The sequence below is a fragment of the Arthrobacter sp. 10T44 genome (assembly GCF_056393885.1).
Map to the genome: position 1 here is coordinate 842848 of NZ_JBFTGT010000001.1, position 55521 is coordinate 898368.

General features: G+C 68.8%; 53 protein-coding genes and 1 riboswitch (2 of these 54 cut by a window edge). Of the genes, 25 read left to right on the plus strand and 28 right to left on the minus strand.

The annotated features are described in order from the left end of the window. Positions 1–135: the end of a putative bifunctional diguanylate cyclase/phosphodiesterase gene (locus AC1DBL_RS03985; RefSeq protein WP_476925506.1), read on the plus strand. The gene continues 1479 nt to the left of window position 1, outside the view; only the last 135 of its 1614 coding nucleotides appear in the window; the start codon falls outside the window, past its left edge; the stop codon is at positions 133–135. Positions 136–144: 9 nt separating this feature from the next. Continuing rightward, on the plus strand, positions 145–957 hold the full coding sequence (locus tag AC1DBL_RS03990) for a class I SAM-dependent methyltransferase (RefSeq protein ID WP_476925507.1): 813 nt from the start codon (positions 145–147) through the stop codon (positions 955–957). A 73-nt stretch (positions 958–1030) separates the two neighbouring features. Here the strand turns inward: AC1DBL_RS03990 and clpB are convergent, their stop codons facing one another. Then, positions 1031–3688, minus strand: a complete 2658-nt coding sequence (gene clpB / locus AC1DBL_RS03995; RefSeq protein WP_441416646.1) for an ATP-dependent chaperone ClpB — start codon at positions 3686–3688, stop codon at positions 1031–1033. 528 nt (positions 3689–4216) lie between these two features. Here clpB and AC1DBL_RS04000 point away from each other — a divergent pair. The 6 genes from AC1DBL_RS04000 to AC1DBL_RS04025 all read left to right on the plus strand — a co-directional run bounded on the left by AC1DBL_RS04000 (position 4217) and on the right by AC1DBL_RS04025 (position 10361). Further along, complete coding sequence (locus AC1DBL_RS04000; RefSeq protein ID WP_476925508.1) at positions 4217–5275, plus strand: LacI family DNA-binding transcriptional regulator; 1059 nt, start codon at positions 4217–4219, stop codon at positions 5273–5275. 118 nt (positions 5276–5393) lie between these two features. After that, complete coding sequence (locus tag AC1DBL_RS04005) at positions 5394–6713, plus strand: MFS transporter (RefSeq protein WP_441416644.1); 1320 nt, start codon at positions 5394–5396, stop codon at positions 6711–6713. 104 nt (positions 6714–6817) lie between these two features. Beyond that, positions 6818–7582, plus strand: coding sequence for an SDR family oxidoreductase (locus AC1DBL_RS04010; protein ID WP_476925509.1), 765 nt, complete (start codon positions 6818–6820; stop codon positions 7580–7582). A gap of 20 nt (positions 7583–7602) precedes the next feature. Then, on the plus strand, positions 7603–8535 hold the full coding sequence (gene kce / locus AC1DBL_RS04015) for a 3,5-dioxohexanoate:acetyl-CoA acetone transferase (RefSeq protein WP_476925510.1): 933 nt from the start codon (positions 7603–7605) through the stop codon (positions 8533–8535). Between the two features lie 4 nt (positions 8536–8539). Beyond that, positions 8540–9529, plus strand: coding sequence for a glycerate kinase (locus AC1DBL_RS04020; protein ID WP_476925511.1), 990 nt, complete (start codon positions 8540–8542; stop codon positions 9527–9529). Between the two features lie 313 nt (positions 9530–9842). Further along, a complete protein-coding gene (locus tag AC1DBL_RS04025) occupies positions 9843–10361 on the plus strand; it encodes a carboxymuconolactone decarboxylase family protein (RefSeq protein WP_476925512.1) in 519 nt (172 codons plus the stop codon). Between the two features lie 7 nt (positions 10362–10368). On the opposite strand, the gene AC1DBL_RS04030 is transcribed toward AC1DBL_RS04025, so the two are convergent. From AC1DBL_RS04030 to AC1DBL_RS04050, 5 genes are all read right to left on the minus strand, one after another. Then, positions 10369–11451, minus strand: coding sequence for an SDR family oxidoreductase (locus tag AC1DBL_RS04030; protein WP_476925513.1), 1083 nt, complete (start codon positions 11449–11451; stop codon positions 10369–10371). A gap of 132 nt (positions 11452–11583) precedes the next feature. Continuing rightward, positions 11584–12633 carry a sulfate/molybdate ABC transporter ATP-binding protein gene (locus AC1DBL_RS04035; RefSeq protein WP_476925514.1) on the minus strand — a complete coding sequence of 350 codons (1050 nt, stop codon included), beginning with the start codon at positions 12631–12633 and terminating at the stop codon, positions 11584–11586. Then, the gene (locus AC1DBL_RS04040; RefSeq protein WP_441416637.1) at positions 12630–13463 is read right to left on the minus strand and encodes an ABC transporter permease; all 834 of its coding nucleotides are present in this window, start codon (positions 13461–13463) and stop codon (positions 12630–12632) included. Before AC1DBL_RS04040 ends, AC1DBL_RS04035 begins: the two co-directional genes overlap by 4 nt. Continuing rightward, a complete protein-coding gene (gene modA, locus AC1DBL_RS04045) occupies positions 13460–14230 on the minus strand; it encodes a molybdate ABC transporter substrate-binding protein (RefSeq protein ID WP_476916930.1) in 771 nt (256 codons plus the stop codon). Before modA ends, AC1DBL_RS04040 begins: the two co-directional genes overlap by 4 nt. Beyond that, positions 14227–14637, minus strand: coding sequence for a TOBE domain-containing protein (locus tag AC1DBL_RS04050; RefSeq protein WP_441416635.1), 411 nt, complete (start codon positions 14635–14637; stop codon positions 14227–14229). The genes modA and AC1DBL_RS04050 overlap by 4 nt, the downstream gene beginning before the upstream one ends. A 94-nt stretch (positions 14638–14731) precedes the next feature. Between AC1DBL_RS04050 and AC1DBL_RS04055 the strand changes: the two genes are divergently transcribed. Next, positions 14732–15601, plus strand: a complete 870-nt coding sequence (locus AC1DBL_RS04055) for a DUF4031 domain-containing protein (RefSeq protein WP_476925515.1) — start codon at positions 14732–14734, stop codon at positions 15599–15601. A gap of 88 nt (positions 15602–15689) precedes the next feature. On the opposite strand, the gene AC1DBL_RS04060 is transcribed toward AC1DBL_RS04055, so the two are convergent. The 4 genes from AC1DBL_RS04060 to AC1DBL_RS04075 form a co-directional block, all read right to left on the minus strand. Further along, the gene (locus AC1DBL_RS04060; protein WP_476891922.1) at positions 15690–16178 is read right to left on the minus strand and encodes an SRPBCC family protein; all 489 of its coding nucleotides are present in this window, start codon (positions 16176–16178) and stop codon (positions 15690–15692) included. A 44-nt stretch (positions 16179–16222) separates the two neighbouring features. Next, the gene (locus AC1DBL_RS04065; RefSeq protein WP_476891921.1) at positions 16223–16624 is read right to left on the minus strand and encodes a YccF domain-containing protein; all 402 of its coding nucleotides are present in this window, start codon (positions 16622–16624) and stop codon (positions 16223–16225) included. Positions 16625–16700: 76 nt separating this feature from the next. Continuing rightward, the gene (locus tag AC1DBL_RS04070; RefSeq protein ID WP_476891920.1) at positions 16701–17252 is read right to left on the minus strand and encodes a YceI family protein; all 552 of its coding nucleotides are present in this window, start codon (positions 17250–17252) and stop codon (positions 16701–16703) included. Between the two features lie 152 nt (positions 17253–17404). Beyond that, positions 17405–18004, minus strand: a complete 600-nt coding sequence (locus AC1DBL_RS04075; RefSeq protein ID WP_476925516.1) for a phosphoribosylanthranilate isomerase — start codon at positions 18002–18004, stop codon at positions 17405–17407. A 131-nt stretch (positions 18005–18135) separates the two neighbouring features. On the opposite strand from AC1DBL_RS04075, the gene AC1DBL_RS04080 reads away from it, so the two are divergent. The 5 genes from AC1DBL_RS04080 (at position 18136) to AC1DBL_RS04100 (ending at position 21493) form a co-directional block, all read left to right on the plus strand. Continuing rightward, complete coding sequence (locus AC1DBL_RS04080; RefSeq protein ID WP_476925517.1) at positions 18136–18753, plus strand: HutD/Ves family protein; 618 nt, start codon at positions 18136–18138, stop codon at positions 18751–18753. A 108-nt stretch (positions 18754–18861) separates the two neighbouring features. Next, a riboswitch (guanidine-III (ykkC-III) riboswitch) is annotated at positions 18862–18930 on the plus strand. Between the two features lie 9 nt (positions 18931–18939). Beyond that, positions 18940–19263, plus strand: a complete 324-nt coding sequence (locus AC1DBL_RS04085) for a DMT family transporter (protein WP_476925518.1) — start codon at positions 18940–18942, stop codon at positions 19261–19263. Next, positions 19263–19637, plus strand: coding sequence for a DMT family transporter (locus tag AC1DBL_RS04090; protein ID WP_476925519.1), 375 nt, complete (start codon positions 19263–19265; stop codon positions 19635–19637). The genes AC1DBL_RS04085 and AC1DBL_RS04090 overlap by 1 nt, the downstream gene beginning before the upstream one ends. 174 nt (positions 19638–19811) lie before the next feature. Continuing rightward, positions 19812–20822, plus strand: a complete 1011-nt coding sequence (locus tag AC1DBL_RS04095) for an aldo/keto reductase (protein ID WP_476891916.1) — start codon at positions 19812–19814, stop codon at positions 20820–20822. Between the two features lie 20 nt (positions 20823–20842). Next, the gene (locus tag AC1DBL_RS04100) at positions 20843–21493 is read left to right on the plus strand and encodes an MBL fold metallo-hydrolase (protein ID WP_476891915.1); all 651 of its coding nucleotides are present in this window, start codon (positions 20843–20845) and stop codon (positions 21491–21493) included. Positions 21494–21606: 113 nt separating this feature from the next. Here AC1DBL_RS04100 and AC1DBL_RS04105 read toward each other — a convergent pair whose 3' ends face one another. The 3 genes from AC1DBL_RS04105 to AC1DBL_RS04115 form a co-directional block, all read right to left on the minus strand. After that, a complete protein-coding gene (locus AC1DBL_RS04105) occupies positions 21607–23514 on the minus strand; it encodes a DEAD/DEAH box helicase (RefSeq protein WP_476916921.1) in 1908 nt (635 codons plus the stop codon). 409 nt (positions 23515–23923) lie between these two features. Beyond that, complete coding sequence (locus AC1DBL_RS04110) at positions 23924–25330, minus strand: MFS transporter (protein ID WP_476925520.1); 1407 nt, start codon at positions 25328–25330, stop codon at positions 23924–23926. 93 nt (positions 25331–25423) lie between these two features. After that, the gene (locus AC1DBL_RS04115; RefSeq protein WP_476909309.1) at positions 25424–26455 is read right to left on the minus strand and encodes an Lrp/AsnC family transcriptional regulator; all 1032 of its coding nucleotides are present in this window, start codon (positions 26453–26455) and stop codon (positions 25424–25426) included. 133 nt (positions 26456–26588) lie between these two features. Here AC1DBL_RS04115 and AC1DBL_RS04120 point away from each other — a divergent pair, with 133 nt between their 5' ends. Both AC1DBL_RS04120 and AC1DBL_RS04125 read left to right on the plus strand, forming a co-directional pair. Then, positions 26589–27851 carry a M20 metallopeptidase family protein gene (locus AC1DBL_RS04120; RefSeq protein ID WP_476925521.1) on the plus strand — a complete coding sequence of 421 codons (1263 nt, stop codon included), beginning with the start codon at positions 26589–26591 and terminating at the stop codon, positions 27849–27851. A 24-nt stretch (positions 27852–27875) separates the two neighbouring features. Further along, the gene (locus tag AC1DBL_RS04125) at positions 27876–29165 is read left to right on the plus strand and encodes an MFS transporter (protein WP_476925522.1); all 1290 of its coding nucleotides are present in this window, start codon (positions 27876–27878) and stop codon (positions 29163–29165) included. Positions 29166–29190: 25 nt separating this feature from the next. Here the strand turns inward: AC1DBL_RS04125 and AC1DBL_RS04130 are convergent, their stop codons facing one another. After that, the gene (locus AC1DBL_RS04130) at positions 29191–30471 is read right to left on the minus strand and encodes an MFS transporter (RefSeq protein WP_476925552.1); all 1281 of its coding nucleotides are present in this window, start codon (positions 30469–30471) and stop codon (positions 29191–29193) included. 163 nt (positions 30472–30634) lie between these two features. On the opposite strand from AC1DBL_RS04130, the gene trmB reads away from it, so the two are divergent. Together trmB and AC1DBL_RS04140 are read left to right on the plus strand one after the other, a co-directional pair. Beyond that, the gene (gene trmB / locus AC1DBL_RS04135) at positions 30635–31558 is read left to right on the plus strand and encodes a tRNA (guanosine(46)-N7)-methyltransferase TrmB (protein ID WP_441416614.1); all 924 of its coding nucleotides are present in this window, start codon (positions 30635–30637) and stop codon (positions 31556–31558) included. A gap of 152 nt (positions 31559–31710) precedes the next feature. Further along, positions 31711–32529, plus strand: coding sequence for a DUF1206 domain-containing protein (locus AC1DBL_RS04140; protein ID WP_476917051.1), 819 nt, complete (start codon positions 31711–31713; stop codon positions 32527–32529). A gap of 8 nt (positions 32530–32537) precedes the next feature. On the opposite strand, the gene AC1DBL_RS04145 is transcribed toward AC1DBL_RS04140, so the two are convergent. Both AC1DBL_RS04145 and AC1DBL_RS04150 read right to left on the minus strand, forming a co-directional pair. Beyond that, positions 32538–33212: an anti-sigma factor family protein gene (locus AC1DBL_RS04145; RefSeq protein ID WP_441416613.1), complete on the minus strand. Its 675-nt coding sequence runs from the start codon at positions 33210–33212 to the stop codon at positions 32538–32540. Next, a complete protein-coding gene (locus AC1DBL_RS04150; protein WP_476925523.1) occupies positions 33209–33709 on the minus strand; it encodes a sigma-70 family RNA polymerase sigma factor in 501 nt (166 codons plus the stop codon). The genes AC1DBL_RS04145 and AC1DBL_RS04150 overlap by 4 nt, the downstream gene beginning before the upstream one ends. A 153-nt stretch (positions 33710–33862) precedes the next feature. Here AC1DBL_RS04150 and AC1DBL_RS04155 point away from each other — a divergent pair, with 153 nt between their 5' ends. Then, positions 33863–34429 (plus strand): COG4315 family predicted lipoprotein, encoded by a 567-nt coding sequence (locus AC1DBL_RS04155; protein WP_476909227.1) that lies wholly within the window; start codon positions 33863–33865, stop codon positions 34427–34429. On the opposite strand, the gene AC1DBL_RS04160 is transcribed toward AC1DBL_RS04155, so the two are convergent. Beyond that, the gene (locus AC1DBL_RS04160) at positions 34426–35325 is read right to left on the minus strand and encodes a DMP19 family protein (protein WP_476909226.1); all 900 of its coding nucleotides are present in this window, start codon (positions 35323–35325) and stop codon (positions 34426–34428) included. The two genes, AC1DBL_RS04155 and AC1DBL_RS04160, sit on opposite strands and share 4 nt — an antisense overlap. Positions 35326–35488: 163 nt before the next feature. Between AC1DBL_RS04160 and AC1DBL_RS04165 the strand changes: the two genes are divergently transcribed. Beyond that, positions 35489–38947 carry a DEAD/DEAH box helicase gene (locus AC1DBL_RS04165; protein WP_476909225.1) on the plus strand — a complete coding sequence of 1153 codons (3459 nt, stop codon included), beginning with the start codon at positions 35489–35491 and terminating at the stop codon, positions 38945–38947. A 121-nt stretch (positions 38948–39068) separates the two neighbouring features. Next, complete coding sequence (locus tag AC1DBL_RS04170) at positions 39069–40682, plus strand: FG-GAP repeat domain-containing protein (protein ID WP_476925524.1); 1614 nt, start codon at positions 39069–39071, stop codon at positions 40680–40682. A gap of 16 nt (positions 40683–40698) precedes the next feature. Here AC1DBL_RS04170 and AC1DBL_RS04175 read toward each other — a convergent pair whose 3' ends face one another. The 7 genes from AC1DBL_RS04175 to AC1DBL_RS04205 all read right to left on the minus strand — a co-directional run bounded on the left by AC1DBL_RS04175 (position 40699) and on the right by AC1DBL_RS04205 (position 48588). Continuing rightward, positions 40699–41097 (minus strand): hypothetical protein, encoded by a 399-nt coding sequence (locus AC1DBL_RS04175; RefSeq protein WP_441416607.1) that lies wholly within the window; start codon positions 41095–41097, stop codon positions 40699–40701. A gap of 258 nt (positions 41098–41355) precedes the next feature. Beyond that, positions 41356–41778: a heat shock protein transcriptional repressor HspR gene (locus tag AC1DBL_RS04180; RefSeq protein ID WP_441416606.1), complete on the minus strand. Its 423-nt coding sequence runs from the start codon at positions 41776–41778 to the stop codon at positions 41356–41358. A gap of 10 nt (positions 41779–41788) precedes the next feature. After that, positions 41789–42772 (minus strand): DnaJ C-terminal domain-containing protein, encoded by a 984-nt coding sequence (locus AC1DBL_RS04185; protein WP_441416605.1) that lies wholly within the window; start codon positions 42770–42772, stop codon positions 41789–41791. A 94-nt stretch (positions 42773–42866) separates the two neighbouring features. After that, complete coding sequence (locus AC1DBL_RS04190; RefSeq protein ID WP_476925525.1) at positions 42867–43517, minus strand: nucleotide exchange factor GrpE; 651 nt, start codon at positions 43515–43517, stop codon at positions 42867–42869. A 2-nt stretch (positions 43518–43519) separates the two neighbouring features. Continuing rightward, positions 43520–45379, minus strand: a complete 1860-nt coding sequence (gene dnaK, locus AC1DBL_RS04195) for a molecular chaperone DnaK (protein ID WP_175322345.1) — start codon at positions 45377–45379, stop codon at positions 43520–43522. A 324-nt stretch (positions 45380–45703) separates the two neighbouring features. Next, complete coding sequence (locus AC1DBL_RS04200) at positions 45704–46156, minus strand: hypothetical protein (RefSeq protein ID WP_441416603.1); 453 nt, start codon at positions 46154–46156, stop codon at positions 45704–45706. 206 nt (positions 46157–46362) lie between these two features. Beyond that, a complete protein-coding gene (locus AC1DBL_RS04205) occupies positions 46363–48588 on the minus strand; it encodes an MMPL family transporter (protein ID WP_441416602.1) in 2226 nt (741 codons plus the stop codon). 176 nt (positions 48589–48764) lie between these two features. Here AC1DBL_RS04205 and AC1DBL_RS04210 point away from each other — a divergent pair, with 176 nt between their 5' ends. From AC1DBL_RS04210 to AC1DBL_RS04225, 4 genes are all read left to right on the plus strand, one after another. Further along, on the plus strand, positions 48765–49268 hold the full coding sequence (locus AC1DBL_RS04210; protein WP_441416601.1) for a MarR family winged helix-turn-helix transcriptional regulator: 504 nt from the start codon (positions 48765–48767) through the stop codon (positions 49266–49268). A 63-nt stretch (positions 49269–49331) separates the two neighbouring features. Then, positions 49332–50147 carry a methyltransferase domain-containing protein gene (locus tag AC1DBL_RS04215; RefSeq protein ID WP_441416600.1) on the plus strand — a complete coding sequence of 272 codons (816 nt, stop codon included), beginning with the start codon at positions 49332–49334 and terminating at the stop codon, positions 50145–50147. 86 nt (positions 50148–50233) lie between these two features. After that, positions 50234–50785, plus strand: coding sequence for a dihydrofolate reductase family protein (locus AC1DBL_RS04220; protein ID WP_441416599.1), 552 nt, complete (start codon positions 50234–50236; stop codon positions 50783–50785). A 60-nt stretch (positions 50786–50845) separates the two neighbouring features. Further along, positions 50846–51469 carry a LysE family transporter gene (locus AC1DBL_RS04225; RefSeq protein ID WP_441416598.1) on the plus strand — a complete coding sequence of 208 codons (624 nt, stop codon included), beginning with the start codon at positions 50846–50848 and terminating at the stop codon, positions 51467–51469. Between the two features lie 19 nt (positions 51470–51488). On the opposite strand, the gene AC1DBL_RS04230 is transcribed toward AC1DBL_RS04225, so the two are convergent. From AC1DBL_RS04230 to AC1DBL_RS04245, 4 genes are all read right to left on the minus strand, one after another. After that, positions 51489–53081, minus strand: a complete 1593-nt coding sequence (locus tag AC1DBL_RS04230) for an acyl-CoA synthetase (RefSeq protein WP_476891903.1) — start codon at positions 53079–53081, stop codon at positions 51489–51491. Positions 53082–53123: 42 nt separating this feature from the next. Beyond that, positions 53124–54467, minus strand: a complete 1344-nt coding sequence (locus AC1DBL_RS04235; protein ID WP_476925526.1) for an MFS transporter — start codon at positions 54465–54467, stop codon at positions 53124–53126. Between the two features lie 41 nt (positions 54468–54508). Next, positions 54509–54964 carry a MaoC family dehydratase gene (locus tag AC1DBL_RS04240; RefSeq protein WP_441416595.1) on the minus strand — a complete coding sequence of 152 codons (456 nt, stop codon included), beginning with the start codon at positions 54962–54964 and terminating at the stop codon, positions 54509–54511. Between the two features lie 79 nt (positions 54965–55043). Beyond that, positions 55044–55521, minus strand: partial view of an acyl-CoA dehydrogenase family protein gene (locus tag AC1DBL_RS04245; protein WP_476891901.1) — the end only. The gene runs 743 nt beyond the window's last position; the window shows 478 of its 1221 coding nt (coding positions 744–1221); the start codon falls outside the window, past its right edge; it ends in the stop codon at positions 55044–55046.

The following is a 55521-nucleotide window of genomic DNA, read 5'->3' on the forward strand; positions in this document are numbered from 1 at the left end:
GGCATCGAAACGGCCGGGCAGGCCGCAGAACTCCGGGCTATGGGTTGTCTCTACGGGCAGGGCTACTACTTCGGACGTCCGGAGCCCGCTGTAGACGCACTTAATCGGCTCCGCGCTGCCGGACAGCAAAGGTAAAGTGACGGCATGGCAAAGCTCTGGGACCGCATGCGGCTTATCCCGACAGTGGTTCGTCTCGCATCCCGGGCACCGAGGGATCCGCATGCCGCCTGGGACAAGTACTGGAAGGGCATCGACACGACGGGCAGGGCCGGAGACGTTCTCTGGGACGCCGATTCCGCTGCGGAGCGCGTGCAGTACGCCGATCTGATCCGCGCCCACTTTGATCCGGCTCTTCCGGTCGTTGACGTGGGTTGCGGCAATGGGACGTACACCCGGTGGCTGGCCGGGCTTTTTCCACGGGTGATCGGAATCGATGTGTCCGCCGGCGCAATCGACAGAGCGGCTGCGGAAGCAGAAGATGTCCCCAATGCTGAGTTTATGGTCCTGGATGCTGCGGATACAGGCACGGGAGGACTTAGCTTGGAGCGGCTGGGCCCCGTCAACGTCTTCGTCCGCGGAGTCTTTCACGTCCTGAAACCCGACAAGCAAGCCGCCATGGTGGAAAACCTGCGGACGGCAGTCGGGGACAAGGGCCGGATCTTTTTGGCGGAAACCAATTTCCCCGGCAACAGCCTCGACTATTTGGCGGAGCTCGGGGCCACTCGAGAGAACGTACCGCGCCAGCTGCGCCGGGCGCTGGAAAACCTGCCACGGCCGGGCCGCTTCGGTGCCCGCGAACGCCACGCCTTGTTCCCGGACGCGGACTGGCAGCTCATCGAGGACGGCCCGATCAGCATCGAGGTGGTCCCCATGAGGTCCGAGAATGCCCGCCAAAGCGTTCCGGGATATTTCGCCCTTATGGCGGGAACCGGCAAAGCCCCGGGCCAGCAGAGCTGACATTCAACGAAAAGGCCGCCCGCCGGTGGAATCCGGCGGGCGGCCCTTGCCGTTCGCGGCGTGACTCCTTGCGTTACTCCTTGCGGCGGACCGAGAGCCCGCTGCCGGTGGACGCTCCGCCGTCGGGCCGCGCGGACACGTCCGCGCCGCCCATGGTGAGCTCCATCAGATCCGGGGCGGTGTCCACCAGGACCGTGTCGCCGTCGGCGATCTCGCCGGCCAGGATGGACTTGGCCAGCCGGTCTCCGATCTCCCGCTGCACCAAGCGGCGCAGCGGCCGGGCGCCGTAGGCAGGGTCGAAGCCGGTGACGGCCAGCCAGGCCCGCGCGCCTTCCGATACTTCGAGAGTCAGGCGGCGGCCCTTGAGCCGTTCGCCCAGCTCCTTGACCTGCAGCTCGACGATCTCGGCGAGTTCCTCGACGCTCAGCGGGTCGAAAAGCACCACCTCGTCGAGCCGGTTCAGGAATTCGGGCTTGAAGGAGGCGTGCACCGTGGCCATGACCGCATCCCGCTTGGCAGCGGCGTCGAGGTTCGGGTCCACGAGGAACTGGCTGCCCAGGTTGGAGGTCAGGACCAGGATCACGTTGCGGAAGTCCACGGTGCGGCCCTGGCCGTCGGTGAGGCGGCCGTCGTCGAGCACCTGCAGGAGGATGTCGAAGACCTCCGGGTGGGCCTTCTCCACCTCGTCGAGCAACAGGACGGAGTACGGACGACGGCGGACAGCCTCGGTCAGCTGGCCGCCCTCCTCGTAGCCCACGTAGCCCGGAGGCGCCCCGACCAGCCGCGCCACGGAGTGCTTCTCCGAGTACTCGGACATGTCGATCCGCACCATGGCCCGCTCGTCGTCGAAGAGGAAGTCCGCGAGCGACTTGGCCAGCTCGGTCTTGCCGACGCCGGTCGGGCCCAGGAAGAGGAAGGATCCTGTGGGCCGGTTGGGGTCGCTGATACCGGCGCGGGCCCGGCGCACGGCGTCGGAGACGGCGGTGACCGCCTTGGTCTGGCCGATCAGCCGTTCGCCCAGGACGCGCTCCATCTCCAGCAGCTTCTGGCTCTCGCCCTGCAGCATGCGCCCGGCCGGGATGCCGGTCCACGCGGAGATCACCTCGGCGATGTCATCCGCGGTCACCTCGTCGGCCACCATCTGCCCGGACTTGTCGGTCACGGCCGCTTCGGCCTCGGCCGCGGCCTTGAGTTCGCGCTCCAGGGCCGGGATCTCGCCGTAGAGGATCCGGGACGCCGTCTCGAAGTCGCCCTCGCGCTCAGCTTTTTCCTCCGCGGACCGCAGCTCATCCAGCTTGGCGCGCAGGTCGCCGGCACGGTTCAGGCCCGCCTTCTCGGTCTCCCAGCGGGCGTTCAGGGCCGCGAGCTCCTCCTTCTTGTCCGCCATGTCGGCGCGCAGGGCAGCAAGGCGTTCCACTGAGGCCGGGTCGGTCTCGCCGGCCAGGGCCAGTTCCTCCATGGTCAGCCGGTCCACCTGGCGGCGCAGCTGGTCGATCTCCTCCGGGGCGGAGTCGATCTCCATCCGCAGCCGGGACGCGGCCTCATCGACGAGGTCGATCGCCTTGTCCGGCAGCTGCCGGCCGGAGATGTACCGGTTGGACAGGGTCGCCGCGGCCACGAGGGCGGAGTCGGAGATGGAAACCTTGTGGTGCGCCTCGTAGCGTTCCTTCAGTCCGCGCAGGATGCCGATCGTGTCATCCACGCTCGGTTCGCCGACGAAGACCTGCTGAAAGCGGCGTTCCAGCGCCGGGTCCTTTTCGATGTTCTCGCGGTATTCGTCGAGCGTGGTGGCGCCGATCAAACGGAGTTCACCGCGGGCGAGCATGGGCTTGAGCATGTTGCCGGCGTCCATCGAGCTGTCCCCGGAGGCGCCCGCGCCGACCACGGTGTGGAGCTCGTCGATGAAGGTGACGATCTGGCCCTCGGAGCTCTTGATCTCCTCCAGCACCGCCTTGAGCCGCTCCTCGAATTCGCCGCGGTACTTGGCGCCCGCCACCATCGAGGCCAGGTCCAGGGCAACCAGGGTCTTGCCGCGCAGGCTCTCGGGCACGTCGCCGGCCACGATCCGCTGGGCCAGGCCTTCGACGACGGCGGTCTTGCCGACGCCGGGTTCGCCGATGATCACCGGGTTGTTCTTGGTGCGGCGGCTGAGGACCTGGATGATGCGGCGGATCTCGGCGTCGCGCCCGATCACCGGGTCCAGCTTGCCGGAGCGCGCGATCGCGGTCAGGTCGGTGCCGAACTTCTCCAGCGCTTGGAAGGTGTTTTCGGGGTCGGCGTTGTCCACCTTGCGGTCGCCGCGGACCCCGGGCAGCGCTGCGAGCAGCGCCTCGTGGGAGGCGCCGGCATCGCGGAGCAGCCGCCCGACGTCGTCGCTGCCGGAGGCGAGGCCCAGCAGCAGGTGCTCGGTGGAGACGAAGGTGTCGCCGAGCCGTTCCGCCTCGTTCTGCGCGTTCTTGATGGCCTGCATCGCGGCGCGGGAAAGCTGGGCCTGCTGCACGGAGCCGCCCGAGGTGGAGGGGAGTGCCTTGATGGCGGAGCTGGCCTGGACGCTGACGGCATCCGGATCGGTTCCGGTGGCGCGGAGGAGCGCGACGGCGACCCCCTCGCGCTGGTCCATGAGCGCCTTAAGCAGGTGGGCCGGTTCCAGCTGCGGGTTTCCGGCCGTCGAGGCGTTCATGGCTGCTGCCGAAAGAGCCTCCTGGCTCTTGGTAGTGAATTTCGCGTCCAAAGAGAGCTCCTTCCGGGATAAAACTGTCGTCAAAGTTGAGTCTAGCCCGCTCAACTTTGGAATTGGCTCCTTTAGCTCCATGTTTGCCCACGGCGAAACTGCTGTCTAGGGCCGGAGTCTTCCGGCGCGGCCGGGCGTCCTTACGGACATGCCCATCCTTCGCGCGGGGCCCTGGGCATGCCCGGCCTCAGCCCCTCGAGCTTCCGGACATGCCCATCCCTGGCTCGGGGCGCTGAGCATGCTCAGCCGCCACCCTTCGAGCTTCCGGACATGCCCATCCTTGGCTCGGGGCGCTGGGCATGCCCGGCCTCAGCCCTTCGAGCGTCCGGACATGCCCATTCCTCGCGCCTACGAATGGACATAGTCCGGATATGTCTACTGGCCGAGTCCAAGGATGGGCATGTCCGTCGGACCGGATGCCACACCCGGACATCCCACCCCACATCGCTTAACGTTGCTTAACGTTGTGCGGGCTAATTACTGTAACTGAGGTCACAGCGACCGAAACCGATGCGAAGGAGGGTCAGAATGCAGGAACAAGCCACCACCGTTGCCGGCGACGGCCCCGTAGCGCCGGTTTCCGCGGCTGCCGTGGCCCGGGCGGCGGGAGTATCCCCCGCGTCGGTGTCCTACGTCCTCAACGGCAAGGGCGGTGTCTCGCCGGAGACCCGGCGCCACATCATCCACGTGGCGAACGAGCTGGGCTTCAGGCCCCGTAAGTCCTCCCAGTCCACCGATCTGCAGCGCACCCGCGTGATCGGCCTGATCCTGCCCAACATCATCAACCCGATGTTCCCGCGCTGGGCGCAGGGCGTCATTTCCGCAGCAGCCGATTCCGGCTACGAGGTCTTTGTCGCCACCACCCAGGACGATCCGGAGGTCCTCGCCCAGGTCACGTCCACGCTCGCGAACCGCAACGTGGACGGCGTCATCCTCGCCGCCTCGCTCCGGGACGATGCGCGCGCCCTCCGCACCCTGAGGTCCGCCCGGATCCCCTACGTCTGCCTGTCCCGCCGGGCGGATTTCCTCGATTCAGACTTTGTGGGGATCGACGACGACGCCGCCGCGACGCTGCTGATGCAGCACATGCTCGCCCACGGCTACACCGAGATCGCCACCGTGATCGGCCCCCGCTTTTCCACCGCTTCACTGGCCCGGGAACAGGCCTTCGTGCGGACGGCGGCCGCCGCCGGCGTCGTCATCAGCGGGGACCGTAAGATCAGCACCCGGGTGAACAACGAAGGCGGCCGGCTGGCCGCGGAACGTCTCTTCGCCTCCGGAAACCCGCCGCAGGCAGTGGTCTGCGGCAGCGACGAGCTCGCCATCGGCGTGATGGAGTACGCCCTGGCGCGGGGCCTGCGGATCCCGGAGGACGTGGCCGTGGCCGGCTGCGACGGGCTGCCGCACAGCCGCTCCGGACTGATCAACCTGACCAGCATTGTCCAGCCGCAGCAGGAGATGGCCCATGAGGCCTTCGCCATGCTGCTCAAGCGCATCGAAGCCCCGTCCCGGAACTACACCTCGCTGGTGTGCCGGCACCGCCTCCATATCGGCCGCACCTGCGGCTGTACCCCCGCCCTCACCTAGCCACCGCACCAACCGCAACTCCCCAAACGCACCACCTCGCAGCGTCGGCTGCCGATTGAACGCTGCCCGCTGTCCGCCCTGACCATCAATCCTGACCCCAATTCAAGGACGAAGACCCATGTCAGTTGTATCCGCACCAACGAAGATGCGCACACCGCAGGAAATTAACGGCGTGATCCTGCGCCGAGTCATGCCGCTGCTGATCGGCGCCTACATCATGGCGTTCCTGGACCGCACCAACATCGGTATGGCCAAGGACCGCCTGGAGATTGACCTCGGCATCTCCGCCACCGCCTACGGCATCGGCGCCGGCCTGTTCTTCCTGACCTACGCCCTCTCCGAAATCCCCTCCAACCTGATCATGCACAAGGTGGGCGCCCGCTTCTGGATCATGCGGATCATGATCACCTGGGGCATCATCTCGGCCGGCATGGCCTTCGTGCAGGGAGAGTGGTCCTTCTACATCATGCGGATGCTGCTCGGCGTCGCCGAGGCCGGGCTCTTCCCAGGCGTTATGTACTTCCTGACCCAGTGGTTCGTGGTCAAGGACCGCGCCAAGGCCAACGGCATGTTCCTGCTGGGCGTCTCGATCGCCAACATCGTCGGCGCCCCGCTCGGCGGGCTGCTGCTGACCCTGGACGGCCTCGGCGGCCTGCACGGCTGGCAGTGGATGTTCCTCGTCGAAGGCCTGCCGGCCTGCGTCCTGGCCTACGTCGTCTGGAAGAAGCTCCCGGACCGGCCCAGCAAAGCCACGTTCCTCAGCCCCGAGGAGGCCGCCGACCTTGAGGCCCGGATCGCCGCCGAAGAGAAGGCCGGCGCGGAAGCCTCCGGCAACCACCGCCTCCGCGACGTCCTGAAAGACAAGCAGATCCTCCTGGTCGTGGGCGTCTATTTCACCCACCAGATTGCCGTCTACGCCCTGTCCTACTTCCTGCCCTCCATCATCGGCACCTACGGCAAGCTCAACCCGCTGCAGATCGGCCTGCTGACCGCCATCCCGTGGATCTTCTCCGCGGCCGGCGCGCTGCTGGTTCCCCGCTTCGCCACCGACGGCAAACGCTCCCGCCTCCTGGTCACCGGCACCATGATCGGCATCATCGCCGGCTTCGCGCTCGGCGCCGTCGGCGGCCCGCTGCTCGGCATGATCGGCTTCTGCCTGGCCGCCTTCAACTTCTTCGCCCTGCAGCCGATCCTCTTCACCTACCCGGCCACCCGCCTCAGCGGCGCCGCCCTCGCCGGCGGCATCGCGTTCGTCAACACCATCGGCCTGCTCGGCGGCTTCCTCGGCCCCTACGTCATGGGCTTCATGCAGGATGCCACCGGCTCCAAGCTCTCCGGCCTGTGGTTCATCGTGGGCATGTGCATCATCGGTGCACTGCTGTCCCTGATGCTCAAGCGCGGCACCGAGAAGCCCGACGTCGTCCCCGCTGCCCACTAAGCGCCCGACGCCGGCCGCCACCGAACGCTCCACCGCCAACGCTCTGCCGGCGCCCCTGCGCGCCGGCGGAGCGGCTCACCGAACCACCACCGCAAGGAATACCCATGGATTTCACCGCAAAACGCGTTCTGGTCACCGCCGGCGCCAACGGCATCGGCCTGGCCATCGCGAGCAAGTTCCAGCAACTCGGCGCCGCCGTCTTCGTCACCGACATTGACCCCGACGCCGTCGAGAAGGCCCGCGTCAACGGCCTCGCCGCTGCGGTCAGCGACGTCTCCGACGAAGCCCAGGTGCGCGCCCTCATGACCACCGTGGCCGAGGAACTGGGAGGGCTGGACGTGCTGGTCAACAACGCCGGCATCGCCGGCCCCACCGGCCCGCTCGAAACCCTCGACGCCGCCGCCTGGAAGGCCACCTTCGACGTCAACATCCACGGCCAGTTCTACTGCATCAAGCACGCGCTGCCCCTGCTCCGGCAGGGCACCGGCGCCTCGATCGTGAACCTCTCCTCCGCGGCGGGACGGCTCGGCATGGCCGGGCGCAGCGCCTACTCCGCGTCCAAGTGGGCCGTCGTCGGGCTGACCAAGACGCTCGCAATCGAACTGGGCCCGGACCGGATTCGGGTCAACGCGATCTGCCCCGGCGCCGTCAACGGGCCCCGGATCGACGCCGTAATCGCGGCCAAGGCGCAGATGCTGGACCTCCCGGCGGACCAGGTTTCCGAGCTCTATCACAACCAGTCCTCCCTCGGCCGGCTGATCGAGGCGGAGGACATCGCGAACATGGCCGCCTTCGCCGCGAGCGACCTGGCCCGCAACGTCAACGGCCAGGCCCTCGCCGTCGACGGCAACACCGAAAAGCTTTACTGAGCCCCGAAGGAGCGACCCCCATGGCTGCTGCACGCAAAGTCATCATCACCAGCGCCGTCACCGGCGCCATCCACACCCCGTCCATGTCCCCGCACCTGCCGGTGTCGCCGGATGAAATCGCCGACGCCGCGATCGGTGCCGCCGAGGCCGGCGCCGCGATCGTGCACATGCACGCCCGCGACCCGAAGGACGGCCGGCCCTCGCAGGACCCGGAGCACTTCGCCCCGATCCTGGACAAGCTCAAGCGCAACACCGACGCCGTCATCAACATCACGACCGGCGGCTCCCCCCACATGACCGTGGAGGAGCGCATGCAGCCTGCCGCGCTGTTCAAGCCCGAACTGGCCTCGCTGAACATGGGGTCGATGAACTTCGGCCTCTACCCGATGCTGGACCGTTTCACGGACTTCGGCCACGAGTGGGAGCGCGAAGGACTCGAAAAGAGCCGCGACCTGGTCTTCAAGAACACCTTCCAGGACATTGAAACCATCCTCGGCATCGGCAACGAGAACGGCACCCGGTTCGAATTCGAGTGCTACGACATCTCCCACCTGAACAACCTGGCCCACTTCCACGCCCGCGGCCTGGCCCGCGGCCCCCTGTTCGTCCAGTCCGTTTTCGGCCTGCTCGGCGGGATCGGCGCCCACCCGGAAGACCTCATGCACATGCGCCGCACCGCTGACCGGCTGCTGGGCGATGATTACCAGTGGTCCATCCTGGGCGCCGGCAAGAACCAGATGCCGCTCGCAACGATCGGTGCGGCCATGGGTTCGCATGTCCGCGTCGGACTGGAGGACTCGCTCTGGATCGGCCCCGGCCAGCTCGCCACGTCCAACGCCCAGCAGGTCACCCGGATCCGCACCATCCTGGAGGCGCTCAACTTCGAGATCGCCACCCCGGACGAGGCCCGCGAAATGCTGCAGCTCAAGGGCCGCGACAAAGTGGGATTCTAGGCCGGTGAGCATCCTCGTTGCCCCGGACAGTTTCAAGGGGACCTTCCCGGCAGCGGACGTCTGCGCCCACATCGCTGCCGGGATCCGCGCGGCCGGGGCGGCCGCCGTCCAACTGCCGGTGGCCGACGGCGGCGAGGGGACCTTCGACGTGCTGGTCCGGGGCCTCGACGCCCGGCCGGTCCGGGTCCGCACGGTGGGACCTTGGGGCGACGACGTCGAGGCGGTCCTCGCGCTGGCGCCGGACGGCACCGCCGTCGTCGAGCTCGCGTTCGCCAGCGGCCTGAACCTGCCCAGCACCGGCGACCGGGACCCCGTCCGCGCCAGCACGTACGGCACCGGGGTGATGATGGCGGAGGCCGTCCGGCTCGGTGCCCGGCGGGTGCTGGTAGCGGCCGGCGGCTCCGCGACCACCGACGGCGGGGCCGGGGCCATCGCCGCCATCGAGGAGCGCGGCGGCCTGGACGGCGCCGAGGTGGTGGTGCTCAGCGACGTGACCACCCGCTTCGCCGACGCCGCCCGGGTCTTCGGCCCGCAGAAGGGCGCGGACCCGGCCACGGTGGAGGTACTCACGTGGCGGCTCGACGAGCTGGCGGACGGGTTTGCCCGCGAACTGGGCCGGGACCCCCGGCCGTTGGAGCGGACCGGGGCCGCCGGCGGCTTCTCCGGCGGCATGTGGGCGAAGTACGGGGCCAGCCTGGTCTCAGGCGCCGACCATGTGCTGGACCTGCTCGGCTTCGAGGCCCACGCCGCCGCCAGCACCGCGGTGGTGGTCGGGGAGGGCCGGCTGGACTCCCAGACCGGCCAAGGCAAGATCATCGCCGCCATCCTGGCCCGCAGCGGCACGACGCCCGTGTACGCCGTCGTCGGTTCCGTCCACGAGGACCTGGGCGACTATGCCGACAACTTTGCCGGCGTAATCGTGGCCAGCGATGCGGAAGCCCTGGTGGCCGCGGGGTCGCAAGTGGCACGCATCGCCGGACACGCCCTGCCCTGACCCGGGGCTGCTCCCCCGGAGGACGGACATGCCCATTCCCGGCCTCGAACGGTGGGCATAATCCCACTATGTCCATTCTTCGTGCCAAGGGTTGGGCATGTCCCCGGGGCGGCCGCGGGGAGAGGGGGCATGCGCGGCGGCAGGCGTCGAGGGTTGGACATGTCCCGCAAAAAGAAGCGATCCGGCGGTCGGCTCCCCCAAGGAACCGACCACCGGATCGAATTATGGCTACACGCAAAGCTTGTCACACGTTTGACAACTTTGTCACATGACGCGCGGGCGGTACTGGCCGGACCTCTGTAATCTGGGAGTCATGGATGAGACTCCGGCACCCGGGCACAGCACCCGCAGCGTTTTCCTGGACAAGGCGCACCCCGCCGCGTGGCGCGCGCTCAACGGCCTGGGCCTGAAGGCCAAGGAAGCCGCGGAGGAGGCAGGGCTGGACCAGACGCTGATCGAGTTGCTGAACGTCCGCATCTCGCAGATCAACGGCTGTGCCTTCTGCCTGGACCTTCACGTGGGGGACGCGGTCAAGAACGGTGAATCAGCCCAGCGCCTGGCGGTGCTCCCGGCCTGGCGCGACACCACCCTTTTCAGCGAAAAGGAACGCGCGGCCCTGACTCTGGCGGAGGCGATCACCAACATCTCCGACGCCGAGGCCCGCGAGCGCGAAGGAGGCCGGGCGCGCAGGCACCTCACCGACGTCGAGTTCTCCGCCATCAGCTGGCTGGCGATCACGATGAACGCCTTCAACCGCGTCTCGATCGTCAGCCAGCACCCGGTGCGGAACAAGGCCCAGGGCAGCAAGGACCAGGAAACCCAACCCAAGTAACCGGCGGCTACGGGATCAGCCGGTCCGCCCGGAGCCGGTCAAAGAGCACTGTGAACGAGTCCAGGGTCCGGCGGTATCCGGTGAAGCCCGCGAGGCGGCTCTTGCTCATGTCGGCCAGCACCTCGATGTTGCGTCCCAGGTCGCCGTCGGTGTGCCACCACGAGGAGACCCGCGCGAGGTCCGGTTCGGCGAGTCCATGCCGGGCGGCCAAATCTGCCCACACCGTTTCCATGCCCCGCATCTGCTCTTCCAGCGGCCTGGGTTCGTTCTCGAAGCCAACGGCTTCGACGCCGAAATATGCGGCAAGGCGCGGCCACATCCAGCGCCAGCGGAAGACGTCGCCGTCGACGATGTTGTACGCCTGATTGCCTGCCGACTCCGCGGTGGCTGCCCAGAGCATGTGCTCTGCCAGCAGTCCACTGTCGGTCATATCGGTGAGGCTGTTCCACTGCGTCTCCGAGCCGGGGAAGATGAACGGCCGGTTCAGCTCCTTGCAGAGTGACGCCTGTACCGCGAGGGTGGTCCCCATGTTCATGGCGTTGCCCACCGCGTGGCCGATGACCGTGTGCGCACGGTGAACCGACCAGCTGAACCCCTGTCGTTCGGCCGCGGACCACAGTTCGTCCTCCTGGGCGTAGTAGAAGTTGGGCACCGGCAGCCGCGGTTCCTCCTCATGGAAGGGCGTGTCCGGCATTTCCCCCGCGGCGTAGGCCTCAAAGGGGCCCAGATAGTGCTTCAGCCCGGTCATCAGGGCGACGTGTTCCACGGGGCTGTCGCGCAGGGCGTTAAGCAGGTTCCGCAGCAGCGCGGCGTTGACTTCGATGTTTTCCCGTTCGGTGTCCTGCCGCGACCAGGCGGTGAAGAACACGTGGGTCGGGCTTTCGCCGACCAGCGCGGCCGTAAGGCTCTCCGGTGAGCTGAGGTCCGCACTAACGGGCCGCACCCCGGGACGGGCAACGACGCCGCGGGACAGGGCCAAGACGTCCCAGCCTGTTTCCGCAAGGAGGGTGACGAGGGCGGACCCGGCGATGCCGCTGGCTCCGACCACCAGGGCGGTGCGTCCATGGGCTGGGGCTGGGTTGTTCTGCACGAGATTCCTCCTGGTTGCGGGGCGGGCCTCTCTCCACCCTAGGCCGTGGGGCCGGCCCGGCTGATACCGGGGCGTGGCCCAGAGCCGCCGGGACCGGGGCGTGGCCCAGACCCGGCCGGCACTCCAGTGGCCCTACGCCGGGTAAATCGACACCGCCGCCGCCTTGACCACGAAGTAGACGTCCACCCCGGGGGCCAGGCCGAGGTCCGCCGACGCGGCGGGCGTCACATCCGCGGACAGTTCCCCGGCCCGGACCCGGATCTGGTCGCCATGCGGTTCCAGGTCGGTGACCGTGACCGGGAACGAGTTGCGCGGGCTGCCGTGTGCTTCGCTGAGGAAGACGGAGACGGCCGACGGCGGGAAGGCCGCCACGCCGCTTTGGCCGGGAACCGGCGGATCCTCATGCCGGCCGGCGAATTCCTGGCCCGCGGCCGTCCGGAGCCCGGCCGCGGTGACGGTGCCGGCCACGAGGTTCAGCCCGGCCAGCCCGGCGGCGAAGCGGCTGCGGGGCCGCTGGAGCACGTCCCGGGTGGGGCCGTCCTCGGTGATCCGGCCCTGTTCCAGCACGATCACGCGGTCGGCGAGCATGTAGGCGTCCAGGACATCGTGCGTGACGATGATGGCCCGGCGCCGGGCCAGGACCCGCTTCAGCAGCCGCCGCAGCAGCGGGGCTGCGTGGACGTCCAGGGCGGCCATCGGCTCGTCCAGCAGGAGCAGCCCGGGATCGGCGGCCAGCGCCCGGGCCACCGCGACCCGCTGGGCCTGGCCGCCGGAGAGTTCCCCGGGCCTCCGTCCGGCGAGGTCCGCCGCGTCGACCTCCGCGAGCCAGCGCCGGGCCGTCTCCCTCGCCTGGGCCCTGGCGGCCCCGGCGCTCCGGGGGCCGAAGGCAACGTTTTCGAGGACCGTCAGATGCGGAAATAGCAGCGGCTCCTGGGCCAGCAGGGCGGTGCCGCGGCGGTGCGGCGCGGTCCAGGTGTTCTGCCCGGGCCCCAGCTCGAAGAGGATCCGGCCGTCCACCTGCGCCCGCCCGGCATCGGGGCGGAGCAGGCCCGCGACCACGGAGAGCAGGGTGGACTTCCCGGCCCCGTTCGGCCCGAGCACGGCCACCGACTCCGCGTCCGCCAGGCTCAGCGAGACGTCGAATCCGCGGGCGGCGACGGCGGCGTCGAGCGTGAACGTCATCCCCGCACCTGCCCGGCGGCCGCGGGGCTGCCCGCACGGCGGCCGGCCGCGGCCGGTCCCCGGTAGCTGAGCCCGACGACGATGACCGCCACCGCGACGAGCAGCAGCGAGAGGGCGACGGCGGCGTCGGCGTCGGTCTCGCGCTGCAGGTAGATTTCCAGCGGCAGGGTGCGGGTGACGCCCTGGAGGCTGCCGGCGAAGGTGAGGGTGGCGCCGAATTCGCCGAGGCTGCGGGCGAAGGAGAGCACGGCCCCTGAGGCGAGGCCCGGCAGGACCAGCGGGACGGTGACACGGCGCAGCACCGTGGTGGGACGGGCGCCGAGGGTTGCCGCCACCGCCTCGTAACGGCTGCCCGCGGAGCGCAGCGCACCTTCGAGGCTCACCACGAGGAAGGGCAGCGCGACGAAGGCCTGGGCGAGCACCACCGCCGTCGTCGAGAACGCGATCTGGATGCCGGCCACCTCGAGGCTCCGGCCCAGCAGGCCCTGCCGGCCGAAGGTGTAGAGCAGCGCGATGCCGCCCACCACCGGCGGCAGCACCAGCGGCAGCAGCACGAACGAGCGCAGCAGTCGCTGGCCCGGGAAGGCGCCCCGGGCCAGCACCAGGGCCAGCGGGACGCCGAGCAGCACGCAGAGCACCGTACTCGCCGCCGCCGTGCGCAGGCTGAGCCCCAGGGCCGTGAGCGAGGCTTCCGAGGTGAGCAGCGGGACGAACTGCGGCCAGTTGACCCTGGCGACCATGGCGGCGAGGGGCAGCAGGACGAACAGCGCCCCGGCCGCGGCGATGGCCAGCACCCAGCGCGGAATGCCGCTGTAGCCGTGGCGCGTCACGGGCTGCCGAAGCCCGCGTCGGCGAGGACCTTCCGGCCCCCGGCTCCGGTGACCAGCGAAACGAAGGCGTCCGAGAGCTCCTGGTTTCTGCTGGTCTTCAGCGCGGCGATCGGATAATGGTTGACGGCGGCGGCCGCCTCGGGGAACGGGATCCCCCTGACCTTGCTCCCGGCCGCCCGGACGTCGGTGACATAGACGAGTCCGGCGTCGGCTTCTCCCGAGGTGACCTTGCCCAGCACGTCGGTGACGGAGGATTCCTCACTGACGGGCTTCAGGGCCACGCCGCTCCTCCCCTCGACCGACTTCGCCGCCGCTCCGCACGGGACCTGGGCCGCGCACACCACCACTTTGACCCCGGGTTTCGCCAGATCCGCGAAGGAGCCGATGCCCGCGGGGTTGGCCGGAGGCACGGCGATGGCCAGGACGTTGCTGGCGAAGTTCCGGGGCGCGCCTGCCACCAAGCCTGCGTCGGCGACCTTGGCCATGTTCTTCAGGTCCGCGGAGGCGAACACGTCCGCGGGTGCGCCTTGGCTGAGCTGCGTGGCGAGGTCGGCGGACCCGGCGAAGCTGAGTACCACCTTGGTTCCGGGGTGGCCGGCCTCAAACTCCCGGGCCAGGGCAGTGAAGGGCGCCTTGAGCGAGGCCGCCGCGAACACTGTCAGGTTCTTCTCCGCCCCTCCCCCGCCGGCCGGTGCGGCGCAGGCGGCGGTCCCTGCTGCGAGGGCTCCCGCCAGCAGGAGGGCGGCGGCCTTCCGGAGCCGGCTCATACGAGGGCCCTTCCATGCGGGCTTTCGATGATCACCGTGGTGGCTTTCACGACGGCGGTGGCCACGGAGCCCAGTTCCAGGCCGAGTTCGCGGACCGCCTCGCTGCTCATCAGCGACACCACCCGGAACGGCCCGCACTGCAGCTCCACCTGGGCCATGACGGTGTCGGCCGTGATGGCCGTGACCAGTCCGACGAAGCGGTTCCGGGCCGAACTCCCGGCACGGGCAGGGTCCTCGGGCAGTTTCGCCTGCTCCCGGGCCAGGGTGGCGAGCTCGAGCCCGTCCACGGCGAGCCGGCCCGATTCATCCCTGAGCGGCGTGAGGCTCCCGTTTTCGGTCCAGCGGCGGACGGTGTCGTCGCTGACGCCGAGGAACCGGGCGGCTTCCGAGACGCGAAAAGTAGGCATAGAGACACTGTAACCCGCATTTGCGGAGAATCCGGCCGTTTTCCTTTTCATCTCCGGGTCACCGCCCAATTCGGCCGCCTCGTAGACTTCCTGCATGGCCGTATACCTCGATCCCCCGCTCTGGCCCGCCCACGGAACGCACTTTTCGCACCTCATCTCGGACAGCTCGCTGGATGAGCTCCACACCTTCGCGCGGGCCGCGGGCATCCCGGAGCGGGCGTTCGACGGCGACCACTACGACGTGGCCGAGGCCCGCTACGACGCCCTGGTGGCGGCCGGCGCCCTCCCCGTCGAGGGCCGGATCCTGGTCCGCAAACTGATCGAAAGCGGCCTGCGGATTCCTGCGCGGCGACGCAACGGATCGCTGAAACTGCCGCTGCTGACCCGCTGGAACGAGGCCCTCCCCGGTCACGACGCGCTCTTCCTCGACCTGCTGGACCGCTGGGGCGAGGAGCACCGGAAGTACCACGGCCGCACCCACCTGCTCGCCGTGCTGGAGGCCCTGGACCGGCTGACCGCGCCGGCACGGCCACCGCGGACCGTGCTGCTCGCGGCCTGGTTCCACGACGCCGTCTACCTCGGCATCGCCGGCGAAGACGAGGAGGAGTCTGCCCGGCTCGCCGAGGAGCGGCTGGAGCGCGCGGGGCTTCCCGCCGACGAGGTCGACGAGGTCGCGCGGCTGGTCAGGATGACGGCGGACCATCGGCCGGATCCCGACGACGAACCCGCCGCCCTGCTCAGCGATGCCGACCTCTCCGTCCTGGCCGGCGATCCCGGCGCCTACGCCCGCTATCTTGCGGCCGTCCGCGAAGACTTCGCCCACATTGGCGACGCAGATTTCGCCGCCGGACGCGCCGCCGTCGTCCGCCAGCTCCTTGAACTGGACCCCCTCTTCCACACCGCGCGCGGCCGCGAACTGTGGCAGGACACGGCCCGCCGGAACCTGCAGGGCGAACTTGCCTGACTCGGTCCCGCCACCACATCGCGGGGTCACTTAGCGCCTATTAATCCCTTCGGGATGGCGCTAAGTGACCCCGCGATGCTTGGTTGTTTCAGGCCGCCTTGCGGAGGTGGTCGGCGAGACGGTCGAAGGACTCCCGCCAGCCGGTGCCGTTGCTGTCCCGGTTCTCCGCCGTGTCAAAGGGTCCCTGCGTGAACGTCATCCGGGTACCGCCGTCGATCTCCTCCAGCCGGAAAGTCACCTCGGTCTCAAAGCCGCGGGTGCCGTCGGCCTTGTCCCAGGCATGGGTGAACACGAACAGGTTCGGCGGTTCGATGTCCGTGTGTACGCCGCTCCACCAGTACTGCTGGCCAGTGGCGTCCTGGACCATGCAGGCGCGGTAGAGGCCGCCAATTTCCAGGTCGGCATCGATGCTCTCCCGCGGGGTATGGAAACCGCGCGGCCCCCACCACGCGGGCGCCTGTTCCGGGTCGGTCAGGGCGGACCATACCGCCGAAATCGGGACCTGGAACTCGCGGGTGATGACCAGCATCAGTTCATCGTTACTGTTCTCTGCCTCCGGGATTGTTGGCTCTGGCATTGCTCTTCCCTCGGCTTCCTGTGGTTGTCCGGACCGGGCGCGCCCTAGCGGTAGCTGACGGCAAACGGCCGGTCTGTGGGCACGATCTGCTTGCCCAGCGGCATCAGGGATACCGGAATGAGCTTGAGGTTGGCGATGGCCAGCGGGATGCCGACAATCGTGATGGCCATGGCGAAGGCCGTGACAACGTGCCCGATCGCGATCCAGATGCCCGCCACGAGCAGCCAGATGACGTTGCCCAGCAGGGTGAACACGCCGTTTCCGCCGGGCTTGTCCACCACCATGCGGCCGAACGGCCACAGGGTGTAGGACGCGATACGGAACGAGGCCAGCCCCCACGGAATGGTGATGACCAGCAGGCAGCAGACGATGCCGGCAAGGAAATACCCGAGCGCCAGCCAGAGGCCGCCGAAAAGCAGCCAGATGATGTTGAGCAGTGTCTTCATGGCTTCATTGTCTCCCGCGAGCCGCAGATTCGGATCAGGGGTTGGCCCTGATCAATCCCTGATCTTCGGACCGTTCTTAGGTATCAGCCTGCTTGACCATGGCCGCTTCGACGTTGATCTTGACCTTGTCGCTGACGAGCAGTCCGCCCGCCTCGAGGGCGGCATTCCAGGTCAGGCCGAATTCCTTGCGGCTGATGTCCGCCTCGGCGCTGAAGCCGGCCCGGGTCGCGCCGAAGGGATCCACCGCGACGCCGGTGAACTCGACTTCCAGGTCCACCGGCTTGGTGACGCCGCGGATGGTGAGGTCGCCGGTGAGCACGTAGTCCTCGCCGTCGCCCCGGACGGACGTTGCGCGGAAGGTCATCTCGGGGAAGTTCTCGACGTCGAAAAAGTCGGGACCGCGCACGTGGCCGTCCCGGTTGGCGTCGCCGGAATCGAAGCTCGCGGTCTTGATCGTGGCGTGCAGGCTGGCATCGGCCAGGGAATCCCGGACCCGGGCCTCCGCAGTGGCCTCGTTGAAGCGCCCCCGGACCTTGCTGATCCCGGCATGACGAACGCTGAAGCCGATCTCACTGTGGGACATGTCCAGCGTCCAGACGCCGGGGGTCAATCCATTGGGCAGGGTCATCGCCGTTTCTCCTTCACGTGGGTGACGGGGGCTCGCCTGGATTCGGAGGGCCTAAGAAGCATGCTAACGAGGAAGCCCGCACGGCGATAGGTCCGTCCGCCGGATGGTGCCGCCTCACGCCGTCGGGCCGCCGTCGGGACGTCAACTGGCCGTCAGAACCCTTTGGCCGCCGCCACGAAAGCCCGGATTTTCGCGAGGTCCTTGACCCCCCGGGATTGCTCGACGCCGGAGGAGACGTCCACGCCCCAGGCGCCGGCCGCCGCGGCCGCCCCGGCCACGTTTTCCGGGTCCAGCCCGCCGGCCAGCAGCCATTCCCGGCCCTCCAGCCCCAAGGCGCGGACCGACGCGTAGTCCCAGGCCTCACCGGAACCGGGAACCGCCGCGTCGATGAGCAGCAGCTCCTCGCCCCAGTCCGCAAACGCGTCCGGAGCCGCGGACATGGTGACGGCGCGGATAATTTTGAGGCCGGCGTCGTGCACCGTGCGGACATCATCGGCGGTGCGGTCGCCGTGCAGCTGCACCCATTCCAGCCCGGCTTCGCGGGCCACGGCGACGGCGTCGGCCGCCGCCTCGTGCCGGAAGACACCTACCGCGGGAAGTCCGCGCGGCACCGCGGCGATGAGTTCACGGACGAGGTCCGGGGACACCTCGCGCGGGCTGCGGGTCAGCACGAAGCCGAGCGCATCGGCCCCGGCGGCGACCGCGGCCAGCACCGATTCTGGGGTGCTGAGGCCGCACACTTTGACGAACATTCCGGCTCCCTCCGCAGTTTTTCGCTGCTTTGACGTTAGCAAGCCCGCACCGGCCGTGCTGACGTTACGTTCATTGGGCCCCGCGCCGTGAGGGTCCCCGGGGGCCTGCGGCCGGCGGCTAGGCTGGGTTGATGGAGATCATCCGGTATGCCGAGCTCAAGCCCCGCCCCTGGAGCAACGGCGGCGGGGTGACCCGCGAACTGGCCAGGTTCCCGGAATCTGCCGCCGGGCGGGCTGCCGCTGCGGACGACGCCTGGGACTGGCGGGTGAGCATCGCCGAGGTGGCGCGGGCCGGCGCTTTCTCCCGCTTTGCCGGGATGGAGCGGGTCCTCACGGTGGTCGAGGGCGAGTTGCTGCTCCTGACCGTGGACGGCTCCGAGCATCCGCTGGAGAAATACCGGCCGTTCCGGTTCTCCGGCGACGCGGATGCCGCCGGCGCCCTGCCTACCGGCGACATCCGGGATCTGAACGTGATCACCCGCACGGGCGCCTTCAAGGGCTACACCTCCATCATCGAACTCTCCAAGAAGCGCGCCCACCCGGTCTTTGCCGGCCAGTTCGGCATCCTGATGCAGGGACAGGCCACCGTCAGCGTCGGTGTCACAGCCGACCCGGCGCCGCAACCGCTCGGCCGGTACGACGCCGTCGTCGGCTCCGACAGCGACACCCCGGAAATCCTGGGCCGCGGCTTCCTCGCCGTCGTTTCAATCGACCCGGCTGAGCCGGCCGGCGAGGGCACCGCAGGCTAGTTCCCGCCAGCCTGCACCCCCGGGGCATCCTCCGAAATCCCATCGACGGCCGGGAACGCACGTCGGGTTCGCCCGGGACGGTCGGCGGCCAACGTTGCTACGCTGGAATCAAGGCCTTCCCCCTCGGCGGCCTCCGGACGACGGTTCAGTACCCGGCACGCGACAAGACTGGCCACAGGAGCAGTCATGTCGTGGTTGATTCTCATCCTTTCCGGGGCGCTGGAAGCCGTGTGGGCCGCAGCCCTGCACCGGACCTCGCGGGCCACCGGCCGCGGCCGGATCGCGCCGGCCGCCGTCTTCCTCGTGTCCGTGCTGGCCAGCACCGGCGGGCTCGCCATCGCCATGCAGTCCATCCCGACCGGCACCGCCTACGCCGTCTGGGTGGGCGTCGGCGTCGTGCTGACCGCCGTCTACGCGATGGTCACGAAAGTGGAGTCGGCAACCCGCGGCCGGATCCTGCTGCTGGCCGGGATCGCGGCGTGCGTGGTCGGTCTAAAGGTCGTGGCGTGATGGCAGCGGACCGCACACCCGCGGCGGCAAAGGCATCGGCGGCGACGCTGGCCTGGCTGATCCTGCTCGCCTCCGCCGTGCTGGAGGCTGTCTGGGCCACGGCCCTGGGACTGTCCGACGGCTTCACTCAGCCGCTGCCCACGCTCGTGTTCGCCCTGGCCGCCACTCTGAGCCTGGCCGGGCTGGGCCTGGCCGTGAAGCGCATCCCGCTGGGCACCGCCTACGCCGTCTGGGTGGGGATCGGCGCGGCCCTGACGGTCGGCTGGGCGATGGCGACCGGCGTCGAGCCCGCCAGCCCGCTGAAGCTGGTGTTTATTGCCGGAATTGTGGGCTGCGCGGCCGGGCTGAAGCTGCTGCCGGCCGGGAAATCCTAGGCATCCTAGGCGCTCCCGCCCAGTTAATGCGTGCCCCGAGCGGTAATCCCGGGCGACACGCCGTGGCTCCGGACCGCCCGCCGGCATGAACTGGGCGGGAGCTTCGGAATAGCCGCGCGCTTGCCGGGGTTCTTGGCTGGGACGGCAAATTCCGGCAGCGATAGGAGATCAAAGATGACTTCAGCAACAGTCCAGCTCGGCGACGGACTCAGCGTCAGCCCGCTGGGGTTCGGCGGCATGGCCCTGACCCCGGTGTACGGGGAAGTGGATCCTGCGGAGGCCCTGGCCACCCTGCACCACGCGGTGGACGCGGGCGTGAGCTTCATCGACACGGCGGACATCTACGGCGGCGGCAGCAACGAGGAACTGATCGCCCAGCTGCTCAAGGATCGCCGCGGCGAGGTGCAACTGGCCACCAAGTTCGGCCTGGTGGGAACCCCGTCGACCGGCTACTCGGACATCCGCGGTGACGCCGCCTACGTGAAGCAGGCGGTCGACCGCAGCCTGCAGCGCCTGGGCACCGACACCATCGACCTGTACTACATGCACCGCCGCGACCTCCGCGTTCCGATTGTGGAAACCGTGGAGGCCATGGCGGAGCTGGTGCAGGCCGGGAAGGTGCGGCACCTTGGACTGTCCGAAGTGACGGCCGAGGAACTGCGGGACGCCAGCAGCGTCCACCCGATCGCCGCAGTCCAGAGCGAGTGGTCCATCTGGAGCCGCGACGTGGAACGCAACGTTGTTCCTGCCGCCGCCGAACTTGGCGTAGGTTTTGTGCCCTACTCGCCGCTGGGCCGGGGATTCCTCACCGGCACAGTCGACGCCTCGAAGCTGGGCAGCAACGACTTCCGCCGGAACATCCCGCGCTTCGCCGAGACCGCGTTGGACGCCAACCAGGCCGTAGTCGCCGCGGTCCAGTCGGTCGCAGCGGAGCTCAGCAGCCCCGGTCACGCCGCGACGCCGGCCCAGGTGGCGCTGGCCTGGCTGCTCGCGCAGGGCCGGAAACTGGGGCTGCCGGTGGTCCCGATCCCCGGGACGCGCAAGGCCTCCCGGATTGATGAAAACCTCGGCGCCCTGTCGCTCGACCTGACCCCGGCGCAACTGGAGAGGCTCGACGCCGCCGCGGACGCCGTCGTCGGCTCCCGCTCGGCAGACCCCAACTGGGTCTCCCAGGGCCGCGAATAGGCCGTCCTAGACTAATGCCCATGGACTCGCTCATTCATTCACTTCGTGACATCACCATCCGCCGGATTTCGGTCAGCGAGATGGACAACAACGTGTACCTGCTCACCGCCAAGGCGTCCGGCGCGCAGCTCCTGATCGATGCGGCCGATGATTTGGCCGCCATCCAGGGTCTGCTGGCCGACGCCGCCGCGGATACCGCCGCGACGCCGAAACTTGCTCTGATTGCCACCACCCACCAGCACTGGGACCACGTCCGTGCGCTGCCGGGCCTGGTGGAAGCGACCGGGGTGAAGACGGCTGCCGGGACGGATGACGCCCCGGAACTGCCGGTGAAAGTCGATGTGCTGCTCGATCACGGCGACGTCGGCAACTTCGACGGGTTCGACGTAACGGCGGTGCACCTGCGCGGCCACACCCCGGGTTCGGTGGCCTTCGTGTACCAGGACCCGGAGGGACCGGCGCACATCTTCTCCGGCGACTCGCTGTTCCCCGGTGGAGTGGGCAATACGCAGCAGGATCCGGAGCGGTTTGCCCAGCTGCTCACGGATGTCAGCGAGCGGCTGTTCGACGTGTATCCGGACGACACCGTGGTGCACCCGGGCCACGGGAAGCCGACCACTCTGGGCGCGGAACGCCCGCACCTGGAAGAGTGGCGCGCCCGCGGCTGGTAACTGGCGCTAGAGGTTGTGACTTGCGCTGCGCATAATGCCGGTCGCTGCGGGAATTCCCGTAGCGACCGGCATTTTGCGCGTCATCAGCTACTTTATCTAGCGCACAAGCGACCTTAGCGGCTGCGGCGTTCGTTCGACGCCGGGGCCGACGCGCGGCGGGGTCCGCCGCTGCGGGCCGGACGGCCTTCGCCGGAGCGGCCGTTGCCGCCGCCTGCGTAGGATCCGCCGGAGGTGCCGCCGGTATTGGAGGACCAAACCGCTGCGGAGCCGCCGGACTTGGCGCCTGCCGCGGCACGCTGGCCGGTTGCGGGACGTCCGCCGCGCTGGCCGCCGGCCGAGGCGCCGGTACGGCCTGCACCGGCGCGGGGTGCCCCGCCGGTGCGCGGTGCAGAACCGGTGCGGGGTGCGGAACCGCCGCGGGAGTCGCTACGACCCTCCGCAGCGCGACCGTCCGAGCCACGGCCAGCCGAGGCGCGGCCGCCGGCTGCGGGAACATCGTTGTGGTGCGCGTAGGCCGTGGTGCGGCCACGGCCCCGGGCGTTGCGACGCTCGGCGCGCTCGGCGTCGGCCCGGTCCTGGTTCTTTTCCGCGACGCGCTCTGCGGCGTTGCGGGCAGCGGCCTGGCCTTCGTAGGCCACGGCGCGGCGCTCGGCACGGGGAAGATCGGTACGGGGAGCCTCGGCTCCGACGCGTCCTCGTCCGCCTCGTCCGCCACGGCCACCCGCGGTGGGTGCAGCCTGGGTGGTGCGGCGGGCGCGCTTGCGCTCGGCGTTGGCACCGGTGGAGGTGCCGCCGCCCTGCTGCTTGGCCTTGGTGGCCAGCAGCGCGGCGCGGGTGCGCGGATCGATCTTATCGGCCATCTCGCCGACCAGCTCGGCAACCAGCGGGGAGTTGGCAGTGACGCGCTCGAAGTTGACCTCGACGCCGGCAGCCTTCATCAGCTTCTTGACGTCGGACTGCTGCTCCGGCAGGGTCAGCGTGACCACGGTGCCGTCGGAACCGGCGCGGGCGGTACGGCCCGAGCGGTGCAGGTACGCCTTGTGCTCCGTGGGCGGATCCACGTGGATGACCAGCTCGACGTCGTCGACGTGGACGCCGCGGGCGGCGACGTCGGTGGCCACCAGCACGCGGACGTCGCCGGAGGAGAACTCGGCGAGGTTGCGGTCACGGGCGTTCTGCGAGAGGTTGCCGTGCAGATCGACCGCGGGGATGCCGGCGTCGGTCAGGGTCTTGGCCAGCTTGCGGGCATGGTGCTTGGTGCGCATGAAGAGCACCCGGCGGCCGGCGCCCGAGGCGAGCTCAACGATCAGCTGCTTCTTGACGGTCTGGTCGTTGACGACCAGGACGTGGTGCTCCATGGTGGTGACCGCAGCCTGTGATTCGTCCACGGCGTGGGTCAGCGGGTTGGAGAGGTAGCGCTGCACGATCTTGTCCACGCCGTTGTCCAGGGTGGCGGAGAAGAGCAGCCGCTGGCCCTGGCTGGGGGTCATGTCCATGAGCTTCTTGACCACCGGGAGGAAGCCGAGGTCGGCCATGTGGTCTGCCTCGTCCAGGACGGTGATCTCGACGGCTTCGAGGGTCAGGATGCGCTGGCGGATCAGGTCCTCCAGGCGGCCCGGGCAGGCGATGACAATGTCGACGCCGGAGCGCAGCGCCTTTTCCTGGCGGGCCTGGGAGATGCCGCCGAAAATGACGGTGGTGGTCAGGCCCATGGCCTTGGCCATCGGCTCGATGGTCGCGTTGATCTGGGTGGCCAGCTCGCGGGTGGGCGCCAGGACCAGGCCCATCGGGCGGCCGGGCTTGCGGAAGTGCGCGGCTTCCCGCTCGGCGAGCCGTGCCACCAGCGGAATGGCGAAGGCGATGGTCTTGCCGGAGCCGGTACGGCCGCGGCCCAGGACGTCGCGTCCGGCCAGGGTGTCCGGGAGCGTCTTGACCTGGATGGGGAACGGTTCAACGATCCCCTGGGCGGTGAGGGTGTCGGCGAGGGCCTTGGGCGTGCCGAGGGCAGCAAAAGTAGTCATGTGTTTCAAAGGTCTTTCAGGCGGTATCCAAGCGGATATCGGCCCCCGGTGCCGGTTGGCCCAGGGGTTCGCCGAAGAAAAGTCAGGTGATCAACCGGGCCGCTTGCAAAGTTTTGCAGGCCGCCGGGACCAAATAGAACGCGTTCATCGACGCAGGATGTGCCTCTCACATGAATAAAGCCCACGGCCTGCATTTGGAGTCCGGAGGAATCCTGCAGGGGATCCGGCCGGTGAACCGAGGCTGACCAAACCGAATCCAAAGTGGGCATCACTGCACATCAAGTTCCTCCAGTCTAGCATCTGCGCGTGCCCTCCCGTTTTCAGGGCCTCCCAACCAGCTCGCAGTTGTTGTCGTTTTGCGCGCTCATAACGACAACTATTGCGAGTCAGTTGGGCGGGCCTGCGGCGCCTAGGCTCGCCCGGATCCGGACACCCGGGGAGCGACCGCCACGCCCGCCACGCCGATCGCCGCAGTAAGCGCGAAGACCCCCGCGAAGGGCGCGACGCCGGTGCCGGCCGCCGTCGAGAACGCCGCGAAGACGATCCCCGTCGCGGCCAGCGCCAGGGCGCCGCCGAGGGAGTCGGAGATGGACATTGCCGAGCTGTTGAAGCCCTCGGTGTCCTTCGTGGACAGCGCCAGGGTCATCACACTCAGCCGCGGATACATCAGCCCCATCCCGCCGCCGGCGAAGATCCAGCCGGTGATCGCGACGGCGGCCGGCCACGCCAGGAGCGTGGTCGCCAGCGCCAGCAGCACGGCGCCGAGGACCAGCGCCGAGCCGATCCTGATCGCGCGGCGGTGGTCCAGCCTGGCCCCGAGCCGGCCCTGGATCGCGGAGGCCGCGGCCCAGGCGAGCGCTCCACCGGTGAGGGTCAGGCCGGCGAAGGTGGGCGAGAAGACATAGCGCTCCACCAGCAGGTAGGGCAGGTACACCTCGGCGCCGAAGAACGCCGCGGACGCGAGCCCGCGGGCGAGGATGACGGCGGGCAGGCCGCGGCGGGCCGTCAGCGTCCCGCTGGGCACCAGGGGGCGGACGGCCACCAGCGCGACGACGACGGCGGCCGCCGCCAGCACCCAGCCGGCCGCCGGCAGCTCCACGGACAGGTTCAGCCCCAGCACGGCGAGCGCCGCGAGGCCGGCCCAGGCCAGCCGGCCGTAGTCCCACGGTCTGGGCGACGCCGCGCCGTCCTCGGCGCCGCCGGAGAGTCCGCGCAGGGCCGGGACGATCATCAGCAGGGCCGGCACCACCAGCCCCACCACACCGAGGAAGACCCAGTGCCAGCTGGCCAACTGGGCGACCAGCCCGGCGGCGAAGGGGCCCACCAGCGAAGGAATGACCCAGGCCGCGGCGAAGGCGGCGAAGATCTTGGGGTGCAGCACGGGCGGATAGACGCGGGCCACCACCACGTAGAGGGCCACCGTCACCGCGCCGCCGCCGAGCCCCTGGACCAGCCTTCCGGCCAGGAGCATGGCCATGGTCCCGGCCGATCCGGCGATCAGCAGGCCCAGGACGAACAGCGCCACGGAAGCATAGAGCGGGCCCACCGGGCCGCGCCGGTCCGACCAGTTCCCGGCGGCCACCATCCCGATGACGCCGGTCGCCAGCGGCCCGGCGAATGCGAGGGCGTAAAGGCTGGCGCCATCCAGTTCGCGGCTGACCAGCGGCATGATGGTGGTTACCGCCAGCGATTCAAAGGCCGCCAGGAAGACGAGGGCCAGGGCGCCCAGGGTCACCAGCAGGTAGCGGCGGTGGAAGATGCCGCCGGTATCCGGGGCGGTATCAGTGCCCGGTACGGGAGGGTCTATTTGAGGCACGTGCCACAGCCTACTAGAGGGGTGCCGGGCGGGTGCCCCAGCCGGGACGGAGCGCCCAGCCCGCCGGACGGTCCCCGGCCATCACCGAAATGCTCACCCGGGCGCGTCGAGCCCCTGGGCCGAAACCACCACGGCGCCGCTCGCCCTGGAATCCGGATTCAGCATCCAGCCCACCCGTTTGACCGTGCTGAGCATGACGACGCTTTCGACCAGTTCGATCCCGGGCACCTTCTCCTGAAGCGCCAACTCGATGCCCATGACATCCGCCAGGGACTGCAGCCACATGATGATCACGAAGTTGGTGGGACCTGTGGTGGAAGCGCTGAGCCGCACATTCCGCATCGTCTTCAGCTCGGCGGCCGCCGCCTCGTGCCGGCCGGCCGGGACGTTGACGAACCACTGGCAAGTGACGGGGAAAGCCGAAAACCTCTGGGCGACCTCGCAGCGGAAAGACAGGATCCCGCTCGCGAGCACCCGATTCAGCTGGCGCTGGACGGTGGCCGGGTGCCTGCCCAGTCCGCGCGCGATCTCCGCCGCCGTCGCCCGGCCGTCCTTGGCCAGGAACGGCAGGAGCGCCAGGTGGCTGGCCGGCAGGCTCTCCCTGGCGGCAGTCGGGGCGACGCCGGTGGCCTCGGGGCCGGCCATTGCCTTCACGGCGGCCTGCTGTGCACGGCTGAGCACGTTGAGCCGCCAGGACCCGCCGCTTGCGTGCAACCTGGTGCACAGCGCGGTCTGGTATTTGAGCAAGCCGTCAATCTCCTTCAGCCGTTGGATCACTTTCGTGCTGAACTCGTCCAGGGAGGGCGTGATAACGGTCAGCATCAGGTCCCGGTTGCTGGCCGCCTCCTCGACCGTGATGATTTCCGGCATCTTGGCGAGCCTGGCCGTGACTTCAGCGCGCCGGTGCATTTCGCAATCCACGGCAACGAACGCCAGGCACATCTGATGGGGGTCGCCGATCAGGTGGGCGGTAATCCAGGAGACGCCGGAAGCCCGCAGCCGTTCCCAGCGGGCGGCCAGGGTGGTGGCATGGACGCCCAGCACCTCCGCGGCATCCGCCCAGCTCAAGCGCGGCGCGATCTGCAGGACGTTGATCAGGGCGAGGTCGTCCTCGCTGAGCTCCATCATTCACTCCTTCACTCATGCACAAAAACTGTGATACAGGTCAGTGCCTGCATATTTCCAGCCCTTTGGCCGCCTGTGAACCACGTCACTTCAGAATAGACGAGAAAGCCGAACCCACCACATAGGAGAACACGTGCCGATCACCGCAGACGCCCGGCAAATGCAGGCTGACCTTGCCCGGTTCCGCCACGAGCTGCACCAGGAGCCCGAGATCGGACTGACCCTGCCCCGCACCCAAGAAAAGGTGCTCCAGGCACTCGACGGGCTCGGCTACGAGGTCACCCTCGGCACGGACACGACGTCCATCACCGCGGTTCTGCGCGGCCAGGCGGCCGGGAACGGCGTGGATACCCGACCGGCGGTACTCCTGCGCGCGGACATGGACGGCCTGCCGGTGCAGGAGAAAACCGGCGTGGACTTCACGTCCAAGGTCGACGGCGCCATGCACGCCTGCGGCCACGACCTTCACACCGCCATGCTCACCGGCGCCGCAACGCTCCTGGCCGAGCGGCGGCACCGGCTGGCTGGCGACGTCGTGCTGATGTTCCAGCCCGGCGAGGAGGGCTTCGACGGCGCCGGCCACATGATCCGCGAGGGCGTGCTCGATGCCGCTGGCCGGCGCGTGGACGCTGCCTACGGCATGCACGTGTTCTCCGCGCTGGAACCGCACGGCACCTTCTGCACCAAGCCGGGCGTCATGCTCAGCTCCTCCGACGGACTGATGGTCACCGTGCTCGGCGCCGGCGGCCACGGCTCGGCCCCGCATTCAGCCAAGGACCCGGTCACGGCCGCCGCCGAAATGGTCACCGCCCTCCAGGTCATGGTCACCCGCCAGTTCAACATGTTCGACCCCGTTGTCTTGTCCGTGGGGGTGCTCCAGGCCGGCACCAAGCGCAACATCATCCCGGAAACCGCGCGCATCGAGGCCACCATCAGGACCTTCTCCGAGCAGTCCCGGCAGAAAATGATGGACACCGTGCCGCGCCTGCTGAAGGGCATCGCCGCGGCGCACGGCCTCGACGTCGACGTCGACTACCAGCAGGAATACCCCCTCACCATCACCGACGAGGACGAGACGCGCACCGCGGAAACCGTCATCGAGGGCCTGTTCGGCGACTCCCGGCTCGCCCGCTGGGCCACCCCGCTGAGCGGCTCCGAGGACTTCTCGAGGGTCCTCGCCGAGGTCCCCGGCACCTTCATCGGGCTGAGCGCCGTCCCCCGCGACGCCGACCACGCCACCGCCGCGTTCAACCACTCCCCGTACGCGACGTTCGACGACGGTGTGCTGGCCGACGGTGCCGCGCTCTACGCGGAGCTCGCCATTTCCCGGCTTGCCGCACTTGCGGCAACCAACGCCCCCGCCGCGGCCACGGCCGCCGGCTCAACCCTTTCCTAGCCCCATCCCCTGAGGGAGAAGACCATGACAGCAACCGCGTCCATGCCGACGGCAACCCGGACCTCCACCCGCAAGACAATCATCGGCACCGGCATCGGCAACGCCGTCGAATGGTACGACTGGGCCATCTACGCCACTTTCACGCCATTCATCGCCAGCCAGCTCTTCAGCAAGGCCGATCCCGCTTCGGCGGTGCTGTCGACGCTGGCGATTTTCGCCGTCGGCTTCGTGGCCCGGCCCTTCGGCGGCTTCCTGTTCGGCTGGATCGGTGACCGGATCGGCCGCAAGGCTTCGATGACCCTGGCCGTGGGGCTCGCCTCGGTGGGCAGCCTGATGATCGGCATCGCGCCGACCTTCGCTGCGGTCGGCGCGTGGGCCTCGCTCATGCTCCTGGTGGCGCGCCTGGTCCAGGGGCTGGCCCACGGCGGCGAGCTGCCGTCGTCGCAGACGTACCTGTCCGAGATGGCGCCGAGGGAACACCGCGGCTTCTGGGCCACCCTGATCTACACCTCCGGCACGGTGGGAATCCTGTTCGGAACCCTGCTGGGCGCCGTCCTGAACATGGTCCTCAGCACCGAAGTGATGAACGCGTGGGGCTGGCGCATCCCGTTCCTGGTGGGCGCAGCCATGGGCCTCTACGCGCTGATCATGCGGTCCCGGCTGCACGAAACGGACGTCTTTGCCGGCGAAGCCTCGGCGGAGAAGCACGCTCCGATCTGGCCGCAGATCGTCCGCCACCGCAAGCAGGCCCTGCAGGTGATCGGATTGACGGTCGGCTTGACGGTGATCTACTACATCTGGGGTGTTGTCGCTCCCAGCTACGCCACCACGGCCCTGAAGATTGACCGCGGCGAAGCCCTGTGGGCCGGCGTGATCGGCAACATCGTCTTCATCGCGGCACTGCCCTTCTGGGGCAAGCTCTCAGACCGGATCGGCCGCAAGAAGGTCCTGTGGGCCGGGGCGATCGGCGCAGGCATCATGCACTTCCCGATGACCGCGCTGCTCAAGGACTCCGCCTGGCAGCTGGCCGTCAGCATGTCCGTGATGCTGGTCTTCATCGCCGCCAGCGCTGCGATCGTTCCGGCCGTCTACGCCGAACTGTTCCCCACGAGCATCCGCACTGTCGGCGTCGGCGTTCCCTACTCGATGTGTGTGGCACTGTTCGGCGGCACCGCGCCCTACCTGCAGCAGTGGCTCGGAACCAGCCTGCAGATGCCGCAGCTGTTCAACGTCTACGCCGTGCTGCTGCTCGCCATCTCCGCCGTCTTCGTCTTCACCATCCCGGAAACGAAGGGCAAGGACCTCACCCTCTGAGGTGGCGCACCAGGGCCGGCCTGCGTCAGTCGCCGACGAAACGATCCTTGCCGGCCCGGTACCCGAACACGGCGGCCAGCGAGCCGACCACCAGGAAGAGCACGCCCGCCGCGGCGAAGGATCCGGTGGCCTGGTGCAACTGACCGACCAGCAGGGTTCCGGCCGACCCTACGCCGTAGCCCACCCCCTGCATCATGCCGGACAGGTGCGCGGCGGTATGGCCGTCGCGGGTGCGGAGCATGATCATGGTCAGGGCCACCGCGGTGAGGCTGCCTTGTCCCAACCCCAGCAGCCCGGTCCACACCCAGACCAGGTCCAGGGGGCCGAAGATGCTCAGGGCGAAGCCGCCGCCGGTCATCAGCGCCACCACCGTGTTGATGGCGCGCTGGTCCCGGAGCCGGGCGGCGAGGGCGGGGGCAAACAGGGAGCCGAGCATCTGCAGCACGATCGAGGCGGACACGATCAGGCCGGCCGTACCGCCGTCGACCCCGCGTTCGCGCAGGATCGGCGCCAGCCAGGCGAAAACGCTGAAGGACATCATGGCCTGCAGCACCATGAACCCGGTCACCTGCCAGGCGACCGCCGAGCGCCACACGTTGATCCCGCTGGCCGCGATCTGGTGCCGCCCGTGGCGCTGGGCCGCCGCCAGCGGCAGGAACAGCAGGAGCACGACGCCGGCCGGCAGCGCCCAGAACCACAGCGCCGCCGTCCACTGGCCGCTCGCGCTGAACAGCGGGTAGGTGAAGCCGGCGCCGAGGGCCGCGGAAGCGCAGATCGCGGTGGTGTAGAGCCCGCCCATCAGGCCGAGCCGGTGCGGGAAGTCGCGCTTGACGAGGCCGGGAAGCAGCACGTTGCAGAGTGAGATGGCAGCGCCGCAGGCTGCCGTGCCGGCCAGGAGGGCGGGCAGGTGGCCCAGGCCGGGTACTTCTAGGGGGCGCAGCAGCAGGCCTGCGGTCAGCACGGCCATGGCTCCAAGCAGCACCCGTTCGGCCCCGAACCGGCGGGCCAGCCGCGGCGCGAGCGGGGCGAACACACCAAGCAGGGTCACCGGCGCCGTGGTCAGCGCGACGACGGCCCAGCCGGGCAGCCCGACGTCGGCCGTCACTTCCGGAAGGACCGCGGCGAAACTGGAGAAGACGGTGCGCAGGTTCAGTCCGATCAGCACCAGGCACACGCCCAAATAGGCCAGTGCGCGGCGGCTGCCGAGCAGGGTGGGCTCCGCGGCGGGAACGTCGTCGACCTCCGCGTCCACCAGGGGATCCAGCCGCTGGTGCGGGTGGCCGCCGGCAGCGGTGCGGGCGGGCACGGGTGCGTTTCCAGGTGTCGTCACCGACCCATTCTGGCAGGCGCGGGGCGCCGCTTCGAAAGAATGGCGGAGCGACGCATGGACGCCCGGACCGCCCTCCGCGTGGCCGTATGGTGGTTCCCCGGTCCGTCGGGCCTGCGCTAACTCCACTATTCTGGGAGTGATGAGCGAATCCCCAGAATCCCCCCAGACGCCGCAGCCTCCCCGCCCGGTTACTCCCGGCAGCCAGGCATCGTTCGGCACCTACGGCGGCCGGCCGGTCAGCTTCGTACGCCGCGGCACCCGCCTGCAGGGACGCCGCCAGGCCGCGTGGGAAGAGCACTCGGACCGGTGGGCAGTGGAGGTCCCCCGGCACATCGCCAACACGTCCGTGCACCCCGCTTACGTGTTCGACGCCGAGGCCGAGTTCGGCCGGACGGCTCCCTTGATTGTCGAGATCGGCTCGGGGCTGGGCGACGCCGTCTGCCACGCGGCCGAGGAGAACCCGGACAAGGACTTCCTGGCCGTGGAGGTCTACACCCCGGGCCTGGCCAACACCCTCATCAAGATCAACAGCCGCGGGCTGAGCAACGTCCGGGTGGTGGAGGCCAACGCCCCCGAGGTGCTTGCCACCATGCTCCCGGCGGGCTCGGTCACCGAGCTCTGGGTCTTCTTTCCCGACCCCTGGCACAAGTCGCGGCACCACAAGCGGCGCCTTATCCAGCCGGCCTTCGCCGAGCTCGCGGCCCGGGCGCTCAAGCCCGGCGGTATCTGGCGGATCGCGACCGACTGGTCCAACTACGCCGTGCACGTACGCGAGGTCCTGGCCGGCTCCGCCGACTTCGAGAACCTGCACGAGGGCGAGCGCAGCGGCGCTGACAGCCCGCTCACGCAGGTCTGGGAGTCCGGGGTGGAGTCCGTTGTGGGCGGTGCCCCGGTCAAGGAGGGCCGCGCGCCGGTCAGCACCGAACACACCGGGCCCAACGAAGGCGTCGATGAGACCGGCGGCTGGGCGCCTCGGTTCGAGGGCCGGATCCTGACGAGCTTCGAGAACAAAGCCCACGAAGCGGGCCGGCTGATCTTCGACCTCTGCTACCGGCGCCGCTGACACACGCACCCGCCCGGTCCCGGTGCCGGGACAGCGGCCGCCGTGGCACAAGTGCTGTTGCGCAGCAGGTTCCCGTGGCACGATTACCGAAGATGCATGGCTAGCGGCGGCACGAAGGCGCCAGCCGAGCCAGAAGACGCGAAGGACCGATCATCAAAAAAGAACTTAAGGACGCCGCGGAAGTCGCCGAGGACGTCACCAACTCCAAGCCGCTCGAGTACGCGGCACGGGCAGGGTTCGCCGTTTCCGGCGTCCTGCACTTCCTGATCGGGCTCGTCGCGATCCGGCTCGCGATGGGCGGGCAGGGGCAGGCTGATGTCAGCGGCGCCGTTGAGGAACTCGCCAAGCAGCCGGCTGGACCGGCGCTGCTGTGGAGCGCCTTCGCGGCCTGCGTCGCCCTGGCCATCTGGCAGACCAGCGACGCGGTGTTCGACTTCAACCGCCTGCCCACCAAGGACAAGGTCGGCAAGAAGCTCAAGGCCGCCCTCCAGGCCGTGGTCTATGCCGGGTTCGGGCTCACGCTGGCGTCCGTGGCCCTCGGGGCCCACGCAGACCACCGCCGCTCCACCAGCGACCTCACGGTCCAGCTCATGAAGGCCCCGGGCGGCGTGCTGCTGCTGATCGTCATCGGCGCTGCCATCGCGGTCACCGGCGTCGTCTACGCCATCCGTGGCTTCCGGAAATCGTTCCTCAAGTACCTGCGCCTGCCCGCCAACGAGCACACCCGCACCGCGGTCACCGTCGCCGGTGTCGCCGGCTATGCCGCCAAGGGTGTGGCCCTGCTGTTGACCGGGCTGCTGATAGTCATCGCCACCGTGAAGGCGAACCCGGCGGAATCAACCGGGCTCGACGGCGGCCTGAAGGCCCTGCGCGAGCAGCCGCTCGGGATGTACATGCTCGCCGCCGTCGGCGCGGGCCTGATCTGCTACGGCATCTTCCTGGCCGTCCGGGCCCGGCTTGCCCGGATGTAGGGGCTTCCCTACCGCGGCGGCACGGTGATGACCGCGACGGTCTGCTGCTGGCCGTTACGCATCTCGATGCTGGCGATGCTGGCCAACTGCAGCGGCGTGGCCCCGGTGATGCGCACCTTGCCGCTGGGGGTGGCCGTCCAGGCGCACGCCCGGTCCTCGCCGCCGTCGCGGCCCTTCACCCAGAGCGAGAGGGTGCCGTCCACTGGCATGCTCCTGCCATCGACTGCCAACTCGGTGCCCCACGTTTTCTTCACGAGGCCGACGGTGAACTGCGGCCCGTTGCCGGCCGCCACGGAATAACTGGCGTCCGGCTGGGGCTGCTGTGCCAGCAGCGGCCCGGCCAGGAAACCTACCGCCAGACAGGCCGCGGCAACCGCCGCCAGCGCCGCCGACCACAGCCGTCGCGCCTTCCGCCGGCGGGCCGCGAGCGCGGCCAGCAGCCCCCGAGGGACGGACACCGGAGCAGCCTCGGCGGCCGGGGCGGGCCGCGTGAGTGTGGTGAGCGCGACGGCGTCGGGCACGGGGACGGCGTCGAGCAGCGCCGGGAGGCTGGCGAGTTCGTCGAGGGCCGTGCGGCAGTCCCGGCAATCGGCCAGATGCCGTTCGAAAGCCGCAGCCTCACCGGGTTCCAGGCCGCCGAGCAGATACGCGCCAAGCAGCTGGTGGAGTTCGGTTCCGTTCACTGCTGCACCCCCATTTCGTCGAGGATCGTCCGCAGGGCCCGCACCGCGTAAAAGGCCCGGGACTTCCCCGTACCGGCTGGAATGTTCAGGTGCGCGGCGGCTTCCTGGACGGTGAAGCGGCGGTAGTGGAGGGCGACCAGGACGTCCCGGTGCTCGGCACTGAGGCGCAGCAACGCCTCCTCCATCAGGACCCGGTTGAGCAGCTCATCGACGCGTTCCGCGGCGCCCGCAGGGTCGGCGACCTCACGCTCGGCGGCCTCCCGCGGCCGGCGCTGGGCCTTGCGGTAGTTGTCGATCATGATGTTGCGGGCGGTCCGGAATAGATAGCTGCGCAGGCTGCCGGTGATCTGCGGCGCCTGCTGCCAGACGCGCAGCACCGTTTCCTGCACGACGTCGTCCGCCAGCTGCGGGTCGTGGCACGCGCCCAGGACGAACCGCCGCAGCGCCGTTCCGTGCTCGCGATAGATCGCGGCCACCACGTCTTCATCCAGCGGCATGCGGCACCTCCCGGGCTTGGTCCCTCTGCCCCACTAGGACGTACACGCCGGCCCGAAAGTTCAACGGAACACCCTTGAACCATTCTTCACCCGCCGCCGTCGTAACAGCTAGCCGGACAGCGAGATGGCCGGCACCTAGCCTAGGAGCCAACAATGACAAAGCACTTCGGCGCCACCCTGTCTGCCCTCGCTCTTGCCGTCGTCGTTTCCGGCTGCGCTGGGGGCAGCGGGACCACGACGCCGGCGCCGGCTGCCGGCACAACGGCGGCCTCCGCCACCACAGCGGCTGCCTCCCCGGCGCCGGCAACTTCGGCGACCGGCACCTCCGGGTCCAGCGCCCCGGCGTCGGCCGCTGAGCTTAAGACTGCCGCGACCAGCGCCGGGCAGGTGGTCGTGGACGCCAAGGGCATGAGCGTCTACCTCTTCACCAAGGACACCAAGGACTCCGGCACGAGTGCCTGCACCGGTTCCTGCATCGCCGCCTGGCCGCCGGTGCTTGCCGGCTCCGACGCACCGGCGGCGGAAGGCGTCACCGGCAAGGTGGGCACCATCCCCACGCCGGACGGCAAGAAGCAACTGACCATTAACGGGATGCCCTTGTACTACTATGCCAAGGACCGGGCGCCCGGTGACACCACCGGCCAGGGCGTCGGGAACGTTTGGTACCTCGTCAACCCAGCCGGTGAAATGATCACTTCCGCCGCTGGCGGCGGCTACTAGGCCCCGGACGCGAGGCCGTCGTCGGACTCGTCCTCGAACTCGACGGCGGCCACGATCTCCCGGGTCTCCGGGTGGATCATGTACGCCTCCTCGTCGTCCTCCAGCATGAGGAACTCGCCCTGGTCCGTGGTGAAATGCCAGGCCAGGACGCGTTCGCCGTTGTGGTCATGGTTCGGGTCGCCCATGGTGATCTTGAGCAAGGTGTGTCCGGCCACCTCGCAGAGCTCCCGGATGATCAGCTCAAACTCCGGCGCGCTGCTGAGTTCCTCCTCGGCCGCTGCTGCCTGACGCTCCGACAGGTTCGGGATCCGGGACACCCGCTCGTGGATGTGCCGGTCGAGTTCGTCCTCGTCCAGGACCAGCAGGTCCGGCTGGCCGCGGAGCCAGGCGGCATTGAGCGCGACAATGTCCTCGGTTTCCAGCAGCGGCTCGAATTCGTCGTCGAGCTGCTCCAGGAGCTGGACCGCCTCGGGTACCGCCGCCGCACCGCCGTCTTCACCACCCAGCTCGGCGTCGCCGTCGAGATAGGCCTCCGCTTCCTCCTCCGAGAGCGAGTCATAGGCAGCCACGCTGCGGTTGAACAGGTCCAGGTGCGCGGCGGCGCCCATGCCGGCCAGCCCTTCGCGGACGTACTCGTCGATCTCCTCGCGCTCCGGCACGGTGAAGACGTACTGGGCGAAGCCGCCGCCGAGCGACTGCGTCAGATAGAAGTCCACGTAATAGCTGCGCAAGGCGTTGGCCGCGATTTCCTCGGCATCCAGCAGTTCCGCGTACATGGCGTTGACGACGTCGACGTTGTTGTCCACGATGTCCACGTTGCCGCCGTTGAGGCTCTCCCTGGTCAGCACCGGGGCATGGCTGGTGGCGGTCGGGCTCTGGGTCAGGCTGGTGCTCATGGGGATCCTCACGGTGGTGGCGGGCGCTGCTCCGGTCCCTTCCACGGTAGGCCCGCCCGGTTCCGGGGCGTCCGAGCGCGAGGTGAACGTCAGGCGAAGTTTCCGGGCACCGCCAGGCTGGCTAAGATGGATCAGATGACCAACTGCTGGAAGTAGTGCGCACATGCCATCCCATCCGGACGAGAGTGCGGCACTGGCAATACAGACCCCCGCAATCAACGACCGCTCCCTCGCGGCCGGACTTGCTTACGCCATGGGGAGCCGGGTTTCCGGGATTTCCTTCGACGCCGCCACCGGGCTGATGCTGGGCAAGGTCCGCGGCGGCGCGGACGTGCCGTATTCGACGACGGCGAAGCTGGTCCGCAAGGGCGGCGGCTGGAGCTGCACCGTCGGTGTCTGCAGCTGCCCGGTGCGCAAGGACTGCAAGCACGTGGCGGCCCTGCTGTTTGCCGCCGAGGACAACCCGGCGACCCGCGTCCAGCTGCTCGCGCCCGCGGAATCCTCCCGGCTGTCGCGCCAGCCCTCGGCGCTGGACCTGCCGGACTGGGAGCAGGCCCTGAGCCCGCTAATCGCCCGGCCTGGGATCACCCAGTCGACCAACGGCGTGCCGCTGGCACTGCAGTTCGAGATCGAGGAACCGGCCCCACACTTCTCCTACACGGGCCGCCGGGACCCGCTGCGCAGCGTCCGCCAGCTCAAGGCCCGGCCCGTCATCATGGGGGCCAAGGGCAAGTGGATCCGGGGCGACGTCTCCTGGAACACCCTGAGCTACCTGAACTACCGGCGCGAATGCAACGAAGCCCACGTGGAGTGGATGCAGGAATTCCTCGCCTCGCACACGGCCCTGGCCAACCGACAGCACGCCGGCACCGCGCCCTGGCTGGGACTGAACACTTACGCCGGCAAGAACCTCTGGAGCCTGCTGGCCGAGGCCCGGAAGATCGGCCTCGCCCTGGTCCACGGCCGGGGCGACGAACCCGTACGGCTGGCCGACGAGCCAGCCGCCGTCGGACTCAACCTGACCCGGCTCGGCGCCGAGGAGGCCGACGGCGGCGGGCTGGCGCTCGCACCGACGATCACCGTCGAGGGCGCGGTGGTGGATCCGGCATCGGTCGGGACCATCGGCCGCCCGGCCCACGGCATCTTCCTGACCTCCGGCGCCGACGCGCTGCCCGGCGTCGCCCCGGGCGACTCCGCGATCACCCTCGCACCCCTGGAGGCCGGACTCAGCGAGGAACTCCTGACCTTCGTCACCGCCGGCACCACGCTGCATATTCCGTCCCGGGACGAGGGGCGCTTCCTCACCGGGTTCTATCCCAAGCTCAAGCAGACCGCCCGGGTGACCGCCTCCGACGAATCCGTCGAGCTGCCCGCCCTGGCCGTCCCCACCCTGTCCCTGCTGGCCAACTACGGCGCAGACCACCGGGTCCGGCTGCACTGGGAGTGGCACTACAAGGCCGGAACCCTGGTCACGGCCCAGCCGCTGTGGCGGCACCCCGGCGACCACGGCTACCGCGACGACACCGCCGAGGCCCGCATCCTGGAAACCGTGGGCCAGCCGTGGGACATGGTGCCGAAGCTCGGCGAATCGGCTACCGGAGGCTGGGGCACTCCGCGGCTGGCGGCGTCCGCGGAGCTCAGCGGCCTGGACACCCTCGCCTTCACGGAGGAGGTCCTCCCTAAGCTGCGCGAGCTTTCGGAAGTTTCCGTGGACACGGCCGGCGAGATTGCCGACTACCGCGAGGCCGAGGAAGCCCCGGTGGTGTCGATCTCCACCAAGGCCACCGACCAGCGGGACTGGTTCGACCTGGGCATCCAGATTTCGCTCGAGGGCCAGCCGGTGTCCTTCGCCGCCGTTTTCTCCGCCCTGGCGTCGGGCCAAACCAAGATGCTGCTGCCCAGCGGCGCGTACTTCTCCCTGGACCTGCCCGAGCTGCACCAGCTGCGCGCCCTGATCGAAGAGGCGCGGGAACTGCAGGACAACAAGGACGCGCCGCTGCAGATCAGCCGGTTCCAGGCCGGGCTCTGGGACGAGCTGGCACAGCTGGGCATCGTCGACGAACAGGCCGCCGCGTGGCGCGAGGCCGTCGGCGGGCTGCTCGAGGGCGGCGTCAAGGGCCTGCCGCTGCCCGACACCCTGGACGCCGAGCTGCGCCCGTACCAGCTCGAGGGCTTCAACTGGCTCAGCTTCCTCTACCGCCACGGGCTCGGCGGCGTCCTGGCCGATGACATGGGCCTGGGCAAGACCGTCCAGGCGCTGGCGCTGATCTGCGCCGCCAAGGTCGCCGCCGCCGAGACCGCCGCGTCCGCCGTCGCCGCCACTGTCGCCCCCGGGGCCGCGGCCGACGTCGTCGTCAGCCCGCCCGGCGGCGCACCCGGCGGGGCGCCCTTCCTGGTGGTCGCGCCCACCAGTGTGGTCGGCAACTGGCAGGCTGAAACCGCGCGGTTCGCGCCGGGCCTGACGGTGCGGGCCATCAGCGAGACCTTCGCGAAAAGCGGCTCGGTGCCGGCCGAGGCAATGGCCGGGGCCGACATTGTGATCACCTCCTACGCGCTGTTCCGGATCGACTACGAGGCCTACGCCTCCCGGCAGTGGGCGGGGCTGGTGCTCGACGAGGCGCAGTTCGTAAAGAACCACCAATCCAAGGCCTACCAGTGCGCCCGGAAGCTCCCGGCCGCCTTCAAGCTGGCGATCACCGGCACACCGCTGGAGAACAACCTGATGGAGTTCTGGGCGCTGACCTCGATCGTGGCGCCGGGACTCTTCTCCAGCCCCAAGCGCTTCGCCGAGTACTACCAGAAGCCCGTGGAGAAGAACGGGGACCGGGCACAGCTGGAGAAGCTCAGGCGCCGGGTCCGGCCGCTGATGATGCGCCGCACCAAGGAACAGGTCATCCACGACCTGCCGCCCAAGCAGGAGCAGGTCCTCGAGGTCGTGCTGAACCCGCGGCACCAGAAGGTCTACCAGACGCATCTGCAGCGCGAGCGGCAGAAGATCCTGGGCCTGATCGAGGACGTCAACAAGAACCGTTTCACGATCTTCCAGTCGCTGACCCTGCTGCGGCAGCTCAGCCTGGACCCGTCCCTGATCGACCCCTCGCTCTCGGGGGTGCGCTCCAGCAAGCTGGACGTGTTGTTCGAGCAGTTGGAGGACCTCGTGGCCGAGGGCCACCGCGCGCTGATCTTCAGCCAGTTCACCGGCTTCCTCGGCAAGGTCCGCGAACGGCTCATCGAGGAAAATATCGAGTTCTGCTACCTCGACGGCAGCACCCGCAACCGCACCGACGTCGTCAACGAGTTCAAGAACGGCGCCGCACCGGTGTTCCTGATCAGCCTCAAGGCAGGCGGCTTCGGCCTGAACCTGACCGAGGCGGATTATGTGTTCCTGCTGGATCCGTGGTGGAACCCGGCCTCCGAAGCGCAGGCCGTGGACCGGACGCACCGGATCGGCCAGGCCCGCAACGTGATGGTCTACCGGCTGGTGGCGAAGGACACCATCGAGGAAAAAGTCATGGCGCTCAAGGCCAAGAAGTCCCAGCTGTTCGCCGACGTGATGGAAGGCGACGCCCTCTCCGGCGGCGCACTGACGGCGGAGGATCTGGCCGGGCTGTTCACCGACTGACGGCTGGTCCGGCCCGTCCGCGCAGGGGCGTCCAGCCCTAGCGGAGGGCGTCGATCCGGGTGTCCAATGGTGCGTATCGGGAAGAGCTTGGGCGAAGGAGCGGGTGGCCATGGCCGCGCGTATGAGGTTCATTGACACCGCGGCGCACCCGCGGCGGCCCGCATCGGCGCTGGCGTCGGTGGTGGCAGCCTTGGCCCTGGTGTTGGGCCTGCTGCCGGCCACCGCTCCGCCGGCGCAGGCGGCCACCCTGTACGGACATGACATCTCCTGGCCGCAATGCCCGACGGCGGTCGGCGGCCTGGGCCTGCCGTTTCCTCCGGCGACTACCCAGTTCGTGGTGCTGGGCCTGACCCGGGGACTGCCCTTCACCGAGAACCCGTGCCTGGCCAGCCAGGTGGCCTGGGTCGGCACCAATAACAAGCGCGCCCACGCCTACACCATGGCGGCTTTCCCCACCGCCGCCCAGCTTGCCACCTACCGCGCGCAGGGGCCGTGGTCCGCCAGTACCCGGGCCGGAGAGCTCTCCAACGTCGGTTACGCCGAAGCCCGCTACGCCCTCGCCAGCCTCCAGCGGGTGAGCTTCCGGCCACCCGTCGTCTGGATCGATGTGGAGCCGCGGCCGGCCCAGCCCTGGCCCGCCGCCACCGCGGTGCAACGGCGCGAGAACCGGTACGTGGTGGAAGGCCTGATGCGGGGCCTCCGGGACGGAGGATACTCCTACGGCCTCTACTCCTTCGCCTCCGGCTGGCAGGACATCACCGGCTCGTGGAGGTTGCCGGGGGTGCCGGTCTGGGCCACCGCCGGGCGCCTCGACTACCCGTCCGAAGCCCTGGACCGGTGCCGGCAGGCCAGCTTCTCCGGCGGCCGGGTCTTCCTGTCACAGTGGTACGACGACGTCCGCGACTACGACCTCACCTGCGCCCCCTACGCGTTTACCGCGCTGCCCGTGCCGGCCTCCGCGCTCTCGGGGGCGACCGCGGATTTCAACGGCAACTGGAACAACGATGTCCTGGCCCGGGTCGCCGCCACCGGCGAGCTGCGGCTGTACCCGGGGACGGGGCGCGGCGGGCTGTTTCCGGGCATCCGGATTGGGGCCGGCTGGGCCGCGTACAACGCCCTCGAGACTCCCGGGGACTTCAACGGCGACGGCCCCCTGGACGTCCTGGCACGGGAGGCCGCGACCGGCAAGTTGTGGCTGTACCGCGGCAACGGCACCGGCGGATGGCTCAGCCGTATCCTGGCCGGCAATGGCTGGCAGATCATGAATGGCATCCTCGGCCCGGGCGATTTCAACGGCGACCAGCGCGTCGACGTGCTGGCCCGCGAGGCAGCGACCGGCTTCCTCTGGCTCTACCCGGGCAACGGCGCCGGCGGCTGGCTCCCGCGGGTGCGGGTCGGGGGCGGCTGGAACATCTTTAATGCGCTGGTGGCCCCGGGCGATTTCGACGGCGACGGCGCCGCGGATGTCGTGGCGCGGGAGACTGCCACCGGCCGGCTGTGGCTGTACCGCGGCAGCGGCACGGGCGGCTGGCTCCCCCGGGTGCTGCTCGGCGGCGGCTGGAACGGCATGACCGCCCTGATGAGTCCCGGGGATCTCAACGGTGACCGCACACCGGACATCCTGGCCCGCGATAGCGCCGGAAGCCTCTGGCTTTACCCGCGAAGCAGTGGCGGCACGTGGCTGGTGCGGGTGCGGGTCGGAGGCGGCTGGAACACCCTCAACGCGATTTTTTGAGCCGGCGCCCCGGGGATCACACGGCGGCGGATGCCACAGCCCGCGGCGCCGGCAGGCTCTTGCGGAGCCAGCGTCCCAGGGCCTTGCCCTTGCCCGTCCACCAGCTGTCCTCGTCCGTGTCGTGGTGCCAGCGGAAGATCACCGCAACCAGGACGAAGACCCCGGCGGCCACCTGTTCCCAGGCGCCGGACGCGGCATGGACCAGCACAACGAGGGACATGCAGAGGATGGACGGAAGCGCCAGCGTCCGGAACACGGTGTTGGCTACGTAGCGCCGCCTGGAGCGCGGCACCGAGACTGCCCGGACCATATCGAAACAGACGCAGACCACCACAACGGATTGGCCAAGGGTGAGCAGGAGCAGGCCCGGCAGGGAATGTCCGAAGAGTGCGACGGCGTACAGTCCGCTGTTCATGGCCGGCCCGCGATCGTTGCGGACGCCGGCGCTGCTGCGTCCGGAATAGTTGACTGAAGCATGTGCTGTGCCCCCCGACATTTTGCACTGGAGCCGAGTCATATCGGCTGTCCACTCGGCGGCCACCCGGCTGCCAAGACCATTCAACCGGCCGCGCAGGCGGGAAGTCACTGCCTGACGGTACCCGACTATGCGGATTAGGCCACCCGAATTTGCGACCGAGTACTCAGTTCGCCCGGGCCGACTACTTGGAGGCGGTCAGGGCGTCTCATGCGGCCGCCATACCACCAGGGCCTGCGAACGGGCGCGGGGCCGCTGTCCGCGGGCCAATGTGACGACGTCGCCGGCTGCCCCCGCGGCGAAAATGCGGGAGTCCAGCGGCTGCCGGCGCCGGCCCAGTTCCTCGGTCAGCTCGGTGACCCGGCGCTGCAGCGCCGCAACCTGGTTTTCCAGTTGCAGGATCCGCTTGATGCCCTCGAGTGAGACGCCCTCCTGGGAGAGCCGCTGCACCTCGCGGAGCATGTTCACGTCGCGCTGCGAGTACCGCCGGGACTTGCCGGGGGCGCGGCTGGGCGAGACGATGCCGAGCCGGTCGTACTGGCGCAGCGTCTGCGGGTGCATGTCCGCCAGTTCCGCGGCGACGGAGATGACGAAGATCGGCTGGTCGAACTCGATGTCCATGGCAGGACTCCTACAGCCGGGCCTTGGCTGCCAGGCCGGCGCGGACGTCCTCGCCGGAGGTGGCCGCGGCGAAAGCCTTCACGGCTTCCTCGGCGTCCTTGCTCAGCTTCTTCGGCACGGCGACGTCGATGGTCACCAGCAGGTCACCGGTGGCCTTGGTGTGCTTGACGCCGCGTCCCTTGACGCGGAGCGTGCGCCCTGACGGGGTGCCGGCGGGAACGCGGACCCTGACCTTGTCCCCGTCGATGGTCGGAACCTCGATGTCGGCGCCCAGGGCGGCCTCGGCGAAGGTGACCGGGACATGGATGCGCAGGTTGTCGCCGTCGCGGGTGTAGAAGTCGTGCGGTTTCACCGTGACGGTGACCATGAGGTCGCCGTTGCCGGCCGGACCGTACTGGCCCTTGCCGCGGACGCGGACCTTCTGGCCGTCCTTGATGCCGGCCGGGATGCGCACGTCGATGACTTCGCCGTCCGGTTCGCGCAGCCCGATGGTGGTGCCGCGGATGGACCCGGCGAAGGAGATGCTGGTGGACGCGGTCCGGTCAGCACCCTTCTGGGGTGCGCGCTGGAAGGACTGGCCACCGCCGCCGAAGCCGCCGCCGCCAAACAGGTCGGCGAACTCGGGCGGGATGCCGCCGGCGGTGCTGTAGCCGCCGGAGTGGCGTCCGCCGCCGCCGGTGAACAGTCCGCCGAAAAGGTCCTCGAAGCCGGCACCGCCGGCCGCCCCGCCGGCGCCGCCGGGGGCGAAGCGGGCGCCGCCGCCCATGGCCCGGATGGCGTCGTACTGCTGGCGCTCGTCGGCGTCGGAAAGCACCGAGTAGGCCTCGGAGATGTCTTTGAACTTCTTCTCCGATGCAGTATCCCCGGCGTTGGTGTCCGGGTGATGCTGCCGCGCGAGCTTCCGGTAGGCCTTCTTGATGTCGGCGTCGGAAGCGTCCTTGGCGACACCAAGGATCTTGTAGAAGTCCTTGTCCACCCAGTCTTGGCTAGCCAATGGCGTTTCCTTTCAAAAGTGTGTGCCGAGATGACAGTTCACGCCAATGTTTGCGGGAAACACCGGCGCGAACTGTCATCTCGATGACGTGCTGCTAGGCAGGGACGGCCACGATGACCTGGGCCGCGCGGAGCACCCGGTCGCCGGACTTGTAGCCCGAGCGCAGGACCTGGCTGACGGTGTCGGTCTCGACATCCGGGCCGGGCTGCTGGATGAGGGCCTCGTGGATCGTGGGATCGAACTCCACGCCGGTCTCATCGATGCGCACCAGGCCGTACGTCTTCAGCGCGTTCTCCAGCTTCGCGGCGATCGCGGCGAACGGTCCGTCCGCCAGGTCGCCGTGCTGCCGGGCGGCGTCGACGTCGTCCAGCACCGGAAGCAGGGCGTTGAGGACGCCGATGACGGCCATCTCCCCTGCCACGGCGCGGTCACGTTCAACGCGCTTGCGGTAGTTGACGTACTCGGCCTGCAGGCGGCGGAGGTCGTTCTTCAGTTCCTCCGCCTCCCCGGCACCTGCCTCCTGCGCCACGGACTCCGCTGCCGGAACCTCGACGCTATTGAGGATGTCCTCGGCCTGGGACAGTGCGTCCCCGGAATCGGGCTCCCCTGCGGCGGCGCGCTCCTGGTCGGGATGGCGTGCCTGGCCGGTCTTCGGATCAACCTTGCGGTTGTCGTGGATCACCGGCTTCTGGCTGTCATCACGGCTCTCGTCGCCGTGCTCTTCTTCGTTACCGTGGTGCGGCATGATTACTTCTTCTCGTCTTCGTCAACGATCTCGGCATCAACGATGTCCTCGTCGGAAGCCGCCTGCTCGCCGGCCGGAGCACCCTGGGCGCCAGCGGCACCGTCGGGGGAACCGGGCTGGGCGTAGATGGCCTCGCCGAGCTTGGTCTGGGAAGCCTGCAGCTTCTCAAACGCGGTCTTGACGGCGGCGTCGTCGGTGCCTTCGAGCGCTGCCTTGAGGGCGTCGACGTCGGCCTGGACCTCGGTCTTGACCTCTTCCGGCAGCTTGTCGGCGTTGTCGGCGATCAGCTTGTCCACGGAGTACGCGAGCTGCTCGGCAGTGTTGCGGGTGTCGGTCGCCTCGCGGCGGGCCTTGTCCTCTGCTGCGTGCTCCTCGGCGTCGCGGACCATGCGGTCGATGTCTTCCTTGGAGAGGCTGGAGCCGCCCGTGATGGTCATCGACTGTTCCTTGCCGGTGCCCTTGTCCTTCGCGGAGACGTGCACAATGCCGTTCGCATCGATGTCGAAGGTGACCTCGACCTGCGGCACGCCGCGCGGGGCGGGTGCGATGCCGGTCAGTTCGAAGGTGCCCAGCGGCTTGTTGTCGCGGGTGAACTCACGCTCGCCCTGGAAGACCTGGATCGCCACGGACGGCTGGTTGTCGTCCGCCGTGGTGAAGGTTTCGCTGCGCTTGGTGGGGATGGCCGTGTTGCGCTCGATCAGGTGCGTCATGACACCGCCCTTGGTCTCGATGCCCAGGGACAGCGGGGTGACGTCGATCAGCAGCACGTCCTTGCGCTCACCCTTCAGCACACCGGCCTGCAGTGCGGCGCCGACGGCGACGACCTCGTCCGGGTTGACGCCCTTGTTCGGCTCCTTGCCGCCGGCGAGTTCCTTGACCAGCTCGGAGACGGCGGGCATACGGGTGGAGCCGCCGACCAGCACGATGTGGTCGATGTCGGAGAGCTTGATGCCGGCTTCCTTGATGACGTCGTGGAAGGGCTTCTTCGTGCGCTCCAGCAGGTCCTTGGTGAGGTCCTGGAACTTCGCGCGGGTCAGCTGCTCGTCCAGGTGGACCGGGCCGTCGGGGGTGACGGAGAGGTACTGGAGCGAGACGTTGGTGCTCGAGGAGGAGGAGAGTTCCTTCTTGGCCTGCTCGGCAGCTTCACGCAGGCGCTGCAGGGCGATCTTGTCCTTGGAGAGGTCGATGCCCTTGACCTTGAGCTGGTTCAGCAGGTAATCCACGACGCGCTGGTCCCAGTCGTCGCCGCCGAGGCGGTTGTCACCGGCGGTGGCGCGCACCTGGATGGTGGAGAAGTCGTCTTCGTCCTTGCCGACTTCGAGGAGGGACACGTCGAAGGTTCCGCCGCCGAGGTCGAAGACGAGGATGAGCTCGTCTTCCTTGCCCTTATCCAGGCCGTAGGCCAAGGCAGCCGCAGTGGGCTCGTTGACGATGCGCAGGACCTTGAGGCCAGCGATCTCGCCGGCTTCCTTGGTGGCCTGGCGCTCGGCGTCGTTGAAGTATGCAGGAACGGTGATCACGGCGTCCGTGACCTTTTCACCGAGGTAGGACTCGGCGTCGTTCTTGAGCTTCATCAGGATGCGCGCGGAAATTTCCTGGGCGGTGTACTTCTTGTCATCGATCGCGACGTTCCAGTCGGTGCCCATGTGGCGCTTGACCGAGGCGATGGTGCGGTCGATGTTGTTGACGGCCTGGCGCTTGGCGATCTCGCCGACCAGGACTTCGCCGGACTTGGAGAATGCAACAACCGACGGCGTGGTGCGGCCACCCTCGGCGTTGGCAATGACGGTGGGCTCGCCACCTTCGAGAACGGAGACGACGGAGTTAGTGGTTCCGAGGTCAATACCTACTGCACGTGACATGTGTTGCTTCCTTCTTTCCTTGGAAACTTGCTGGCCCCCGGCAATCGGGCGGGTGCCCGGCGGCCGGGCCATACCCGGCGATCGAGCCCGTCGAAAACGAGGCGCGCCCACTTATTGAGCGCTCTGCACTCAACTTTACCCAGCCCGGGATGGATGTCAATCCGAAGTTGAGTCCATTCGACTCAACTTGGAGTTACGAGTGGTGCTTCCGGGCCGGGAAGCGCCGCAAAGCCGCGGATTTGAGCGGATTTAGGGCAGCGCAAACGCTCCGCAGCCGTGATTTCGCTGTGCGAGAACGGGCCCGCGCCAGGTGCGGCAGCGGAACTAGAGCTCCTCGCGGCCCGCATCGTCCCGGACGGTGCCATCCCGCCCTGCCGGTTCGTCGTGGGCGGCATCCTGGGTGCGGCGGCCTGTGCGCTGGGCGCCCGCGGCCCCGGCGGCCCCATAGTCGCCCTCCGGATATTCGCCCTCCTCGACGCCGGCGGCGTCCGGACCGGTTGCGCCCGCCGCCCCGTAGTTGCCTTCGGGGTAGTCCCCCTCTTCGGCGCCGACGGTGGAGCCGCTGGCTACTCCGGCCCGGCCGTAATCCCCTTCTGCATATTCACCCTCGGGGGCCGCTGCCGGATTCTCCCCCGCAACGCCCGCCCGGCCGTAGTCGCCCTCGACGTACTGGCCGGCGTCGCCCTCGGTCGCCGGTTCTTCGGCGGCAGCCGGAACCGGGGCGGTGCCGTGCTGCTTCTCTGCTGCCGTTCGATCAAACTCACTGTTTTCAGACATGTTTGGATCCCTCCTGCAAGCGTGGGCGCCCGCGCGGGCGCAGTCGCAGTCTATCGAGCGCCGCGGGGAGGCAACAGGGGTCCGCCCGAGCGTGCGGCACCCCGGCTGCCCCCCGGCGCCGCTTAACGAAGCAGCCGCCGCCACCGCACCTGGTGGGGGCCAGGGACGGTGACGGCGGCTGCGGCAGGGGGTTCGCCGGGTTCCGGCTAGCGGAGCCCCGCCTCGGCGGATTCCGGCTCCGGGGCGGCCGGCAGCTCGCGTGCCGCGGCATCGGATGAGGGCCGTCCCAGCTTGCTCGGCCACCAGATCCGCGGGCCAATGTCGTAGGCCAGGGCAGGGACCAGCAGGGACCGGACCAGGACGGTGTCCAGCAGCACGCCGAACGCGACGATGAAGGCCAGCTGCACCAGGAACATGATCGGAATGACGCTCAGCGCCGCGAAGGTGGCCGCCAGGACCACGCCGGCCGAAGTGATCACGCCGCCGGTGACGCCGAGGCCCCGCAGGATGCCCGGACGGGTGCCGTGTTTGAGGGACTCCTCGCGGACCCGGCTCATCAGGAAGATGTTGTAGTCCACGCCCAGCGCCACGAGGAAGACAAAGCCGAAGAGCGGGACCGTGGCATCGGCCCCCGGGAATCCGAGGATGTGGTTGAAGACCACGGCGGAGACGCCCATCGCGGCCCCGTAGGAGAGCACCACCGAGGCGACCAGCAGGACCGGCGCCAGCACGGAGCGCAGCAGCAGCATCAGGATTACCAGGATGACCGCGAGGACCACCGGGATGATGGTGACGAGGTCACGCTGGGCCGTGGTGTTGGTGTCCAGGGCCGTGGCGGTCACACCGCCGACGAGGGCGCCGCCGTCGATCCTCTTCAGTTCCTGCCGCAGGTTTAGCACGACATTTTCGGCCTCATTTGAGTCCGCGGCGTAGTTCAGCGTGGCGTTGATCAGCACCTTGCCATCCCTGACCGCCGGGGCGGTGGGGGCTGCGGGGGCGCCGGGGGCGCCCTGCGCGCCGGGGATGATCGGCACGTTGCCTTCGGCCAGCAGGTAGGCATCCCCGACGCCGTCGCTCGTCTTGGTCCTGTCCAGCACCTCCTGCGCCTTGGCCTGGTCGGCGACGATCACGGCGGGGCTGCCGGAGCCGGCGTCGAAGTGCCGGGCCAGGGCGTCCTGGCCGTCCACCGCATTGGAGGCTGCGAGGATGACGTCGGTCTGCGGTACCCCGTTGGCCTTGAGCTGGAGGACGCCGGCGGATGCCACCAGGAGCAGCAGTACGGAGGCGATCCAGACGGTGCGGGGCCGGCGGGACACCAGGGACCCGGTGGCGCGCCAGATGCCCTTCTGGCCCTCCAGGCCGGTGACGAGTTCGGGTTCGCGCTCTGTCTCCGGGAGCAGCTTGGGGCGGAACGGCCAGAAGGCGACGCGGCCCAGCAGCGCCATCATCGCCGGCAGCAGGGTCAGTGCCGCGAAGAGCGAGCACAGGATGCCCGCGGCCGCCACCGGGCCGAGGGCCTTGTTCGAGTTGAGGTCGGAGAAGAGCAGGCAGAGGAGCGCGATGATGACCGTGGCGCCCGAGGCCAGGATCGGCTCCCAGGCGGCCTTCCACGCCGTGAGCGCCGCGGCCGTGCGGTTGGCGGTGTGCGTCAGGGCTTCCCGGAAGCGTGCCACGTAGAGCAGTGCGTAGTCTGTGGCGGCGCCGATCACCAGAATGGAGAGGATGCCCTGGCTCTGCCCGTTGAGCTGGATCCAGCCCAGCTTCGCCATGCCGAAGACCAGCAGGATGGCGGCGCAGAGCGCGAACACGGAGGTGAACAGCACGGCGATCGGCAGCAAGAGCGAGCGGTAGACGACCAGCAGGATCAGGAAGACCGCCGCCAGTGCCACGAGCAGCAGGATGCCGTCGATGCCGGCGAAAGCACTGACCAGGTCCGCCGTCAGCCCGGCCGGGCCGGTCACAAAGGTCTGCATTCCCTCCGGAGCGGAGGACTTCACCTCGTCCCGAAGTTCCTTGATGACGGTCTTCACTTCATCGGAGGACGCGATGGGCACCACGAACTGCACCGCCTTCGCGTCCTCCGACGGGATGGGTCCGATCACGGTGCTGCCAAGCTGCAGGGCTTCGAGTTTGCCCTTCAGCGCAGCGGCCTCGCCGAGCTGGGCCCGGGTGAACTCGGTATCGCTTTCGATCACAATAACGGCCGGGATCTCCTTGGAGTCCCGGAATTTAGCCTGCCAGTCCTGCGCCTCGGTGGCCTCGGCGCCCGCGGGAAGGAACGACGCCTGGTCGTTGGAGGAGACCTCGCTTAGCCGCCCGAACGTGGGGCCGCCGATCCCGGCGATAGCGAGCCAGGCGACGACGAGCACCACGGGCACCAGCCAGCGCAGCCAGAACGGGACACGGGTGGAGTTTTGCCGGTTGCGTTTCATGGTGTCCTTCTCGGGGTGGCGGTGCGGAGTAGACTTTAGTAAATCATAGATTATCTCCATGATCGATATAAGTGACAGCCTAGAAAGATTTTGACCGTGAAGGCTTACGGGCTGGAGTAAACTCCGGAAGGCGCGAACCGCGCAGGCCTCCCGAGGCGCCGAGCAGGAAGGGTGAAATGTCAACAGAGATGCCGGCAATCCCCGACGCCGCCGGCCCGTCCCCGCTGGTCAGTCTGCTTCAGGAGTTCAGCCTCGAAGCCAACCGCTACGCGGACTCGGCGGGCGCCCGCAACGACATGCACCGCACCGACCTCAACGCGTTGTCCGTGATCATGCAGCACACCGCGAAGAACCAGGTGGTCACGCCGGGCGTGCTGCGTAGGGAGCTCCATCTCAGCTCGCCCGCCACCACCGCGCTGATCGACCGGCTGGACAAGTCCGGGCACGTGGTCCGGGAACGGCAGGGCACGGACCGCCGGCAGGTCCAGCTCAGGATGACCCCCAAGGCGTACCGCGACGGCGGCGCCATGTTCCTGCCGCTCGCCCGGCACATGGGGGCCGCCCTGGAGGAGTTCACCCCGGCCGAGCTGGAAATCGCCACCCGGTTCCTGCACGCGATGATCGATGCCACGGTCCGCGCCGGCGAGGAAGCCGCCGCGGCCCCGACTGACTCGCAGTAGTCGCCGGCAACTGGCGCCGGTCAGTTGGGCCCGCCCCGGCTGCGGGAGGCGTAGCGTTTCCTTATGAGTGCCGAGCAGCCTGACGATGTCTACACCCACGGCCACCACGAGTCGGTGGTCCGCGCGCACGCCTCGCGAACGGCGGAGAACTCCGCAGCGTTCGTCCTCCCGCATTTGACCCCCGGAGTTTCGGTGCTCGACGTCGGTTGCGGGCCCGGCAGCATCACCTGCGATTTCGCCGCGCTCGTCGCCCCCGGCGAGGTCACCGGAGTGGACCGCTCCCCCGAGGTCATCGCCCACGCGGGCGCCCTGGCCGCGGAGCGCGGCGTGGCCAACGTCCGCTTTGTCGCCGGCAACCTCTACGAGCTGGACTTCCCGAACGAGACGTTCGACGTCGTGCACGCGCATCAGGTGCTGCAGCACCTCACTGATCCGGTGGCCGCCCTGCGGGAAATGCGCCGGGTGGCCAAGGCCGGCGGGATCGTGGCGGTCCGCGACGCCGACTTCCACGGCATGAGCTGGTACCCGGCCGTGCCGGAGTTGGACGAGTGGATGGAGCTCTACCAGCGGATCGCCCGACGGAACGGCGCCGAGCCCGACGCCGGACGGCGGCTCGTGTCCTGGGCGCAGGCCGCCGGGTTCACCGACGTCGCGCCGTCGAGCAGCAACTGGCTCTACGCAACCGGCCAGCAGCGGCGCTGGCAGGCCCGGGTCTGGGGCGAGCGCGTGCTGCACTCGGCCTTCGCAGACCAAGCGCTCGAGTACGGTTTCGCCACCGAAGCGGACCTGGCCCGGATTTCCGCGGGCTGGCACCGTTGGGGCTCCACGGACGACGGCTGGTTCCTGATCCCCAACGGCGAAGTGATCGCCCGGGCCTGAGCCACAAAGCAGGTTCCCGCCAGCCATTCCCTGCTTTCCAAACTGCCGCTAGGGTGCACTCAAAGACCCAGCAGCGAGGAGAAACCATGCGCAAAGTGACGGCCGGCCTGTTCAGTTCCGTGGACGGAGTGGTTGAAGACCCGTTCTTGTGGCAGTTCGACAGCTTCGACGAGGAACTGGGGGCCGGGATGGGCGAGATGATGGGCCGGATCGACACCGGGCTTCTGGGCCGGGTCGGGTACCAGCAATGGGCGCAGTACTGGCCCAACGCCGAAGCGGACGCGGATTTCGCAGGGTTCATCAACCCGCTGCCCAAATTTGTGGCGTCCCGGACCCTGACCGGTGACCTGGAATGGCAAAACTCCCGGCTGATCGAAGGCCCCTTGGAGGACTTCGTCGCGGACCTGAAACAGGGCGAGGGCGGCGACATCGGCATCTTCAGCAGCATCTCGCTGGTCCACCAATTGCTGTTCGCCGGCCTGCTGGACAGCCTGATGCTGATCGTCCATCCGGTGATCGCGGGCAGCGGCCGGCGGCTCTTCAACGACGGCGATCCCCTGACGCGGCTTGAACTGCAGTCGTCCCAGCAGACCAGCAAGGGCAACATGATTCTCAGCTACGGCCTCCGCGAGGGCTGACGACGGGCAGGGCCGCGTCATCAGGCAGGGCAGCCGGGGCCGGAACCGTAGACTTGGTACGTGCAACTTTCCCTCTGGCTGGCCCTGGCCGGCGCCGGCGTCCTGATCAGCTTCACGCCGGGTGCGGGCGCCATCAACACCATGAGCAACTCCCTGAACTCCGGCTTCCGGCGTTCCATCTGGGGCATCCTTGGCCAGCAGGCCGCCTTGGTGGTGCACATCCTGATCGTGGCCCTTGGCGTCGGGGTGCTGGTGGCGAGCTCGCCGCTAGCCTTCAACATCATCCGCTACGCCGGAGCCGCCTACCTCGTCTACCTGGGCATCCAGCAGTTCCGGCACAAACCCGATCTGGACCAGGAGAAGGCCGCCGCGCTCCGCAACGAGCCGGCGCTCTCAATGTTCCGCCGCGGCCTGTGGGTCAACCTGCTCAACCCCAAGGCGATCGTCTTCTTCCTCGCCTTCATGCCGCAGTTCATCCGCCCGGACCAGCCACTCCTGCCGCAGTACCTCGTGCTGTCCGCCACCGTGATCGTGATCGACATCCTGGTCATGTGGTTCTTCTTCGCGGCAGCCGCCACGAGCTTCCAGCGCTTCACCCACGACGCCCGCGGGCAGCGGATCCTCAACCGGACCTTCGGCGTGCTGTTCATGGCCGTCGGCGTGCTGCTGGCGCTGATCCACTAGCCGCCGCGGACCCGGGCCGCTACTGTCCGTTCGCCGTAGTCAGTTTCCGCAGATCTGCCTTCCGGATCTTGCCGCTGGCGGTCCGGGGCATTTCGGCCACGAAAACCACGGACTTGGGGATCTTGTACCGGGCCAGCCGGCCTTCCAGGTGGCTGCGCAACTGCTCTTCGGTAAGCCGGGCGCCGTCGCGCAGCAACACCACGGCCCGCGGCACCTCACCCCACCTCTCGTCCGGCACGCCGATCACCGCGACGCTTCCGACGGCGTCGAGCTCGGCGATCGCCTGCTCCACCTCGGCCGGGTAGATGTTCTCCCCGCCGGAAATGATCATGTCCTTGAGCCGGTCGGAGATGAACACGAAGCCGTCCGGGTCCTTGTAGCCCATGTCACCTGACTTGAACCAGCCATCCGGGGTGTAGGAATCGGCCGAGGCCTCAGGACGGTTCCAGTACTCCCGGATGACGTTCGGGCCCTTGATCTGGATCTCCCCGACCGTTCCGGGCGCGGCCGGGCCGGCCTCCGGATCAATGGGGTCGGCCACCCGGACATCCGTGAAGAAATGCGGCAGCCCCGATGACCCGGCCTTGTCCCGGGACCGCGCGGCAGGCAGGGTGGTGGCACCCGGGGCCGTTTCGGTCATGCCGTAGCCGTTGGAGAACCGCAGGCCCCGCCGCTCGTAGGCCTCCAGGACGCGCATCGGCACCGCGGAGCCGCCGCAGGTCAGCTTGTTCAGCGAGCCGAGGTCCGTGGCGTCCCAGTCCGGGTGCTCACACAGCATCTGGTAGGTGGTGGGAACCCCGCTGATGGTCGTGGCGCGGTGCTGCTGGATCAGTTCCAGCGTCCGGCGCGGATCGAACTTGGCTTCCAGCACCACGGTGCCGCCCTTCAGGAGCGTCGGCAGCACGCCCATATCCAGCGAGGCCACGTGGAACATCGGAGAGATCATCAGGGCCACGTCGGTGGAGGAGAAATCGAAATCCACCAGCACGTTGAGGCAGTTCCAGGTGATGTTGCCGTGCGTCAGCAGCGCCCCCTTGGGGTTGCCGGTGGTTCCCGAGGTGTAGAGAATCATGGCCCCGTCGTCGAGGCCCACGGGCTCATCCGGCGCCAGCTCGGAACCGGACGCCACCACGTCTTCAAAAGCCTCGACGCTGCTGGAATCGGACCCTGTGCCCTCGGTACCGCCGTCGGGCGCTGCCCCGTCGGGCAACGGCGAGTCGACGACGACGATGCGGGCACGCACCTCGGTCGCCGCCGAGCCGCGCTCCGCGAGCCCGGCGAGCGCCGCCGCGTGGACCAGAAGCGCGGCGCCGCTGTCCCGGAGCTGGAACTGGATCTCGGGCGGAGCCAGCCGGGTGTTGAGCGGCACGAAGACCGCACCGAGCAGCCCGGCGGCAAACAGTGTTTCCAGGAAGGACGGATCGTTCTCCCCGAGGTAGGCCACCCTGTCACCTTTGACCACCCCGCGATCGCGGAAGGCGTTGGCGAGGCGGGCGGCCCGCCGGGCAAGCTCCTCGTAGCTGAGCTCCCGTGTTCCGGCGATGACGGCAGTCTTAGTGCCCGACTTTGGTCTGCGTCGTTGCAGCCACGAGCCGATGCCAAGATTCTCCACGGCAAATCCTTTCTAGTTAGACGGTAATGCCTGCGGGGCCGGTTAGGACCGGACGGCTTCCAGATCGTTGTTCTTCGGCTCCCGCGTCAGCAGGATGAAGACGATCGATACGACAGACATGATGGCGAGGTACCAGACGACGGACGAGGTGTTCTGGCCGGAATCCTTGAAGATCTGCGCCACAATCCCAGGCGTGAACCCTGCCCCCAGGAGGGTGGCGAGCTGGTAGCCCAGCGACGCGCCGGTGTAACGGGAGGTGGTGCCGAACTGTTCGGAGACAAAGGCCGCGAGCGGGCCGAACAGCGTCGAGTGGATCATCAGGCCCACCGCGAACGCCACGAAGATCAGGCCGATGTTGTTTGAGGACAGCAGCTGGAACATCGGGACGAGGTACGCGATGAAGAGGAGCAGCCCGCCGATCATCACGGGCCGGCGGCCCAGCTTGTCGGAGAGCCGGCCGCCCATGACCACGAAGATGATGGAAACGAACGACGCCGCCGCGAAAGCGTAGAGCACGCCCTGCCGGTCGGCGCCCTTGGACACCGCGTAGGTCACGGAGAAGGTCGCCAGCACCACCTGCAGCGCAAATCCCGCCGCACCGGCCAGCATGGTGAAGATGAGGGTCTTGGGCCGCCGCAGGACCTGGAGCAGCGGGATTTCGCGGCGCCCGGCGCCCTCTTCGGCCTGTTCGGCTATTTCCTGCTCGAGGGCAGCCTTGAAGATCGGGCTTTCGGAGACCTTGAGCCGGACAAACATGCCCACCCCCAGCAGGACGAAGGACAGCAGGAACGGCACGCGCCAGCCCCAGGCGAGGAACTGTGCGTTTGGCAGGGCGGAGAAGGCGCCCATCACGAGGGTGCCAAGCACGGCGCCGGTGGGGGCGCCCGCGTTGACGAAGGACGCGGCGAAGCCGCGCTTTCCGGACTCCGAGTGTTCCAGCGCCATCAGGGCGGCCCCGCCCCATTCGCCGCCGACGGCGATGCCCTGGAACACCCGCAGGATCACCAGCAGAACCGCACCCCAGGGGCCGGCCACCGAGGCGTCCGGTACGAGCCCGATCAGGGTGGAGGCAATCCCCATCACCAGCATCGAGACGATGAGCATGCCCTTGCGGCCCAGCTTGTCGCCGAAGTGGCCAAAGATGATGCCGCCCAGGGGACGCGCGACGTAGCCCGCGGCAAAGGTGCCATAGGCGGCTACGACGCCCACCCAATCGTCCATGCCGGAAAAGAAGACCTTGGGGAAGACCACGGCGGCAGCCGTGGCATAGAGCAGGAAGTCGTAATACTCGATGGTGCTGCCGAGGTAGCTGGAGGCGATGACGGTCCGCGCCTCCCTGCGACGCGTGCCAGCGTCCATGGACTGCAACTGGGAAATCTGGGACATCGTTGTTCCTTGGGGCGGTGGGGATACTGGGGGTGAACGGTTTACTTGTAGAAGCGGGCGAGGAATTCGGCGACGACGGCGGGTCGTTCCTGGCCTTCGATCTCGATGGTGTTGGAGACCTTGATCTGGGCGCCGCCCTTGACCTCGGTCACTTCGGCGATCGTGGCGCGCATCCGGATCCGCGACCCCACTTTGACCGGGGAGGTGAAGCGGACCTTGTCGAGGCCGTAGTTCACCTTGGTGGTGACGCCTTCGACGTCGAACAATTCGCCCCAAAACGGGATGATGAGCGAGAGCGTCAGGAAGCCGTGCGCGATCGGGGCGCCGAAGGGCCCCTCCTTGGCGCGCTCCGGATCCACGTGGATCCACTGGTCATCGCCGGTGGCGTCGGCGAATTTGTTGATCTGTTCCTGGGTGATTTCGCGGTATTCGGTGACGCCGAGGTCGGTGCCGGCGAGGGTGAGCAGTTTGTCGAAGTCGACGACGAGGTTGGGCATCTTTGGCTCCTGGTGTAGGTGGGTGGGGCGACGGCGGACCCGGCTGGAGGGCACCGCCTGGTGGCAAGAGGGTGGACGCTTAGTGGGTGAAGGCGCTGTGCCCGGTGAGTGCGCGTCCGATGATCAGGGCATTGATTTCGTGGGTGCCTTCATAGGAATAGACGGCCTCGGCGTCGGCATGGAACCGGGCGACGTCGGCCTCGAGCGTGATGCCGTTGCCGCCCACCACTTCACGGGCGAGCGCCACCGTTTCGCGCATCAGCAGGGAAGTCTGCATCTTTGCCAGGGCCGAGTCCTGGTCCCGGTAGATGCCTTTGGCTTGTTGTTCGGTCAGCCTGACCACGAGGGACAGGGCCGAGGTGACGTTGCCGAGCATCCGGGCGAGCTTCTCCTGGACGAGCTGGAAAGACCCCAGGGACCGGCCGAACTGCTCCCGCTGCGTGACGTAGCGGGTAGCTGCCTCGAACGCGCCGGCGGCCACGCCGGTTGCGATCCAGGCGACGTCCGAGCGCATGGCCCGGAGCATGGCGGCCACATCCCGGAACGAGTTGACGTTG

Excerpts from the sequence above, each read along its gene's own strand:
- AC1DBL_RS04170 (WP_476925524.1), top strand. The coding sequence starts at position 39,069 with ATGAGGTTCATTGACACCGCGGCGCACCCGCGGCGGCCCGCATCGGCG.
- AC1DBL_RS04215 (WP_441416600.1), top strand. The coding sequence starts at position 49,332 with ATGAGTGCCGAGCAGCCTGACGATGTCTACACCCACGGCCACCACGAG.
- AC1DBL_RS04105 (WP_476916921.1), bottom strand. The coding sequence starts at position 23,514 with ATGACTACTTTTGCTGCCCTCGGCACGCCCAAGGCCCTCGCCGACACC.
- AC1DBL_RS04190 (WP_476925525.1), bottom strand. The coding sequence starts at position 43,517 with ATGCCGCACCACGGTAACGAAGAAGAGCACGGCGACGAGAGCCGTGAT.
- AC1DBL_RS04035 (WP_476925514.1), bottom strand. The coding sequence starts at position 12,633 with ATGACGTTCACGCTCGACGCCGCCGTCGCCGCCCGCGGATTCGACGTC.
- AC1DBL_RS04160 (WP_476909226.1), bottom strand. The coding sequence starts at position 35,325 with ATGAGCACCAGCCTGACCCAGAGCCCGACCGCCACCAGCCATGCCCCG.
- AC1DBL_RS04155 (WP_476909227.1), top strand. The coding sequence starts at position 33,863 with ATGACAAAGCACTTCGGCGCCACCCTGTCTGCCCTCGCTCTTGCCGTC.
- AC1DBL_RS04090 (WP_476925519.1), top strand. The coding sequence starts at position 19,263 with ATGGCAGCGGACCGCACACCCGCGGCGGCAAAGGCATCGGCGGCGACG.
- AC1DBL_RS04220 (WP_441416599.1), top strand. The coding sequence starts at position 50,234 with ATGCGCAAAGTGACGGCCGGCCTGTTCAGTTCCGTGGACGGAGTGGTT.
- trmB (WP_441416614.1), top strand. The coding sequence starts at position 30,635 with ATGAGCGAATCCCCAGAATCCCCCCAGACGCCGCAGCCTCCCCGCCCG.
- AC1DBL_RS04055 (WP_476925515.1), top strand. The coding sequence starts at position 14,732 with ATGGCCGTATACCTCGATCCCCCGCTCTGGCCCGCCCACGGAACGCAC.
- AC1DBL_RS04180 (WP_441416606.1), bottom strand. The coding sequence starts at position 41,778 with ATGGACATCGAGTTCGACCAGCCGATCTTCGTCATCTCCGTCGCCGCG.
- AC1DBL_RS04070 (WP_476891920.1), bottom strand. The coding sequence starts at position 17,252 with ATGACCCTGCCCAATGGATTGACCCCCGGCGTCTGGACGCTGGACATG.
- AC1DBL_RS04205 (WP_441416602.1), bottom strand. The coding sequence starts at position 48,588 with ATGAAACGCAACCGGCAAAACTCCACCCGTGTCCCGTTCTGGCTGCGC.
- AC1DBL_RS04235 (WP_476925526.1), bottom strand. The coding sequence starts at position 54,467 with ATGTCCCAGATTTCCCAGTTGCAGTCCATGGACGCTGGCACGCGTCGC.
- AC1DBL_RS04210 (WP_441416601.1), top strand. The coding sequence starts at position 48,765 with ATGTCAACAGAGATGCCGGCAATCCCCGACGCCGCCGGCCCGTCCCCG.
- AC1DBL_RS04200 (WP_441416603.1), bottom strand. The coding sequence starts at position 46,156 with ATGTCTGAAAACAGTGAGTTTGATCGAACGGCAGCAGAGAAGCAGCAC.
- AC1DBL_RS04050 (WP_441416635.1), bottom strand. The coding sequence starts at position 14,637 with ATGCCTACTTTTCGCGTCTCGGAAGCCGCCCGGTTCCTCGGCGTCAGC.
- AC1DBL_RS04085 (WP_476925518.1), top strand. The coding sequence starts at position 18,940 with ATGTCGTGGTTGATTCTCATCCTTTCCGGGGCGCTGGAAGCCGTGTGG.
- AC1DBL_RS04150 (WP_476925523.1), bottom strand. The coding sequence starts at position 33,709 with ATGCCGCTGGATGAAGACGTGGTGGCCGCGATCTATCGCGAGCACGGA.
- AC1DBL_RS04060 (WP_476891922.1), bottom strand. The coding sequence starts at position 16,178 with ATGCCAGAGCCAACAATCCCGGAGGCAGAGAACAGTAACGATGAACTG.
- AC1DBL_RS04240 (WP_441416595.1), bottom strand. The coding sequence starts at position 54,964 with ATGCCCAACCTCGTCGTCGACTTCGACAAACTGCTCACCCTCGCCGGC.
- AC1DBL_RS04080 (WP_476925517.1), top strand. The coding sequence starts at position 18,136 with ATGGAGATCATCCGGTATGCCGAGCTCAAGCCCCGCCCCTGGAGCAAC.
- kce (WP_476925510.1), top strand. The coding sequence starts at position 7,603 with ATGGCTGCTGCACGCAAAGTCATCATCACCAGCGCCGTCACCGGCGCC.
- dnaK (WP_175322345.1), bottom strand. The coding sequence starts at position 45,379 with ATGTCACGTGCAGTAGGTATTGACCTCGGAACCACTAACTCCGTCGTC.
- AC1DBL_RS04025 (WP_476925512.1), top strand. The coding sequence starts at position 9,843 with ATGGATGAGACTCCGGCACCCGGGCACAGCACCCGCAGCGTTTTCCTG.
- modA (WP_476916930.1), bottom strand. The coding sequence starts at position 14,230 with ATGAGCCGGCTCCGGAAGGCCGCCGCCCTCCTGCTGGCGGGAGCCCTC.
- AC1DBL_RS04125 (WP_476925522.1), top strand. The coding sequence starts at position 27,876 with ATGACAGCAACCGCGTCCATGCCGACGGCAACCCGGACCTCCACCCGC.
- AC1DBL_RS04000 (WP_476925508.1), top strand. The coding sequence starts at position 4,217 with ATGCAGGAACAAGCCACCACCGTTGCCGGCGACGGCCCCGTAGCGCCG.
- AC1DBL_RS04075 (WP_476925516.1), bottom strand. The coding sequence starts at position 18,004 with ATGTTCGTCAAAGTGTGCGGCCTCAGCACCCCAGAATCGGTGCTGGCC.
- AC1DBL_RS04165 (WP_476909225.1), top strand. The coding sequence starts at position 35,489 with ATGCCATCCCATCCGGACGAGAGTGCGGCACTGGCAATACAGACCCCC.
- AC1DBL_RS04065 (WP_476891921.1), bottom strand. The coding sequence starts at position 16,624 with ATGAAGACACTGCTCAACATCATCTGGCTGCTTTTCGGCGGCCTCTGG.
- AC1DBL_RS04175 (WP_441416607.1), bottom strand. The coding sequence starts at position 41,097 with ATGAACAGCGGACTGTACGCCGTCGCACTCTTCGGACATTCCCTGCCG.
- AC1DBL_RS04005 (WP_441416644.1), top strand. The coding sequence starts at position 5,394 with ATGTCAGTTGTATCCGCACCAACGAAGATGCGCACACCGCAGGAAATT.
- AC1DBL_RS03990 (WP_476925507.1), top strand. The coding sequence starts at position 145 with ATGGCAAAGCTCTGGGACCGCATGCGGCTTATCCCGACAGTGGTTCGT.
- AC1DBL_RS04095 (WP_476891916.1), top strand. The coding sequence starts at position 19,812 with ATGACTTCAGCAACAGTCCAGCTCGGCGACGGACTCAGCGTCAGCCCG.
- AC1DBL_RS04115 (WP_476909309.1), bottom strand. The coding sequence starts at position 26,455 with ATGGAGCTCAGCGAGGACGACCTCGCCCTGATCAACGTCCTGCAGATC.
- AC1DBL_RS04100 (WP_476891915.1), top strand. The coding sequence starts at position 20,843 with ATGGACTCGCTCATTCATTCACTTCGTGACATCACCATCCGCCGGATT.
- AC1DBL_RS04010 (WP_476925509.1), top strand. The coding sequence starts at position 6,818 with ATGGATTTCACCGCAAAACGCGTTCTGGTCACCGCCGGCGCCAACGGC.